This is a genomic window from Tepidiforma thermophila, assembly GCF_002563855.1.
Classification (GTDB): domain Bacteria; phylum Chloroflexota; class Dehalococcoidia; order Tepidiformales; family Tepidiformaceae; genus Tepidiforma; species Tepidiforma thermophila.
This window is the reverse complement of record NZ_PDJQ01000001.1, coordinates 2,350,831-2,407,497: the sequence shown is the minus strand read 5'-3', so window position 1 is coordinate 2,407,497 and position 56,667 is coordinate 2,350,831. Positions and strand designations below refer to the sequence as shown.

General features: G+C 69.3%; 53 protein-coding genes and 1 pseudogene (2 of these 54 cut by a window edge). 8 read left to right on the top strand and 46 right to left on the bottom strand.

Annotated elements, in window-relative coordinates; translation table 11 throughout:
* From A9A59_RS11755 to rpoD, 9 genes are all read right to left on the bottom strand, one after another.
* Positions 1-259, bottom strand: the 5' portion of a protein-coding gene (locus A9A59_RS11755) for a hypothetical protein (RefSeq protein WP_098504443.1). The gene continues 65 nt to the left of window position 1, outside the view; the window shows 259 of its 324 coding nt (coding positions 1-259); it begins with the start codon at positions 257-259; its stop codon lies beyond the left edge, outside the window.
* A gap of 4 nt (positions 260-263) precedes the next feature.
* Positions 264-830, bottom strand: coding sequence for a transcriptional regulator NrdR (nrdR, locus tag A9A59_RS11750; protein WP_098504442.1), 567 nt, complete (start codon positions 828-830; stop codon positions 264-266).
* Between the two features lie 129 nt (positions 831-959).
* A complete protein-coding gene (locus A9A59_RS11745; RefSeq protein ID WP_098504441.1) occupies positions 960-1,340 on the bottom strand; it encodes a hypothetical protein in 381 nt (126 codons plus the stop codon).
* Positions 1,341-1,468: 128 nt separating this feature from the next.
* Entirely contained in the window at positions 1,469-3,103 is a 1,635-nt protein-coding gene (locus A9A59_RS11740; protein WP_098504440.1) for a methyl-accepting chemotaxis protein, read from the bottom strand.
* 107 nt (positions 3,104-3,210) lie between these two features.
* Positions 3,211-3,993, bottom strand: coding sequence for a succinate dehydrogenase/fumarate reductase iron-sulfur subunit (locus A9A59_RS11735; RefSeq protein ID WP_374761723.1), 783 nt, complete (start codon positions 3,991-3,993; stop codon positions 3,211-3,213).
* 5 nt (positions 3,994-3,998) lie between these two features.
* Positions 3,999-5,912, bottom strand: a complete 1,914-nt coding sequence (locus tag A9A59_RS11730; protein WP_098504438.1) for a fumarate reductase/succinate dehydrogenase flavoprotein subunit — start codon at positions 5,910-5,912, stop codon at positions 3,999-4,001.
* 10 nt (positions 5,913-5,922) lie between these two features.
* Positions 5,923-6,612, bottom strand: coding sequence for a succinate dehydrogenase cytochrome b subunit (locus tag A9A59_RS11725; RefSeq protein WP_165772700.1), 690 nt, complete (start codon positions 6,610-6,612; stop codon positions 5,923-5,925).
* A gap of 227 nt (positions 6,613-6,839) precedes the next feature.
* Complete coding sequence (locus A9A59_RS11720; RefSeq protein WP_165772699.1) at positions 6,840-7,382, bottom strand: NUDIX hydrolase; 543 nt, start codon at positions 7,380-7,382, stop codon at positions 6,840-6,842.
* A gap of 125 nt (positions 7,383-7,507) precedes the next feature.
* Complete coding sequence (gene rpoD, locus A9A59_RS14390; RefSeq protein WP_341454981.1) at positions 7,508-9,094, bottom strand: RNA polymerase sigma factor RpoD; 1,587 nt, start codon at positions 9,092-9,094, stop codon at positions 7,508-7,510.
* A gap of 436 nt (positions 9,095-9,530) precedes the next feature.
* Here rpoD and thrS point away from each other — a divergent pair, with 436 nt between their 5' ends.
* The gene (thrS, locus tag A9A59_RS11705) at positions 9,531-11,354 is read left to right on the top strand and encodes a threonine--tRNA ligase (RefSeq protein WP_165772698.1); all 1,824 of its coding nucleotides are present in this window, start codon (positions 9,531-9,533) and stop codon (positions 11,352-11,354) included.
* 77 nt (positions 11,355-11,431) lie between these two features.
* Here thrS and A9A59_RS11700 read toward each other — a convergent pair whose 3' ends face one another.
* From A9A59_RS11700 to A9A59_RS11655, 10 genes are all read right to left on the bottom strand, one after another.
* Positions 11,432-11,830 carry a MaoC/PaaZ C-terminal domain-containing protein gene (locus A9A59_RS11700; RefSeq protein ID WP_098504434.1) on the bottom strand — a complete coding sequence of 133 codons (399 nt, stop codon included), beginning with the start codon at positions 11,828-11,830 and terminating at the stop codon, positions 11,432-11,434.
* A 10-nt stretch (positions 11,831-11,840) separates the two neighbouring features.
* Positions 11,841-12,320: an FAS1-like dehydratase domain-containing protein gene (locus A9A59_RS11695; RefSeq protein ID WP_098504433.1), complete on the bottom strand. Its 480-nt coding sequence runs from the start codon at positions 12,318-12,320 to the stop codon at positions 11,841-11,843.
* A gap of 77 nt (positions 12,321-12,397) precedes the next feature.
* Positions 12,398-13,120, bottom strand: coding sequence for a dephospho-CoA kinase (coaE, locus tag A9A59_RS11690; RefSeq protein ID WP_098504432.1), 723 nt, complete (start codon positions 13,118-13,120; stop codon positions 12,398-12,400).
* A gap of 77 nt (positions 13,121-13,197) precedes the next feature.
* A complete protein-coding gene (locus tag A9A59_RS11685) occupies positions 13,198-14,346 on the bottom strand; it encodes a thiolase C-terminal domain-containing protein (RefSeq protein WP_098504431.1) in 1,149 nt (382 codons plus the stop codon).
* Between the two features lie 2 nt (positions 14,347-14,348).
* Entirely contained in the window at positions 14,349-14,762 is a 414-nt protein-coding gene (locus tag A9A59_RS11680) for a Zn-ribbon domain-containing OB-fold protein (protein ID WP_098504430.1), read from the bottom strand.
* Between the two features lie 107 nt (positions 14,763-14,869).
* The gene (locus A9A59_RS11675) at positions 14,870-15,916 is read right to left on the bottom strand and encodes a coiled-coil domain-containing protein (RefSeq protein ID WP_098504429.1); all 1,047 of its coding nucleotides are present in this window, start codon (positions 15,914-15,916) and stop codon (positions 14,870-14,872) included.
* Positions 15,917-15,956: 40 nt separating this feature from the next.
* Positions 15,957-17,897, bottom strand: coding sequence for an alkaline phosphatase family protein (locus A9A59_RS11670; RefSeq protein WP_133117611.1), 1,941 nt, complete (start codon positions 17,895-17,897; stop codon positions 15,957-15,959).
* A gap of 65 nt (positions 17,898-17,962) precedes the next feature.
* Positions 17,963-18,511, bottom strand: a complete 549-nt coding sequence (locus tag A9A59_RS11665; RefSeq protein ID WP_098504427.1) for a carboxymuconolactone decarboxylase family protein — start codon at positions 18,509-18,511, stop codon at positions 17,963-17,965.
* A gap of 222 nt (positions 18,512-18,733) precedes the next feature.
* On the bottom strand, positions 18,734-20,281 hold the full coding sequence (locus tag A9A59_RS11660; RefSeq protein WP_098504426.1) for a bifunctional diguanylate cyclase/phosphohydrolase: 1,548 nt from the start codon (positions 20,279-20,281) through the stop codon (positions 18,734-18,736).
* A 38-nt stretch (positions 20,282-20,319) separates the two neighbouring features.
* Entirely contained in the window at positions 20,320-21,018 is a 699-nt protein-coding gene (locus A9A59_RS11655; protein WP_098504425.1) for a metal-dependent transcriptional regulator, read from the bottom strand.
* A gap of 80 nt (positions 21,019-21,098) precedes the next feature.
* Between A9A59_RS11655 and A9A59_RS11650 the strand changes: the two genes are divergently transcribed.
* A complete protein-coding gene (locus A9A59_RS11650) occupies positions 21,099-21,659 on the top strand; it encodes a PadR family transcriptional regulator (protein ID WP_165772697.1) in 561 nt (186 codons plus the stop codon).
* A gap of 27 nt (positions 21,660-21,686) precedes the next feature.
* Here the strand turns inward: A9A59_RS11650 and A9A59_RS13785 are convergent, their stop codons facing one another.
* Positions 21,687-21,872 carry a hypothetical protein gene (locus A9A59_RS13785; RefSeq protein WP_133117610.1) on the bottom strand — a complete coding sequence of 62 codons (186 nt, stop codon included), beginning with the start codon at positions 21,870-21,872 and terminating at the stop codon, positions 21,687-21,689.
* A 197-nt stretch (positions 21,873-22,069) separates the two neighbouring features.
* On the opposite strand from A9A59_RS13785, the gene A9A59_RS11645 reads away from it, so the two are divergent.
* Together A9A59_RS11645 and A9A59_RS11640 are read left to right on the top strand one after the other, a co-directional pair.
* Entirely contained in the window at positions 22,070-23,113 is a 1,044-nt protein-coding gene (locus A9A59_RS11645; protein WP_098504423.1) for a ferritin family protein, read from the top strand.
* A 73-nt stretch (positions 23,114-23,186) separates the two neighbouring features.
* Positions 23,187-24,407 carry a hypothetical protein gene (locus A9A59_RS11640; protein ID WP_098504422.1) on the top strand — a complete coding sequence of 407 codons (1,221 nt, stop codon included), beginning with the start codon at positions 23,187-23,189 and terminating at the stop codon, positions 24,405-24,407.
* 88 nt (positions 24,408-24,495) lie between these two features.
* Here the strand turns inward: A9A59_RS11640 and A9A59_RS11635 are convergent, their stop codons facing one another.
* Positions 24,496-24,714: a hypothetical protein gene (locus tag A9A59_RS11635; RefSeq protein ID WP_098504421.1), complete on the bottom strand. Its 219-nt coding sequence runs from the start codon at positions 24,712-24,714 to the stop codon at positions 24,496-24,498.
* A 624-nt stretch (positions 24,715-25,338) separates the two neighbouring features.
* Here A9A59_RS11635 and A9A59_RS11630 point away from each other — a divergent pair.
* Entirely contained in the window at positions 25,339-26,043 is a 705-nt protein-coding gene (locus A9A59_RS11630) for a class F sortase (protein ID WP_165772696.1), read from the top strand.
* Positions 26,044-26,052: 9 nt separating this feature from the next.
* Here A9A59_RS11630 and A9A59_RS11625 read toward each other — a convergent pair whose 3' ends face one another.
* The 13 genes and pseudogenes from A9A59_RS11625 to glgP form a co-directional block, all read right to left on the bottom strand.
* On the bottom strand, positions 26,053-27,204 hold the full coding sequence (locus A9A59_RS11625) for a glycosyltransferase family 2 protein (RefSeq protein WP_165772695.1): 1,152 nt from the start codon (positions 27,202-27,204) through the stop codon (positions 26,053-26,055).
* A gap of 20 nt (positions 27,205-27,224) precedes the next feature.
* Positions 27,225-27,563, bottom strand: coding sequence for a glycerol-3-phosphate acyltransferase (locus A9A59_RS14350; RefSeq protein WP_278286895.1), 339 nt, complete (start codon positions 27,561-27,563; stop codon positions 27,225-27,227).
* A gap of 38 nt (positions 27,564-27,601) precedes the next feature.
* Positions 27,602-27,799 (bottom strand): annotated as a pseudogene (locus A9A59_RS14485) (glycerol-3-phosphate acyltransferase); the annotation flags it as partial.
* Positions 27,796-28,584 (bottom strand): lycopene cyclase domain-containing protein, encoded by a 789-nt coding sequence (locus tag A9A59_RS11610; RefSeq protein ID WP_098504417.1) that lies wholly within the window; start codon positions 28,582-28,584, stop codon positions 27,796-27,798. The pseudogene A9A59_RS14485 and the gene A9A59_RS11610, both read right to left, overlap by 4 nt.
* Positions 28,581-29,891 carry a cytochrome P450 gene (locus A9A59_RS11605; RefSeq protein ID WP_098504416.1) on the bottom strand — a complete coding sequence of 437 codons (1,311 nt, stop codon included), beginning with the start codon at positions 29,889-29,891 and terminating at the stop codon, positions 28,581-28,583. The genes A9A59_RS11610 and A9A59_RS11605 overlap by 4 nt, the downstream gene beginning before the upstream one ends.
* A gap of 37 nt (positions 29,892-29,928) precedes the next feature.
* The gene (locus A9A59_RS11600) at positions 29,929-31,425 is read right to left on the bottom strand and encodes a phytoene desaturase (protein WP_098504415.1); all 1,497 of its coding nucleotides are present in this window, start codon (positions 31,423-31,425) and stop codon (positions 29,929-29,931) included.
* Entirely contained in the window at positions 31,422-32,405 is a 984-nt protein-coding gene (locus A9A59_RS11595; RefSeq protein ID WP_098504414.1) for a phytoene/squalene synthase family protein, read from the bottom strand. The genes A9A59_RS11600 and A9A59_RS11595 overlap by 4 nt, the downstream gene beginning before the upstream one ends.
* A 99-nt stretch (positions 32,406-32,504) precedes the next feature.
* On the bottom strand, positions 32,505-32,861 hold the full coding sequence (locus tag A9A59_RS11590; RefSeq protein ID WP_133117608.1) for a hypothetical protein: 357 nt from the start codon (positions 32,859-32,861) through the stop codon (positions 32,505-32,507).
* An 80-nt stretch (positions 32,862-32,941) separates the two neighbouring features.
* Positions 32,942-33,583: a thioredoxin family protein gene (locus tag A9A59_RS11585; protein ID WP_133117607.1), complete on the bottom strand. Its 642-nt coding sequence runs from the start codon at positions 33,581-33,583 to the stop codon at positions 32,942-32,944.
* A 59-nt stretch (positions 33,584-33,642) separates the two neighbouring features.
* Positions 33,643-35,085 carry a nucleoside triphosphate pyrophosphohydrolase gene (gene mazG / locus A9A59_RS11580; protein ID WP_098504411.1) on the bottom strand — a complete coding sequence of 481 codons (1,443 nt, stop codon included), beginning with the start codon at positions 35,083-35,085 and terminating at the stop codon, positions 33,643-33,645.
* Between the two features lie 58 nt (positions 35,086-35,143).
* Positions 35,144-36,523: a glycogen synthase gene (locus tag A9A59_RS11575; RefSeq protein WP_165772694.1), complete on the bottom strand. Its 1,380-nt coding sequence runs from the start codon at positions 36,521-36,523 to the stop codon at positions 35,144-35,146.
* Complete coding sequence (locus tag A9A59_RS11570; RefSeq protein WP_098504886.1) at positions 36,520-37,743, bottom strand: hypothetical protein; 1,224 nt, start codon at positions 37,741-37,743, stop codon at positions 36,520-36,522. The genes A9A59_RS11575 and A9A59_RS11570 overlap by 4 nt, the downstream gene beginning before the upstream one ends.
* A 13-nt stretch (positions 37,744-37,756) precedes the next feature.
* Positions 37,757-40,309 (bottom strand): alpha-glucan family phosphorylase, encoded by a 2,553-nt coding sequence (gene glgP, locus A9A59_RS11565; protein ID WP_098504409.1) that lies wholly within the window; start codon positions 40,307-40,309, stop codon positions 37,757-37,759.
* Between the two features lie 120 nt (positions 40,310-40,429).
* On the opposite strand from glgP, the gene A9A59_RS11560 reads away from it, so the two are divergent.
* Both A9A59_RS11560 and argH read left to right on the top strand, forming a co-directional pair.
* Positions 40,430-41,179: an HAD family hydrolase gene (locus A9A59_RS11560; protein ID WP_098504408.1), complete on the top strand. Its 750-nt coding sequence runs from the start codon at positions 40,430-40,432 to the stop codon at positions 41,177-41,179.
* Positions 41,169-42,542, top strand: coding sequence for an argininosuccinate lyase (gene argH, locus A9A59_RS11555; protein WP_278286894.1), 1,374 nt, complete (start codon positions 41,169-41,171; stop codon positions 42,540-42,542). Before A9A59_RS11560 ends, argH begins: the two co-directional genes overlap by 11 nt.
* Positions 42,543-42,551: 9 nt before the next feature.
* On the opposite strand, the gene A9A59_RS11550 is transcribed toward argH, so the two are convergent.
* From A9A59_RS11550 to glmU, 12 genes are all read right to left on the bottom strand, one after another.
* Positions 42,552-42,977 carry a zinc ribbon domain-containing protein gene (locus tag A9A59_RS11550; RefSeq protein WP_098504406.1) on the bottom strand — a complete coding sequence of 142 codons (426 nt, stop codon included), beginning with the start codon at positions 42,975-42,977 and terminating at the stop codon, positions 42,552-42,554.
* A 5-nt stretch (positions 42,978-42,982) separates the two neighbouring features.
* The gene (locus A9A59_RS11545) at positions 42,983-43,798 is read right to left on the bottom strand and encodes a formyltransferase family protein (protein ID WP_098504405.1); all 816 of its coding nucleotides are present in this window, start codon (positions 43,796-43,798) and stop codon (positions 42,983-42,985) included.
* Positions 43,785-44,051 carry an exodeoxyribonuclease VII small subunit gene (gene xseB / locus A9A59_RS11540; RefSeq protein WP_098504404.1) on the bottom strand — a complete coding sequence of 89 codons (267 nt, stop codon included), beginning with the start codon at positions 44,049-44,051 and terminating at the stop codon, positions 43,785-43,787. Before xseB ends, A9A59_RS11545 begins: the two co-directional genes overlap by 14 nt.
* Positions 44,051-45,244 (bottom strand): exodeoxyribonuclease VII large subunit, encoded by a 1,194-nt coding sequence (xseA, locus tag A9A59_RS11535; protein WP_098504403.1) that lies wholly within the window; start codon positions 45,242-45,244, stop codon positions 44,051-44,053. The genes xseB and xseA overlap by 1 nt, the downstream gene beginning before the upstream one ends.
* A gap of 56 nt (positions 45,245-45,300) precedes the next feature.
* Positions 45,301-45,861: an elongation factor P gene (efp, locus tag A9A59_RS11530; RefSeq protein ID WP_098504402.1), complete on the bottom strand. Its 561-nt coding sequence runs from the start codon at positions 45,859-45,861 to the stop codon at positions 45,301-45,303.
* 3 nt (positions 45,862-45,864) lie between these two features.
* Complete coding sequence (locus A9A59_RS11525; protein WP_165772693.1) at positions 45,865-46,986, bottom strand: M24 family metallopeptidase; 1,122 nt, start codon at positions 46,984-46,986, stop codon at positions 45,865-45,867.
* Complete coding sequence (aroQ, locus tag A9A59_RS11520; RefSeq protein WP_098504885.1) at positions 46,983-47,423, bottom strand: type II 3-dehydroquinate dehydratase; 441 nt, start codon at positions 47,421-47,423, stop codon at positions 46,983-46,985. Before aroQ ends, A9A59_RS11525 begins: the two co-directional genes overlap by 4 nt.
* 34 nt (positions 47,424-47,457) lie before the next feature.
* Positions 47,458-48,438, bottom strand: a complete 981-nt coding sequence (locus tag A9A59_RS11515) for a tyrosine recombinase (RefSeq protein ID WP_098504400.1) — start codon at positions 48,436-48,438, stop codon at positions 47,458-47,460.
* Between the two features lie 75 nt (positions 48,439-48,513).
* A complete protein-coding gene (topA, locus tag A9A59_RS11510; protein ID WP_165772692.1) occupies positions 48,514-50,982 on the bottom strand; it encodes a type I DNA topoisomerase in 2,469 nt (822 codons plus the stop codon).
* A gap of 120 nt (positions 50,983-51,102) precedes the next feature.
* The gene (gene dprA, locus A9A59_RS11505; protein WP_098504398.1) at positions 51,103-52,212 is read right to left on the bottom strand and encodes a DNA-processing protein DprA; all 1,110 of its coding nucleotides are present in this window, start codon (positions 52,210-52,212) and stop codon (positions 51,103-51,105) included.
* Between the two features lie 26 nt (positions 52,213-52,238).
* Entirely contained in the window at positions 52,239-53,507 is a 1,269-nt protein-coding gene (locus A9A59_RS11500; protein WP_098504397.1) for a hemolysin family protein, read from the bottom strand.
* Between the two features lie 19 nt (positions 53,508-53,526).
* Entirely contained in the window at positions 53,527-54,879 is a 1,353-nt protein-coding gene (gene glmU, locus A9A59_RS11495; protein ID WP_098504396.1) for a bifunctional UDP-N-acetylglucosamine diphosphorylase/glucosamine-1-phosphate N-acetyltransferase GlmU, read from the bottom strand.
* Between the two features lie 206 nt (positions 54,880-55,085).
* Here glmU and alaS point away from each other — a divergent pair, with 206 nt between their 5' ends.
* Positions 55,086-56,667 carry the 5' portion of an alanine--tRNA ligase gene (gene alaS / locus A9A59_RS11490; RefSeq protein WP_098504395.1) on the top strand. Its footprint extends 1,115 nt past the window's final position, so only the first 1,582 of its 2,697 coding nucleotides appear in the window; it begins with the start codon at positions 55,086-55,088; the stop codon falls past the right edge of the window.

The window sequence follows — 56,667 nt, the reverse complement described above, 5'->3', positions numbered from 1 at the left end:
CGAGGCGCGTCCGCCCCAGCGCCAGGGCCCGCCCCGTGCTGTCGCCATCAAACGCGGCAAACTGCGCGATAAGCCGCTCCGCAGCCCCGGCGGGACCTTCGGTCGCGACCAGCGCCGTCAGCTCCTGCGGGCGGAGCGCCCGCATCACCAGCAGGTACGCCTTCTCCGAGAGCAGCAGCCCGCCCACATCCGCGTCGCCGTCCGGCGTCGTCCGGATGGGGCCATGCCCCAGGCTGGCGTGCACCTCCCAGATCTTCACGGCGCTACCGTGCCGGTTCCGCCAGCGGCGTTGCTTGATCGCGGCTCGCCCGGACTGCCCGCAGGTCGGTCGGCTCGGGCTCCGGGAGCGCCAGCTGCAGGGTCCGCTCTTCGAACGTCGGAATGCGGCCCTGCTCCAGCTGCTCCACCGCCTCCTTCAGCGATTCAATGTCAGCAAACGACCGGTAGACCGAGGCGAAACGGATATAGGCGATGTGGTCCAGCTTCCGCAGCGCATCCATCGCAAGTTCTCCCACTACCTGCGATGGCACCTCGGCGCGGCCGTCAGCCAGCACCTTCGCCTCAATCTCGGCCACGATGCCTTCCAGCTGCGCAACCGAAATCGAGCGCTTCGCACACGCCGCACGCAGCCCCCGCAGCAGCTTCTCCCGCGAGAACTCCTCCCGGCGCCCGTCCCGCTTCACAATCTGCACCGTCGAAACCTGCACGACCTCCACCGTCGTAAACCGTTCGCCGCAGCGGATGCACTGCCGGCGCCGCCGGATCCCGTCGTCGGTCGAACGGCTGTCCGTTACCCGCGAATCCCGGTAGTGGCAGTAGGGGCAGCGCACCGCGGCAACAACTCCTGAACGGTGTAGGCGCCTGCGCAGTTCCCTGCCGGCGCCGGCAAATACTGCCCCAATATCTAGTAGCCTGTCAAGGGGCTGCCACAAGATCTTGTGGCAGATCTGCCGCCCCGCCTACCGGCGCCAAAGCTCGTCGCGCCGCCCGCGGCTCCAAAACGCGCACGCCGGTGTGTCCGTCCACGGGTGCAGCACCCCGCTCCCCGGGTGCAGGCAGGTCCCCCGGCCAAGGTCGCCGTCTTCCACGAACTCCCTGCACCCGCCGCAGGTGCGCGCCGCTGCCGCTTCCGGCCGCGCTGGCTCCGCCGCCCCCGTCGCGAATGCCGCCCACAGCGCGTCATCGCTGCTCCCGAACGGCACCCGCCAGGCTGTCTCCCCGTCCCGTCGCGCCTCGAGATGCTCCCAGGCTGCCAGTGGGCCGGGGTCCTCCCGCCACGTCCCGGTCCACTCCCGGCGCTGCTGGCGCCGCTCGGCCTTCCTGCTCCGCCTGCGCCCCATGCCCGGTACCGTACCGCACCTGCCTCCGCCTGTCAGGCCCGGCCCCGTTGCCCGGGAGGCAACGCGCCCGCCGGTTTCCCGGCGGGCGCCCGAAGTGCGTGGTGCGTTCCCGGGGTTGCCTTGGCCCCTCAGGCCGCCGGCCGCTTCCGCCGGTCCACCGCGACCGGGACGTTCGTCTTCCGGCGCTCCCATGCAAACCGTTCCGACGCCGCCCGCAGCTCGCTGGCCAGCCCCTGCATCTGAACTGCCGTCTGGTTTAGCCGGTCCGCATGCGCGGTCAGCTCTTCCGTCGAGGCAGCGACCTCTTCCGCCGCAGCCGAATTCTCCTCGCTCGTGGCCGCAACCTGCAGCACGGCGCTTCGCAGCGCCGCCGCCGACCGCGCCGTCTCCGCTGCTCGCCCTGCGTTCTGGTCAGCCGCCTCCGCGATCGACGTCACCGCCGCCACGATCCGCTCCGCGCCGTTCCGCAGGTCGCCCACCTCGACGGCAATCGCCTGGATGTGCTCCGTCGAATTCCGCACTGCATCAATGATCGCCCGCAGCGATTCCCCTGCCCGCGCCGAGACGGTCCGGCCCTCCTCGGCCTGCGCCACGCCCGCAGTCATCGCTGCCACCGCCTGCTGGGTCCCTTCCTGCACGCGCGCTACCAGCGCCGCAATCTCCTTCGTCGCTGCCGACGACCGCTCCGCCAGCGCCCGCACGCTATCGGCCACCACGGCGAACCCGCGTCCCTGCTCGCCGGCCCGCGCCGCCTCAATCGCCGCGTTCAGCGCCAGCAGGTTCGTCTGCCCCGCAATCTCGTCGATCGTCCGCACAATGTCCCCGATCTGCTCCCCGAACGTCCCGAGCTCGTCAACCGTCCGCGCGGTCGCCTCCACTGACGCCGCCAGCCCGTCGATCGCCCGGATCGCCCGCTGCACTGCCTCGTACCCCTCCGTCGCCACCTCTTGGCTGTGGGCCGCTTCGCTCGCCACCCGCGAGGCCCGCGCCGCCATCTCCGTCACCCTGGCCCCGATCGCCTCAGCTTCGTTCCGCGCCTCCCGCGCCGAGGCCGCGTTCTCCCGCGCCGTTTCGACCATCATCTCGAGCACGTCCGTCAGCTCGTTCGAATGCCGGTCCGAATTCGCCGCCAGCTCCGCCAGGTGCACCGACGACGCGCTGACGTCGCCGATCGCCATCGCAATCTCCTGCGACGCGCTGCGCATCATCTCCGACGACTGGTGCATCTCGGCCGAGGCATCGACCAGCCGCTTCGTCCCCGAAAGCAGCGTCCCCACCACTTCCCGCAGGTCATCCACCATCCGCTGCATCGCGGTGCCGAGCACGTCGCCCTCGGACGCCTTGGGAACTGCGGTGGTGAGGTCGCCGGCAGCAACCTTCTCCGCCACCGCGCTCAGCTCCTTGAGGTGGCGAATCGCCGCCGCAAACGACGCCGCCAGCTCGGCGAACTCCCCGACACCGCCCTCCGGGAGTTCGGCCGGCAGCTCCCCGTGCGAAAGCTCCCGTGCCGCGCGCACCACCGGCGCCGAACCAGCGCGAATCTGCGCCCACAGCCAGAACCCGGCGGCCACCGCGCCTGCGCTCGCCACGATAGCGATTCCGGCGATCAGGCGTGCCCGCCCCGCTTCACCAGCGTCAGAAAGGAACGTGTAGCCCAGCACGCCCATGACCACAATGAGCGCGACCGTTCCCAGGCATGCAGCCAGCAGCAGGTTCGCGACAGAGAGGCGCGTGAGCGCCCGCAAAGTACCGGTCTCGGACATGAAGCGACCCCCGGGTGAGATGCGTCGCTCTCAGTCTCGGAGGCCACCGCCATGTTCCAAATCGGGAGAAGACCCTAGGCTGGCCGAGGTAACTCCTTAGGAATGGCTCAGCCTGCCGCTTCAGTCATATCGACCTTCACGACTTCTCGCCGGTCCTTGAACTTCGCCTTCAGGTAGTCGCGGTTCATCTTCGCGATGAACTCGATGCTGATCCCCTTCGGGCACACCGCCTCGCACTCGGCATAGTTCGTGCAGCTGCCGAAGTACTCCTCCATCGTGTCGACCATCGCGACCGTCCGGCTCCACCGCTCCGGCTGCCCCTGCGGCAGCAGGTTCAGGTGGGCGAGCTTCGCCGCCGTAAACAGCTGCGCCGCCCCGTTCGGGCACGCCGCCACGCACGCGCCGCAGCCGATGCACGCCGCCGCATCGAACGCCCGGTCCGCAACCGGTTTCGGGATCAGGATGCTGTTCGCGTCCCGCGCAGCACCCGTCGGCGCCGTAATGTACCCGCCCGCCTGGATAATCTTGTCGAACGCCGAGCGGTCCACCACCAGGTCTTTGATCACCGGGAAGGCCGTCGCCCGGAACGGCTCCACCACAATCGTGTCGCCGTCCTTGAAGTTCCGCATATGCAGCTGGCAGGTCGTCGTCAACTTCTTCGGCCCGTGCGGGACCCCGTTGATCACCATCCCGCACGACCCGCAGATCCCCTCCCGGCAGTCGTGGTCGAAGGCGATCGGCTCCTTGTTCTCCGCAATGAGCCGCTCGTTCACCACGTCCAGCATTTCGAGGAACGAGCTGTCCTCGTTGATGTCCCGCGCCTCGTACACCTCGAAGCGGCCCGGGTCGTTCGGCCCCGACTGCCGCCACACCTTCAGCGTCAGGTTCAGCGTCCTCATTTGTAGCTCCTCTGCGTCGGGTGCACGTACTCGAACACCAGCTCCTCCTTGTGGAGCTTCGCATCCTTCCCTGGCCCGCAGTACTCCCAGGCCGCCACATACGCGAAGTGCTCATCGTCGCGCAGCGCCTCGCCATCCGGCGTCTGGTACTCCTCCCGGAAGTGCCCCCCGCACGACTCCTCGCGGTGCAGTGCGTCCTGGCACATCAGCTCCGCCAGCTCGAAGAAGTCCGCCACTCGCCCCGCTTTCTCCAGCGACTGGTTCAGCGTCTCGCCCTCGCCCAGCACCTTCACATCGCTCCAGTACTCCTCCCGCAGCTCCGCAATCCGCTTCCGGGCGTACTTCAGCCCCTCAGCGTTCCGCGACATGCCGCAGTAGTCCCACACAATCTTCCCCAGCTCCCGGTGGAAGGAGTCCACCGACCGGCTGCCCTTGATGCTCAGCAGCCGGTTGATCTGCTCGCGGACGCACTCCTCCGCCTCCTTGAAGGCCGGCGAATCGGTCGAGGGCACCGGGTGGTTCAGTTGCGGCGCAAGGTACCCCGCAATCGTCGTCGGCAGGATGAAGTACCCGTCCGCGAGCCCCTGCATCAGCGCTGAGGCGCCGAGCCGGTTCGCGCCATGGTCGCTGAAGTTCGCCTCGCCGATGACGAACAACCCCGGCAGGTTCGACATCAGGTTGTAGTCCACCCAGAGGCCGCCCATCGTGTAGTGCACCGCCGGGTAAATCCGCATCGGCACTTCGTACGGGTTCTCCCCCGTGATGTTCTCGTACATGTCGAACAGGTTGCCGTACCGCTGCTCGATCACCGCCCGTCCGAGCCGCTCGATCGCCGTCTTGAAATCGAGGTACACCCCGTTCTTCAGCGGCCCGACACCGTAGCCCGCATCGACCATCCGTTTCGCCGCCCGCGAGGCCACGTCGCGCGGCACCAGGTTCGCGAACGACGGGTACATCCGCTCCAGGTAATAGTCCCGGTCCTCCTCCGGGATCTGGTTCGGCGGCCGGTTGTCATCCTTGTTCTTCGGCACCCAAATTCGGCCGTCATTCCGCAGCGACTCGCTCATCAGCGTGAGCTTCGACTGGTAGTCGCCGCTCACCGGAATGCAGGTGGGGTGAATCTGCGTGAAGCACGGGTTCGCGAAGAACGCGCCCTTCTTGTGCGCCCGCCAGGCCGCCGTGACGTTGCTTCCTTTCGCGTTCGTCGAAAGGTAGAACACGTTCCCATACCCGCCCGTGGCGAGCACCACCGCATGCCCCGCATGCCGCTGGATCTCGCCCGTCACCAGGTCGCGCGTGATGATCCCGACGGCCCGGCCGTTTTCGACCACCAGGTCGAGCATCTCCGTCCGCGGATACATCTTCACGGTGCCCGCCTCGATCTGCCGGCAGAGCGCCTGGTACGCGCCGAGCAGCAGCTGCTGCCCCGTCTGCCCCCGCGCGTAGAACGTGCGCGCCACCTGCGCCCCGCCGAACGACCGGTTATCGAGCAGGCCGCCGTACTCGCGCGCGAACGGCACGCCCTGCGCCACGCACTGGTCAATAATCTGCACGCTGATCTCGGCGAGGCGGTACACGTTCGCCTCGCGCGAGCGGTAGTCACCGCCCTTGATCGTGTCGTAAAAGAGCCGGAAGACCGAGTCGCCGTCGTTCTTATAGTTCTTCGCGGCGTTGATGCCGCCCTGCGCTGCGATCGAGTGGGCCCGCCGCGGGCTGTCCTGGAAGCAGAACACCTTCACGTTGTAGCCCATCTCCCCGAGCGTCGCCGCTGCCGAGGAGCCTGCCAGCCCGGTCCCCACCACGATGACTTCGAACTTGCGCCGGTTTTGCGGTGCGACCAGCTTTGTTTCGAACTTGGCGTTGCTCCACTTCTCCGAAAGGTGCCCCGCGGGAATCTTCGCGTCCAGCATTGCCCTCCCCCTACTCCACGATGCCGGTCAGCACGGCGACCGGGAACGACACATTGCCGATGACGATAACGGCCGCGAACGCCACCGCGAACCACCGCCGCCAGTGGTTGAACCGCGGGTGCGACCACCCCAGCGACTGGAAGAGGCTCCACGCCCCGTGGTAGATGTGCATCCCCAGCAGCAGGTTCGCCACGATGTACACCCCCGCCACCGGCGCGCGCGAAAGGCTCGCCACCACGTTCTCGTACGGCTGTCCTTTCGTGAACTCGGCGCCGCCCATGCCCCAGGTCAGGTCCATCAGGTGGTAGATGACGAACAGGCCGACAATGACGCCGCTCCACCGCATCGTCCGGGCCGCATAGTTCGCCGCGAGGTAGTCTCGCCCGCCCTGGTACTTCGTCTGCCGCGACTGCCGGTTCATCAGCGTCAACGTCACCGCCGCATGGATGTGCAGAGCGAACGCAACGATCAGCACGCTCCGCACAATCCAGAGCAGCCCCGTGCGGGGCAAAATCGGCTCGCCAATCTCGCGCAGGTACTCGCCGTACCAGTTCATCTTCTCGGCACCCTCATACAGGTGCAGGTTGCCGAGCATATGCACGAGCACAAAGCCGAGCAGCACAATGCCCGTGACCGCCATCACTGCCTTCTTGCCGACCGCCGAGCCGTAGAAATCAAGAATCCAGATGCGTGGCCTCACGCGCCGTTGCCGCAGCGGCTGAACGCCGCGCGCCCGTGTCCCTGAGAGCATGCCCCCCTCCTTGGACGTCGCTCGCCCGGCCGTGGCAAGTTTCCCGGGCGACCAGGTCCTGCCCCCGGCGATTCCCGCACCGTCACGCCTGCTGCAGTTCCCCGCGAATCCTACGACCCACTCCGCCGGCCGTTCAATCAGCCGTCATACATCCCAGCTATAGAACATTCGCCCATCTATCGATTCGATGATTCAACCATTCGCGCCCAGCGAAGCACCCCGATGACCGACTTCGCATCGCAAATCTCCCCCGCCTCTACCGCAGCCAGCGCCTCGGCCAGTGTCCGCCGCTCCACTTCGATGTCCTCGTCCTCGTCGCCGGCCAGCCGGGACGGCTGAAGCTCCAGGCAGGCGAAGAGGTGGATGTACTCGCTCGTATACCCCGGCGCCACGTAAAACCCCCCGAGCGGAATCACCCGGCCCGGCACCTGCCCCACCTCCTCCTGCAGTTCACGCGCCACCGCCGCCTCCGGCGCCTCCCCGGCCTCGAGCGTTCCCGCCGGCAGTTCGAGCAGCCGCCGCCCCGCGGCGTACCGGTACTGCGTTACCAGCAGCAGCGACCCGTCCGCCAGGACCGGCACCATGCACACCGCGCCCGGGTGCCGGATCGTCTCCCGCCGCGCTACCACGCCGCCGTCCATCTCCAGCGTCGCCAGCTCCACATCGAACAGGCGGCCGCGGTACACCGTCTCGATCGATACCACGCGCGGGTCAGCCATCCCGCCGATTCTCAGCCATCCCGCCCGAACCGTCGACGCCGCCCCCCGGCAGCCCGGCAGCAAAACAGCAGGGCGGCCCGCAGAGGGGGCCGCCCCGCCCGGCATGCAGCAGACCGGCTGCCGAATTACTCCAGGTAGTCGCGCAGCTTCTTGCTCCGGCTCGGGTGCCGCAGCTTGCGCAGCGCCTTCGCCTCGATCTGCCGGATCCGCTCGCGCGTCACACCGAACTCCCGGCCAACCTCCTCCAGCGTCCGGCTCCGGCCATCCTCCAGCCCAAACCGCAGCTGGAGCACCCGCCGCTCCCGCGCCGTCAGGCTCGCCAGCACATCCTCCACCTGCTCGCGCAGCAGCTGCTGGCTCGCCGCCTCGGCTGGCGAGAGCGCGCCTGGGTCCTCGAGGAAGTCACCGAGGTGGCTGTCCTCCTCCTCGCCGATCGGCGTCTCGAGCGACACCGGCTCCTGCGAAACCTTCTGGATCTCGCGGATCCGCTCCGGCGTGAACAGCGCCGCATCGCCCTTGCCCGATTCGCTCATCCCCCGCGCAATCTCCTCGCTCGTCGGCTCGCGCCCGTACTCCTGCACCAGCCGGCGGCTCACCCGCACCAGCTTGTTGATCGTCTCCACCATATGGACCGGGATGCGGATCGTCCGCGCCTGGTCCGCGATCGCCCGGGTAATCGCCTGCCGGATCCACCACGTCGCATAGGTCGAGAACTTGAACCCCTTCCGGTAGTCGAACTTCTCGACCGCCCGGATCAGGCCGATGTTCCCTTCCTGGATCAGGTCCAGCAGCGACATCCCCCGGCCGATGTACTTCTTCGCAACCGACACCACAAGCCGGAGGTTCGCCTCCGTCAGCCGCCGCTGCGCCTTCTGGCCGTTCCGCATGATGGTGTCGAAGTGGTACCGCAGCTTCTCCTCCAGCGGCGCCAGCTTCTCGATCAAATCCGGAGCGGGCGGCACCAGCTGATCCTCGCCGCCGGCCTCCTCGGCCATCTCCCGCATCAGCTCGGGCGTCAGCACCGCCGTCACAATGGAGAGCTGCACAATCCGCTGATGAGCGTCCTCGTCCGAAATCTTCAGCTTGTTGACGATGTGCTGCTTGAAATCCGGGTCGATTTCGCCGTCGACCAGCCCGCGGAACTGTGGGTCGCCGATAACCTCGCTGTAGCTCAGGTTCTTCAGCTTCCGCCCGTTCGGGTCCCGCCACTTCCGGACAACCGTCGGCTCGCCCTCGGCGGCAGGCTTGACAAACTTGTCAAAGTCGTCGATGAAGCGCTTCGCCTCCTTGTACACCGGAAGGAGCGCAGCCCACTGCTCCAGCAGCCGCACCGCAATCCGCCCGGCCGATGGCGGATGCCCGTAGTTCTCCACGTACTCCTTCACAATCGCATCGATGTGAAGCCCGTGCTCCATCTGCCGGGCAAGATGCTTCTCGTCATCCGCCGTCAGCAGGTACACCTTCCCGATTTCGCGCAGGTACATCCTGACCGGGTCGTCGATTCCCTCCGACTCCTCGGTCAGCAGCGCGATGCTCGCCTCTTCGTCCTCCTCTTCTTCGTCGAGCGGGCTCTCCTCTTCCTCGACGGCCAGGCCGGCAAGGTCATCCTCAGCCGCCTCGGCATCGTCGTACGAGGAAAGGCGGCTCAGGACCCCGTCCAGGACGGAGTCATCGCTCGTGATGGTCGAATCGGCCAGGACATCGTCGGTCATGCTCAGCTTACTGCTCCCTCTCCCTCTCGGGATATCTCAAGTCGCGCAGGGCAGAATGCGCCTTTTCCATCATAGCAAGTTTTCGGAGAAGGACAAGCCCCCGGCCGGCCCCGTGCGCACCCCGGTGCTATACTCCTCCCGACCACTACCAACGGACACAGCCGCGTCCGCCAACAGGCGACGACCGGGACGAGTAGCCCGCCGACCCCCTGACAGAGAGCCGCGCCACCGGCTGAAAGCGCGGCCCCAGGCAGGCGAACACCCCCCGCGAGCCCGCTCCGAAGCGCCCGCCCGGGCGATAAGGTCGCGCGGATGGCCCCGTTATCGGCCGCCAAGGAGTCCGTGCCTCCGCGCGGAAAAGCCGGGTGGAACCACGAGCGCGCCGCTCGTCCCGGCCTTGCGGCGCTCCCCGCATCCCGCCGGAGGTTTCCCCGCGATGGCAACGCCAATCGAAACCCACGTCGACCTCGCCTCCCTCCCGAAAGAAGAGCGGCTTGCGCGCATGCGCCATTCCGCCGCCCATCTCCTCGCTGAGGCGATGCTCGAGCTCTTCCCCGATGCCGAACTCGGCATCGGCCCGCCCATCGATACCGGCTTCTACTACGACTTCCGCCTCCCGCGCTCCCTCACCCCCGAGGACCTCGCATGGCTCGAAAACCGCATGCGCGAGAGCGTCGCCCGCAGGCTCCCCTTCCAGATGGCCAGCATCTCCCGCGAAGAAGCCCTCGAACGCTGGAAGAACCAGCCCTTCAAGCTCGACCTCCTTAAAGACCTCGAAGACGGCGCCATCACCCAGTGCACCCACGGCAACTTCACCGACCTCTGCAAGGGCGGCCATGTCAACCACACCGGAGAAATCGGCGCCTTCAAGCTCACCTCCGTCGCCGGCGCCTACTGGCGCGGCTCCGAGAAAAACCCCCAGCTGCAGCGCGTCTACGGCGCCCTCTTCGAAACCGAGGAAGAGCTCGCCGCCTACGAACGCCAGCTCGAAGAGGCCCGCCGGCGCGACCACCGTCGCATCGGCAAAGAGCTCAAAATCTTCGAGCTCTTCGATGAAACCGGCCCCGGCCACGTCGTCTGGCTCCCCAACGGCGCCACCATCCGCCGCGAACTCCAGCGCTGGATGGAAGACCTCGAGCTCGAGCGCGGCTACCGCCACGTCGTCACCCCTGCCGTCTCCAAGCGCCAGCTCTACGTCAAATCCGGCCACTGGGACCACTTCCACGACGCCATGTACCCCGTCATGGAGCGCGAAGGCGAAGAATATGTCCTCCGCCCCATGAACTGCCCGTCCCACATCATGGTCTTCGCCTCCGAGCTCCACTCCTACCGAGAATTCCCCATCCGCATTGCCGAGTTCGGCAACATGCATCGCTGGGAGAAGAGTGGCCAGGTCTCCGGCATGAGCCGCGTCCGCATCATGACGCTCAACGACGCCCACATCTTCTGCACCGACCCCGCCATGGTCGAAGCCGAAGTCGAAGGGGTCCTCCGCCTCATGGAGCACGCCTACGGCGTCCTGGGCCTGCGCAACTACCGCTACCGCCTCTCACTCGCCGACCCCGACGATAAGGAGAAGTACGTCGATAACCCCGAGATGTGGCAGCAGGGCGAGGCCCTCCTCCGCCGCGTCCTGGATCGCCTCGGCCTCAACTACTTCCCCGCCGTCGGCGAAGCCGCCTTCTACGGCCCCAAGATCGATGTCCAGTTCATGACCGCCGCCGGCAAGGAGGAGACCCTCTCCACCATCCAGGTCGACTTCCACTTCCCCCGCCAGTTCGGCCTCGAGTACATCGGCGAGGACGGCGAGCGGCACCAGCCCATCATCGTCCACCGCGGCGTCATCTCCACCCTCGAGCGCATGGTCGCCCTCCTCATCGAGGAGTACGAAGGCAACTTTCCCCTCTGGCTCGCCCCCGTCCAGGCCGTCGTCATCCCGATCGCCGACCGCCATCAGCCCTACGCCCGCGAGGTCGCCGGGGCGCTCCGCCAGTACCGCCTCCGCGTCGAGGTCGACGACCGGAACGAGCGCATGAACGCCAAGATCCGCGACGCCCAGCTCCAGAAGGTGCCCTACATGCTCATCGTTGGCGACCGCGAAGCTGAGGCCCGCGCCGTCTCCCTCCGCGTCCGCGGCGAAGGCGACCAGGGCTCCGTCCCCCTCGCCGAGGTCGTCGAGCGGCTCCGCCGCGAGCGTGATGAACGCCTCCTCGTCCCGGGTGTGCATCCAGCAGCCCCTGCCCCCGCGGCAGGCGGCTGACTCCCCGTCCAACCGGGAAGAAAAACCGGGCAGGCGCCGCGCGGCGCCTGCCCGGTTTTGCTCATCGCCCGGGCCGCTTAGACGGCGTCCGCCTTTGCGACGGCCTCGCCCTCGATCACCGTCTCGCCGTTCTGGTTCACAGTGACCACCTTGATGGTCGCGAGGCCATCCTCCACCTTCGTGACTTCAAACTTTGCCGTCAGCGTGTCGCCCGGCCACACCTGCCGCGTGAACCGGACGCCGTACCGCTTCAGGGCCATCACCCCGAGCCAGTCCGTAAGCGCCCGGCCCGTGAGCCCCATCGAGAGCATTCCGTGGGCGAACACGGACGGGTAGCCGGCAACCTCCTTCGCGAACACCTCGTCGTGGTGGATCGGGTTGAAGTCCCCGCTCGCCCCCGCGTACTTCACGATGTGCGTTCGGTTGATCTTTTCGATCACCACCTGCTCGCGCGTATCGCCAACCTGCAGCGGCATCTCGCTCCTCCTACTGCTCCACAGCCTTCTCGGTCTGCACGCCCACGCTGATCGCCGTCACGCACAGCACCCCGTCCTGGTTCCGGTACTCCGTAATCGTCTCCGAGAACTGGAGACGCCCGCCGCGGCGGCCCTCCTTCTCCCAGCGCCGCCCCGGCCTGGTCGTCACCGTCAGCGTATCCCCGACAAAAATCGGGTGATGGTACTCGTAGTGCTGCTCCGCATGCAGGCCGCGGCCGAGGCCCCCGCCGCCCTGCCCCTCCGGCCGCGGCTGGCGCGGCTCCTTCCGCGGGCGGGTCAGGTCGAGCGGATAATCCGGCTGCCAGTGCGCGCTGCACTGCACGAAGGTGGGCGGCACCGTAATGCCCCCGATCGCCTTCGTCGCCGGGTCGTTCGGGTCCCAGTACTCCGGCCGGATGTCCAGGAGCGACCGCGCGAACAGCATCACCTGCGTCCGGTCGACCGGGAACTCGAAGCCTTCATCAGCCATCGCAAGCCTCCTCGGTGCGAAGAATGTGCGGGCGCATCCTACCCGAGGCCGCCCGCTCCCGCCATGCAGCCCGGGCATCAGCTGCCTGCTGCCTGCTCCGGGATCGTCACCCCGGTCGCCTTCAGCCGCTCCCGGTTCCGCTCAAGGAAGGCCGCCCACCACGCCGGGAACCTCGACTCCAGCGGCTCGCCGGCCGCCCGCTTCGTCAGCAGCCGGTCCAGCTCCCCGTAGACGGCCTCACGCAGCTCCTCCAGCGTCCCGTTGTTCCGGTACACCCAGTCGGCGCCCGGCGCGCGAACCTCGAGCGGCACCATGCTCGCCAGCCGCTGGTTCGCCTCCTCCTCGCTCATGCCGCGGGTCTCAATCAGCCGCCGGCGCGCAATCGCATCATCGACCCCGATGAGCCACGTCTGGTCGCACCAGCGCGCGTACCCCGGCTCCATCAGGTTCACCGCCTCCATCACGCAAATCGCGTCGTCGCCCAGCTCGGCCCGCCACCCATCGATGACGCCCTTCACCGCCTCCGTAATCGAGCCGATCGCCCGCGTCAGCCGGTTCATCTCCTCCGGCTTCCCGAAGACCTTCGCCCCCAGCACCTTCCGGTCGATAGAGCCGTCCGGCCCGATAATCTCCTCGCCGAAGGCCTCCACCACCCGCGCGAACCCGGGCGTGCCCGGGTCGTACAGCCGGTGCACCAGCTTGTCGGCATCGCAGTGGTGCGCCCCGCGCTCCACCAGCAGCTGCGCCACCGTGGATTTCCCGGCGGCAATCGTCCCCGCAAGTCCAATCACGAGCGGCATCTCCGTCCTCCTTCAGCATGGGAACGGGGCGGGCCGGCGCCGGCCCGCCCCGTCAATCGCATCATTCCCGGCGAACCTTACGGCCGCTCGTTCGAAAGCACCACCGTCCCGGATGCGCCGAACATCCCGCCGACCCCGTGCGCAACGCTCACCTTCACGCCGGGAATCTGCGCGGGCGCCGTCCCGCGGCACTGCCGGACGCTCTCCTGCAGCGCGTACATCCCGTACATCCCCGAGTGGGTGTAGCTCAGGCCCCCGCCGTTGGTGTTCAGCGGAAGCTTGCCATTCGCCCGGGTGTTCCCTTCCCAGATGAACTGCGCCGCTTCGCCCCGGCCCACGAACCCGAGGTCCTCGAGCCCGTAGAGCGGCAGGTGCGCGAACGCGTCATAAATCATCAGGTGGTCGACGTCGTCGTGCGTGATCCCCGCCTCCTGGAAGGCCCGCGGCCCCGCAACCCGGAACGCCCGCGAGCTCGTGAAATCCTCCATCTGGCTCACCATCGGGGTCTCCACGCTCTCGCCCGTCCCGAGGACGTACACCGGCTTCGTCGGGAAGTCCTTCGCCCGGTCCGCCGAGGTCAGGATGAGCGCCCCGCCGCCGTCCGTCACCAGGCAGCACATCAGCAGCCGGAACGGATACGCAATCATCCGCGAGTTCAGCACATCCTCGACGGTGATTGGGTCCTTCATCATGGCGTTCGGGTTGCGCGCCGCATACTCGCGCTGGACCACCGCCACCATCGCCAGGTGCTCCTCGGTGACCCCGTACGTCTTCATGTACCGCAGCACGGGCACCGTGAAGAGCGTCGGCGGACCCATCGGCCCGGTCCAGCCTTCGAACTGGGCATTCAGCGACTGCCGCGCGAAGCCGAATCCGCCCCGCCCGATGCCCGACCGGCCGCTCTCCCCGTGCGTAATCAGCACGGTCTTCGCAAGGCCCGTTTCGATCGCCGCCACCGCGTGCCGCACATGGATCATAAACGAACACCCGCCCACGGCCGTACCGTCCACGTACGTCGGCGTGATGCCCAGGTAGAACGCGACCTCGGTCGGGCTCGCACCCGCACAGGCCACACCGTCGATGTCCGACGGCTTCAGCCCGGCCTCCTGCATGGCGAGGATTGCTGCCCGGGCATGCAGCCCCAGCTGCGAAAGATTGGGGAACCGCCCCTCCGGCGAAACCACCTCCGCCGCGCCCACAATGGCAACACTTCCCGGTTTCGGCATGGCTACGCCTCCCTCGCCGGCCGCCAGGTCGGCAGCGTGATCTCGTCATTCACCTTCGTCGGCGCCAGTTCGAGCCGCATGTCCAGCTGGAGCGCTTCCGGCGTCTGCGGGCAATCGATGATGTTCGTCATCATCTTGATGCCCTCGTCCGTCTCGACAACCGCGATCGCGAACGGCGCCTCGAACCCCGGCGGCGGCCGGTGGCTGATGACGTAGCTCAGCAGCCGCCCCTTACCGCTCGCCTCAAACCACTCCACCTCCGCGAACGGGTCGCGGGGGTCGAACGGCCGCGGCGGAAAGTACGCCTTCCCCGTCGCCTTGTTCCGCTGGAGCATCAACTTGCCCTCCTTCAACCCATCCCAAAACGGCTGGGTCTCCGGCGTGGCCTGCGGGAGAACCTTGGAGTAATCGTGCAACCCTGTGCCTTCCTGTATGACGAAGAGTCCGGGCCGCTTTCCGGTCCCGGCTGCGAACGTGCAACGTCAATGTCTACCGTGAACGTCAAGGTGAGGCAAGCGACCAGTTACGCCGCCACGTCGTCCGCCACCCGCACCAGCACGCCGGCCGCCTCAGCGAGCACCCGCGCCCGCTCGTCGATCGCCCGCCCGCCGACCGCGGCCCGTGCCCGGTAGCCCGCCTTCTCCAGCGCCTTCGCCCTGGTCACGGCGCGGCTCACATCGTCGGCATCAATTGTCCGCGAAATCTCCACTGCAAGCAGCAGGGGACGCTGGGCCGGGTCGGACCGGTCCCGCCCCTCGATGATCAGGTCGAGCGCCCGCAGCTCCAGCAGCTCCCGTTCATCGAGTTTGCCCGCATCCTCCGCCTCATCGACCAGGTCGAGATCGCTGAGGGTCACCACCCTCGGCTTCCGCAGCCAGTTGCCAAAGAGTGACGGCGCCTTTCGCTCGAATCGCATCTCGTAGAGGTAGCCGAGCTCCGCGTCGAGCCGCTGATGCGCCCGGTTGATATCCACGCGCATCACGCCGACCGCCTGGACCAGCTCGTCGACGCGCGCGGTCAGCTGGTCGACGCGCGCGGTCAGCTGGTCGACGCGCGCGGTCAGCTCCTCAAGCCGCGCAGCAAGTTCATCGACGCGTTGCTCGGTGCGCCGCTGGGCCTCAGCAAGCTCGTCCACGCGCCGCCCGAGTTCTTCGAGCCGTTGCTCGGTGCGCCGCTGGGCCTCAGCAAGCTCGTCTACGCGCCGCCCGAGTTCTTCGAGCCGCTGCTCGGTGCGCCGCTGGGCCTCAGCAAGCTCGTCCACGCGCCGCCCGAGTTCTTCGAGCCGCTGTTCCGTCCGCCGCTGGGCCTCCGCCAGCTCCTCGACCCGCTGCCCGAGCTCTTCAAGCCGCTGCTCGGTGCGCCGCTGGGCCTCGGCAAGCTCGTCCACGCGCCGCCCGAGTTCTTCGAGCCGCTGTTCCGTCCGCCGCTGGGCCTCCGCCAGCTCCGCCACAATCCGCGGCAGCCGGTCGAATTCGTCCCCGAGGATCAGCGGGCGCAGCTGCGCCCGCCACTCCGGCCGCTCGGCCAGCAGGCGGATCAGGTCCTGCACATCCTCAACCGTGAATGCCACGCATCAATCCTACCACGGGCCCTCCGGTCCGACCTTGGCGTTACCCCTGCCCGTAGAGCACCTCTCGCAGGTCGATGCACACATTTGTCCCGTCCAGCCGCAGGTGGCGCGGGTTGAACCCCTCCGCGTGCACCGCCGCCAGCAGCTCGCCCGGCTCCAGCTCCGCCGGCACAGCGCACGCCGCCAGCCCGTTCGTATCGGTGGCCACCCGGGCAACCAGCCCATCCTTCCGGTCGGTGACCACGATCGTCGCCCCGGGCACCGGCGGGTGCTCCCCGCGCTCATCCGGGTCGTTATCGGCCACGAAAAAGCGCGCGCTCCGGCCGTCGTGCGTCACCTCCACCTCCACGCGCAGGTCGCGGAGGTAGATGCACGGCTCTGCCGTTACCGCTGCCATCCCGTCTCGCTGCGGAATCCGCGCCGGGTTCGCCCGCAGCTCGATGTTCTGCGTTGCCATGCCGTGGTCCGTCGTAATCACGAACAGCGTCGTCTCGAACAGCCCACGTTCCTCGAGCGTTCGCAGGATGTGCCCTATCCGGCGGTCCGTCTCATCCAGCGCGGCCCGGGCTCCCTCGTGGTGCGGCCCGTAGTCGTGCGCCGAGCTGTCCGGCTGTGCGAACTCGTGGTAGACGAAGACCGGCGCCGGGTGGCTCTCATCCAGGAAGAGCAGCCGCGCCTGCGCGAGCCCCCGGTTGTCGATCTGGCCCTGCAGCCGGTGCCCCTCCTCCTCCAGCTCCTCGTACCAGCGCGGGTTAATCTCATGCTCCGTCTCCTTCGTCAGGGCAATCAGCCGGCCCCGGTCGCCGACCAGCCGCCGCTCGAGCGACGCATGGTCCGCCCCCCGCGTGCACGGCTCGTTGATCGACGCCGTAAACACCCCATCCCCCAGCACCCGCTTGAACGCTTCGAAAAGCGTCTCCACCTCCGGATTCAGGAACCGCGCCGTGTCGAACTGCTGCCCCTGCGGAGAGACGAGTTCGCGCGTCGCCCGCAGGAAGTAGGTCGGGTTCACGATGTCGTGGTGCCCGCTCCATGCCCCCGTCCCGATAGCGTTGTGGCTCGGCCACGTGATGCTCGGGAAGTTCGTGATGCTCCCGTACCGGAGCAGACACCCGCGTGCAATCAGCCGCCGCAGATTCGGGATCGCATCCGGCTCTCGTTCGAGCCGGTAGAGCAGCTCCGTATGCGACTGCCCGTCCAGTAGCAGGATATAGACCCGCTCCGGGCGGCCCGTCGAGTCGTCCAGCATCTCCTCCAGCACCCTGCCGTCCTGCCGCTTCAGGTACACGTCCGGCGGGCATCCCCGCTCACTCGACGTCCGCCCGGTGATGTCCCGCCCGTCGATCAGCGGGAAGCCCATCAGCCGCGCAATCGTCGGCGCAATATCCACCTGCTTTGCCGGCGCATCAACCACCGCCCCGCGCTTCGCCCCCGGCCCGGAAAACACCAGCGGCGACCGGGACTGCACCACATCCAGCGCCCCGTGCTGGCCCGGCTGCCGCCCGTAGGCATAGCTCTTCGGGTTGACGATGAGGTCCGGCGCGTTCGGGCTGTCGAACAGCTGCGAGATCCGCTCGTATGCGTACGGGTAGGTCAGCCGCTCCGGCTCGATGTACGCCTGCTGCACGTCCGCCGGGTTCCCTGCCGCCGCCATCTCCTCGTCGTAGGTCGCGAGCGCCCGGTAGTCCTGCCGCTCCAGCGGGTTTTCGCCGATGACCTCGACCACCTCGTGCACGTATCCGCCTTCCGGCGCGTACCGGCGTATCCAGCGCACCATCCCCCGCAGCGCCCACGCCTCATAGCTCCACGACCCGTCCCGCCCCTGCCGCACCGTGGCCACGAAATCGGTCCACGCCCGGCCGTCGTCGGTCGTGAGCAGCTTGTGGATGGCCAGGTTCCCCGACTCCTCCTGGTGCGGGTCGAGCCCCTGTCCGCCCGGCCGCTCCGGCCCGACCGCTGCTGCCGTCATCGCACTCTGCATGGCCCGAACCCCCTGTCGCATACTGCGCGCATCGGCCACCATCCGCCCCGGCCGTGAATGACGTGTTATCCGTTCAGCTGCCAGCCCACGAACGGCTCCTCCAGCTCAACCTCCATCGCCGAGAGAAACCGCGCGGTCATCCCGTAAAACCCCGTCAGCAGGTTGACGCCCACCAGTGTCCCCGGCGCAACGAGCGCGGCCAGCCGGTCATGCACCTCCTGCCCGGGGTGGCCCGATGCGTTCACCGCGTCGACATATTCCAGGATGGCCCGCTCCACCTCGCTGAACAGGTCGCTCGTCTTCCAGTGGTGGAGCGCCACGATCTTTGCGTCGCTCAGGCCTGCCTGCCGCCCAATCCGCACGTGCTGGTGCCACTCGTACTGGCTGTGGTGCAGGATCGCCGTCCGCAGGATCACCAGCTCGCGCGTCCCAACGTCCAGGCCGCAGTGATTCCACAGCCCGTTGCCGAGCCGCAGGTAGGCGCGCCACACCTCCGGGTTATTCGCCATCGTCCGGAAGATGTTCGGCACCTCCCGGCCGACCGCGTTCCGGTCCCACACATACCGCAGCTCCTCCGGCAGGTCTTCCCTCGTGACAAACGGCAGTCGCGCCATCCGTTCCTCCGTACGGGCCGGTGTCCGGCCACGCGCGGAGTGTACCCGCTTCCTCGGACCCCGATCAGCCTGCGCGCCACAGCAGCAGGGTGCTCACGGACGCCGCGGCACCGGCAGACAGGGCCGACCCAGCGCCATCGAGGGTCCCTGTCGCGGCCCGAAGGCCGATTTCCAGGGCGCACCAAACCAGCATCCCGCCCGAAGCGAGGATCCCCAGCCGTCTCATGCGGCCCGCTCCGCGTTCTCCCTGGCTGCCCGCTCGATCATGCTGACGAATGCCTCCGCCAGCTCAGGGTCGAATTGCGTCCCCCGCCCGCGCAGGATCTCCTCGACCGCCATCTCCAGTGTCAGCCCCTTCCGGTACGGCCGGTCGGTCGTCATCGCCGAATACGCGTCCGCCAGGGTGAACAGCCGGGTCGCCAGCGGCACTTCGGTTCCCTTCAGCCGTCCCGGGTACCCCTCGCCGTCGTACCGTTCGTGGTGGTGCCGCACGAGGTTTACCACCGAGTCGAGGTCCGTAACCGCCGCAGTGATGGCCGCTCCCATCACCGGGTGCTCCTCCATCGCCCTGCGCTCTTCGAGCGTCAGCGGCCCCGGCTTCCGCAGGATCTCGTCCGGCACCACGATCTTCCCGAGGTCGTGAATCGGCCCCCCGATCGCCAGCGCCTGCATCGCCCCGTCGTCCAGTCCCAGTTCCGTGCCAAGCCGGATGGCCAGCTGGGTCGCGTGGTCGCTGTGGAACCGCGTATACGAATCCCGCCGGTCAATCGCCTTCACCAGGTTCCGCAGCGCTTTGATGTTCCCAGCCTTCAGCAGCGCATCCTCCTGTGTGATTGCCCGTTCCATCGCCGCCGTCACCATCGCCGGCGAGACGGCCTTGTCGAGGTACATCGCATCCTCCGCCTCTGCGACCAGGTCGCGTGGCGACTGCCCCTCACGCAGGCTCGCCACGCCCACCGAAATCCGCGTCGGCAGCGTGACCCGAGCCCCGTTCACCACCTCGATCTGCCCGATGGCCCGCCGCACCCGCTCCATCAGCCGCCGCGCACGCTCCTCCGTCCAGCCCGGCAGCACCACCACGAACTCGTCGCCGCCGAAACGGGCGAACTGTGCCGGCGGCTCCACGTGCCGCTCCAGCGTTCGCACCACCCGCTGGAGCACCCGGTCACCCTCTTCGTGCCCCACGAAGTCGTTCAGCAGCTTGAAGTTGTCGATGTCGAGGTACGCCACCGAAAGCTGCCTGCCCTCCTCCCGCGCCCGGAAGACCGCGTCGGCCAGGAACTCGTCGATGAACCGGCGGTTCGGACACCCCGTCAACGCGTCCGTGTAGGCCAGCTGCCGGTACACCGCAGCCTGCTCCGCCGCAATCTGCCGCGCACGGTTGTCGGCCGCCTTGTTCAGCACATGCCAGAGAATCTCCGCATCAAACGGCTTCCCGAGGAAGTCGTCGGCCCCGGCCTTCATCGACCGCACCGCCGTGTCGACGTCGACGAAACCGGTAATCGCCACAATCCCGGCAGCCGGCGCCCTCTGCCGCGCCTCCGCAATCACGTCCAGCCCCGACATGTCGGGCAGGCTGATATCCGACGCAATGGCATCGAACTGGCCCGTCGCGAGCTCAGCAATCGCCTCCGCGCCCGACCGCGCCAGCCGGACCTCCGCAAGGTGCTGTCCGAGGACGAGCTGAATGAGGCGCCCAAGCGCCGGGTCATCCTCCACCACGAGGACCCGCATCGTTCCCCGCGGCTCCCGCCAGTGCGTCAGTTCCACGCCTTGGTTGTCGGCTGATAGCCGGCTGGCATGAAGCGTTAACGCCGCGTTTCGGCCGAAGTTCCCGCCCGCGCCGGCTGCACCACCCAGATCTTGTTGGCCACCGGGGTGCCCAGCACAATCCTCCGCTCGCCCACCCGCACCGTAATCGTCCCGCGGTAGGGCGCAACCTCTTCGATGACGACCTTCACCCCCGGGCGAATCCCCTCCTCGTCGAAGAACCGCAGAAGCTGCTCATCCTCTTCAAACACCCGGTCGATCTCCGCCTCCTGCCCCTCCTTCAGGTCGCCCAGCGTGACCATCGAAAGCTTCTGCGGCGCGCCCGGCCCCGGTATCGGATAGCCGAACGGGCTTTTCTTCGGCCGCCCAAGCATCTCGTACAGGTTCCGCTCCGTGATGTCCGAAATCCCATGCTCCAGGAGGTGCGCCTCCTCGTACGCCCGCCACCAGTCCACCTTCAGCACATCGGTCAGCAGGCACTCCGCAAGGCGATGCCGCCGCACCATCTGCTCCGCTCTCCGAAACCCCTCGGGCGTCAGGTGAATCACCTTCTTCGCATCGATGTGCACCAGCCCGTCCCGCATCAGCCGCTTCAGCATCCCCGCAACCGACGGCGGCGTGATCTCCAGCCGGTCCGCAAGCCGCACGGCGATGACGTCCTGGCCCTCGTCGTGGCTCATCCGGTAAATCGCTGTCAAATAATCGTCGCTGGCAACATTCCTGACCTGTTTCGGCATGGCACGCCGATCATGGCATGCCGCCCGCTCCCGGGAAATTCTGCTGGCGCATCGGGCCCACACCCGCGAAACTCGCGGAGATGTCGCTGCGCTTCGCCATCCTCGGCCTCCTGACGGCCGGCGAACTGTCCGGCTACGAGATCGCCCGTCGCTTCGAACAGTCCGTGGGCTATTTCTGGCACGCCCGCGCCCAGCAGATCTACCCCGAGCTCGCCCGCCTCGAATCCGAAGGGCTCGTGGCCGGCCGCGCCGTCCCCCAGGTCGGCAAGCCCGACAAACGCGTCTATACCATCACCGCCCGGGGCCTCGCTCACCTCGCCGACTGGGTGCTCACCCCGTCTCCGCTCACCCTTACGAAAGACGAGTTCCTCGTCAAAGTCTGGAGCTACGGCCTCGTCGAACCGCAGCGCGCCATCGAGGCCCTCGCAACGCACCGCCGCCAGCAGGAGGAGCGCCTCGCAGCCTACCGCGCCATCGAAGCCGCGTTCGAAGGCGCCGACCCCGCGGCCGTCCCGACCGCGTTCCTCGGTCCCTACCTTACCCTTCGCGCAGGCATCCAGTTCATCGAGGCGTTCCTCGCCTGGGCCGACGAGGCCGAGCGCATCCTCCGCGCCAGAGCCGCATCCCGGCCGGCGCCCTGACCTGCGGCCCTCGCTTCCTGGGCGCCCCTAGGCCGCCCGCCTGGTCGCAGCGCGCTCCAGGACCTCCAGCCGGATCACGCCCTCGGCCGCCGGGTTGCCGCCGAGGTACGCCGCCACACACGGCGGCACCCCGCCGTGCGCCGTCCAGCACCGCTCGCAGTGGGCTGCACGCGTCGCTGCCGTAAAGGGACAGGCTTTCTCCATCCTGGTCATGCTCGTGTCCTCCCGGTTTCTACCACAGGTATCGGCAGCCGCGTCCCGGTTGATAAGAGGTGACGCCAGTCCACCTGCGCCCCGGTTTCGAAGCTTCGCCTCGACCAAATTTACCCGCCGGTAATTCCGGCCCTTCCGCCCCTGCACACCAAGATGTAGGCTATCGCGAGCATAGACGCCGGCCCCAGGAGACCCCCATGGCAGCCAATCCCGCCACCGAATCCAGCCTCGACCTGTCCTGGCTCAACCTCTACGAGGACGCCACCTCCGCCGAGCCCGGCAAAAAGGGCCTCACCCTCAAAGAAATCAACCTCGGCCGCTACGCCGATACCGCCCGCGGAGCCGGCGACATGACCTACCGGATGCGCGGCGCCATCCCGCGCCCCGGCGCCCAGCGCTTCGGCCCCAACTACCAGTCCAAGGCCGACGTCTGGGCCGAAAACTGCCTCATGCTCTACGAAGAGGCCACCCAGCGCCAGTGGAGCTCCGCCCGCGACATCCCCTGGGATACCCTCGAGCCCCTGCCCGACGAGCTCGAGCGCGCCATGTGCCAGCTCGCCACCATGCTCACCGAAGTCGAGTTCATCGCCGGCGACGTCCCCGGCCAGTGGATGCCGTTCGTCTCCGCCCAGGACTTCGAAGCCGGCCTCTTCCTCATGACCCAGATCATGGACGAGGCCCGCCACACCGACGTCTTCCGCAAGCGCGCGCTTGCCAACGGCGGCGGCCTCCTCGCCCAGGGCGCCGGCCTCGGCCTCCGCACCCTCATCGAGGCCCGCGACTTCACCGAAATGTCCGTCCTCATGCACGTCCAGGCCGAAGGCTTCGTCCAGTCCATGTTCCGCATGGGCGAACTCATCGGCCAGACTGAGGCCGACAAGCGCATCTTCCGCATGAGCGCCCAGGACGAGTCCCGCCACCTCGCCTTCGGCGTCATGCACCTCAAGTACGTGCTCGACACCGAACCGGAGCGCCGCGAAGAAATCCACCACTACCTCGATAAGGCCGAAGGCGACGCAGCCGGCGGCGGCTCCGGTGACGTCACCTTCCCGCCCGTCTTCGAAGCCCTCTGCATCCTCCTCGGGGGCGGCGTCGATAAGTTCGACGAAGGCCTTCAGAAGTTCCTCCTCCTCCGCAAACGGCAGATCAACGAGTACGTCCACCGCCTCACCGTCGCCGGCCTCGGCGACCGCCGCCAGCGCCTCGGACCGCTCATGGCCCAGTTCCTCGACCCGGCCTAACCCCGGCCCATCGCCTGTCCATCCCAGCGGGGCGGCCTGCCCCGCCCTTCCAAGCCCGCCCGGAGGTACCCCCATGTCGACCGGAGAAGCCCTCGCCCGCGCCGCCCAGGCCGCCCAGGTCGAGATCCCCCAGGAAGCCCGCGACCGTGTCCGTGAACTCGGCTGGGAAGAGGGCCTCATCGAACTCGCCCTCGCCAAGGGCCACAGCCTCCAGGTCATCTGGCAGGCCCTCCGCGGCGGCGTCGACGGGAAGCGCGCCAAAGAATTCCTCCAGGGCGGCCAGGCCGCCATCCCCCGCGACCTCTCCTGGATGCACGTCCCCACCGAGTGGGGCATCCGCGCACGCCCCAAAGACCCCGCCATGGGTCTCACCATCGCCGACCTCATGATCGGCACCTACGGCGACGTCCCCGACGTTTGGACCAACCGCTCCGAAATCGCCCGCGGTTCCTACCCCAACCCCGTCGTCGAAGACATGGGGTACACCATCTTCGAAAAAGCCCTCGTCTGGGCCGACTGCTGCATCCCCCTCTACGAAGAAGCCATCCGGGACCGCTGGGTCTCTGCCACCGACCTCAACTGGAACAGCCTCGAGCCCCTCCCGCACGACATCGAGCGCGCCGTCTGCCAGTTCATGACCGAGCAGTCCGAGCGCGCCTACGTCGCCGGCGCCCTGTGGTCAGGCTGGCTCCCCGAAATCTCCTACGGCTTCCTCGAACTCAAGCTCTTCCTCTCCACGGTGATCTACGACCTCGCCCGCCACAGCGAGGCCTTCCGCAAGCGCGCCCTCGCCAACGGCGGTGGCCTCGGCCTCCAGGCGCCGACCGACTTCTCCCGCGTCGCCCGCGAGGCCCGCACCTTCCCCGAACTCGCTGCCATCCTCTTCGTCCAGGACAGCATGCTCTACACCCTCTTCTCCCACGGCGACGCCTTCGCCCAGAACCAGCTCGAGCGCGACCTCTATCGCCTCGTCGCCCGCGACCGTAAGCGCATGCTCGACTACCACATCGAGCGGCTGAAGCACATGCTCTTCAAGCTCCCCGACCGCCGCGACGAGCAGAACCTCTACTTCAACAAAGCCGAATCCCGCATGGGCAAAGAGTGGCTTGTTCCTGCCGTCAGCGAACCCCTCGCGATCCTCCTCGGCGGCAGTGTCGACAACATCGCCCGCGGCCGCGAGAAGCTGCGGGAGCTCCGCAAGGCCCAGGTCGACAACTACCTCGAACACCTCCGCCAGGCCACCTTTATCCGCAAGCACATCAACGGCCGGCTGGAGCAGGCCGTCCAGGCCTGAGCCTCGCCACACCGCCGGAAAGGAACCGGCGCCCCCGCCAGGAGAGCTCCCGGCGGCGCGGAACGAACACGCACCGCACTCACGCGCGTCAGCGGACGCCGAACACCGACCGCAGCCGTGCCCAGCGCCCCGCCGTTGCCTGCGCAGGGGCGCCCTGGTCTGCTGCGGAGCCGCCGCCCTTCAGGGCCTCCGCCTGTTCGAACCGCCGCCGCAGCCACGCCGGCTCCGGCAGCCCCGTCGCGAACAGCCGCCCGTCGTGCGTCGCTGCAAGCCCATGCCCACGCGGCTCAAATGGATACTGGAACATCACTGTCACCATCCTTTCGCATCTGCCGATGCCCGCTGGCGCCGATCGCCGCCGGCGCGTCGTGGCCGCCACCGGAGCCGGAGCCGGCGTGACCGCTCCCCCCGCCGGATCGCCGCCAGGGCGACCCGGTGGATGAAACCCGGCTGACGAACAAGCCAGTCTCCGAGCGGCTTCCCTGTCACCCAGGCTGTCTCTTCAACGGAATTGCCGAGTATTGGATGCAACACTACGCCCCTCCTGCCCGCAGAACTTGGCAGCACTGTCCGATGCAGACCACTGCACCGTGAGCTATTCCACCTCATGGTGGAGAAAAGGCTGAGACGGATCAGTCCGCTTTGAATGAGAAAGAAAAGCGCCGTACCGCTGGCGGTACGGCGCTCTGCCGTGTTGCCGTTGCGGAATACTAGGTCAGAAGTCCACTCGTGCGAACATCATGACGCGGCGAGCTCAAAATCGTCTTCTTGGTCATCATCGTCTCCTGCGGCGTCATGTCGCCTTCTGGAAGGTAACAACGACCGTACCACCAAAAGGTTACCGTCGGCAAGCCACAAATCTTGACCACTGAATGAGCCCGCACGGCATGCCTCGACGCTCCGCCGCCGCACCCCGGGTAGACTCCTCCTTGTGGTGCCCCGGGCCGCGTGCGCTGCTGCCTTCGTCCTCTTGACGGCGCTCACTGCCGGCGTGCACCCTCCCGCCTGGCCCGCAACGGCTGAACCTCCAGATGCGCCCCCCTTCGCAGCCGCGCTGCGTTACATCGGCCGCGATCCCCTCACCGGCCTTCCCGACCGGGTCGATGACCGGTTCATCGCCGCTGTTGAGCGCGCCGTCGAACGCTACGGCAAAGATGCCGGCGAGCCGGTCCCGCCCCCGCCGCCCGGCCCGGTCGATATCGCAACGCTCGCCATCCCGGCCATCGGCATCGACAGCGCTCCCGTCCGCCGCTTCGGCCTCGATGCCTACGGCCGGCTCGATGTCCCCCAGGACATCGTCACCGTCGGCTGGAACCCGGCGTACACCGCTCTGCCCGGCACCGGCGGCAGCACCTTCTTCGCTGCACACTTCGAATACCTTGGCCGCCCCGGGGTCTTCGCCCGCCTCACCGCGCTCCGCCCCGGCGACCGCGTCGAGGTCACCCTCACCGACGGCTCGATTCACGCCTACCGCGTCGTCTCCGTCGTAGACTACCCCCTCGCTGCCATCGATATGGGCGCCATCCTCCGCGGCCTCGAGGGCCGCGAGAGCGTTGTCCTCATGACCTGCAGCGGCCCGGCGAACGAAGGCGAGTACGCCTTCCGCACGGTCGTCCTCGCCGAACGGACCGACTGACCGCACCCGCTACCCCGCCAGCCGCCGCCCCTTCCACGCCGCCCTGCCCGTACGCCACGCCGCCAGCGACCGCGCGGCTGCAAACGCTCCCGCAGCCACGACCACCGGTCCCTCGGCCGCCAGCCGCAGCGGCAGCCCGAACTTCCGCGCGACGGCCAGCCACGTGGCCGCCCCGAGGATGAGCTCGGCGCCCGCCGCCGCTGTGGCCCGTCTCCGCCCGGCCAATCCGCCGCTAACCAGTGCGAGCGCCGGCCAGGTGAACGCTCGCAGCAGCCAGGTCCAGGCCAGCACGTAGGGCACCGTCCGCCCGCCCATCGCCGGGAACAGGTTCTTCTCCAGTCCCGCCAGCGCCTCGCTCCGGCCCTGGTACATCCGGCACGCGCTCACCTCGCGGCCCGACGCCACCCGCCAGCGCAGACCCATCCGCGTTGCGCCCCGTGCGAACGCGACGTCCTCGGCCGCCTCGCCCCGGACAGCCCTGTGGCCGCCAAGCCGCTCGTACGCCTCCCGCCGAAACGCGAGCACCTGCCCGACCGCCCCCGCCGCCAGTGCCAGCCCGAACCGCTGCGCTGCAGCCGGCGAGAGGTGGGTCATCAGCGCCCACGGGATGATAGGCACCGTCCACCGCTCCCACATCCCGCCCAGCTCCTGCCGCGGCACCACCGAAAGCATGTCCAGCCGCTGCCGCTCCATCACCGCCGCGACTGCTGCGAGCATGCCCGGCCCGTGCCACGTGTCCGCGTCCGCGAAGACGAGCAGCTCCGCATCGGCTGCGGCCTCTGCCAGCTGGGCGCAGGCCCACGGTTTCCCCAGCCACCCGTCGGGCAGCGGGCTCCCGCGAAGCACGGTCAGCCGTCCGTCCTCCTGCTGGATCCGCGCGAGGACGTCCGCCGTTCCGTCGGTCGACCCGTCGTCGATAACGATCACGCGCAGCGCCTCCCACTCCTGCGCCAGCAGCGAGCGAACGCACCGCTCGATCCCACGTTCCTCGTTGCGAGCCGGCACCAGCACCGCAACCGCCGGTCGCCACCGCTCCGGGCGGCTCCCATCGGCAAGCACTGGCGTGTTCCGCAAATTCCAGGCCGCGTTCGCACACACCCCGGCGAGATACGCCAGCACCCCGCGGTCGTCCCGCAGCGCCCGCGCCGCCAGGCGAAGCACGTACCTTCCAGCCCGGGCGATCATCGCTCCCGCACGGGCGGCCAGCCGAACCGCGCCCGGTACGCCCACGCCAGCGAGGCCGTGGTTAGCACCCATGCAGCAATCGACTCCGCGCGCCGCCCCGGCCGATTGATCAGCGCTGCTCCCAGCAATGCCGGTGCTCCCGCCAGCACCGCCCACCCTTCGCGCAGCCGCAACACCCCGAACCCGATCGCCAGCGCAGCCCCGTAGGTCACTGCCGCCCACGGCCCGCCCAGGGCCGTCCACGCGCCAAAGGTCGCAGCCAGCCCCTTGCCTCCGCGGCCGCCCAGGAGCGGGCTCGTCCGGTGCCCGATAATCGGCGCCAGGGCCGCTGACACCAGCTCCGTTCCCCGGGCCCCCGGCGCAGCGCCAGCGCCACCGGGGCTGCCGCTTTCGCCCAGTCGGCAACCGCCACCGCCGCCCCGGCCAGCCGGCCGCTGCCCTTCCAAACGTTCGCCGCTCCCGGGTTGCCGTCGCCCACTGCCCGGATATCCGCGCCGCGCAGCCGCGCCGCCCATGCCGCAAATGGGAGCGCTCCCAGCGCGTACCCGGCGAGGACCCACCCTCCCCTCATGCCCCGCGCGCCTCCGGAGATCCGCCGCGCATGCCAGCCAGCATCGCCCGTGCGCGCCCCCGGCCCTCGCTCACCAGCAGCAGCGTCAGCCCCCACGTCACGAGCATGTTCGTGACCAGGAAAAACACAAACTCTTCAACCGGCAGCCCGCCCGGCAGGAAGATCTCCGTCGATGTCGCTTCCGTGATATGCCAAATCCCGTCCCTGATCGCGATGGTGTCGGCCGCCGCGAGGTAGAGCGTGGGCACGCCGAACCCCGGCAGGACGACCCTCCACCGCCGCGCCAGGATTTCGGCACCGAACCCCGCCTGCAGCGCCAGCGGTGGTGCCGCCCACGCCAGGATGAGGCCGAGATACTGGAGCGACTCCGGTCCCGCAAGCGCAACGCCGCCGCCCAGCGCCACCGCCAGCAGCGCCCCCGCCCCTGTCCAGCGAAGCCCCGCGCCGCTGCCGGCAGGATTGCTGCCGGCGGGCCCCGGCCGGCGCAGCAGCAGTCCCACCCACAGTCCCGTCATCACCGTCTGCAGCACGAAGAAACAGTACTCCTCCAGCGGCACCCACCCCAGCCGGATACCCCAGGTCCGCTCCTCCGGGTACGTCCACGCTCCCGAGGCCACCAGGTAGTTGTCCCACGGCGTCGTGTACGCCACCGCGACCACCGCCAGCAGCGCGATGCCGCCCGCCAGTTCCCGCCGCGGCACCGTTGCCGGCCGCCGGAGATGCGCGGCCAGCAGCACCGCGATCGGCGGCAGCAGGAACAGCCCCAGGAACGCCCCGTACGTCATCGCCGCCGCACCTTCAGCCGCCCGCCCCGAGGCTCCAGCGTCGCGCCCATCGCCCCCCGCAGCGGGCGCCGTGTCACCGCAACGTCGACCAGCTGAAGGATGCGTGCCAGGACGAGCCGCCCCTCCAGGTTCGCGAACCCTGCGCCGATGCAGTTCCGCGGGCCTCCGCCGAATGGCACATACGTAAACGGGCCCGGCGCTCCCCCGTCCAGCCACCGCCCCGGGTCGAACACGTCTGCCCGCGCCCATGTTGCCGGGTCCCGCTGGACCAGCAGGTACGAGAGCATCACCCGCTGCCCGGCAGCCAGCCGGTAGCCGTCGATCTCCACCTCCCGCACTGTCCGCCGGCCCCCAACGTGAATCGGCGGCCAGAGCCGCAGCACCTCTTTCAACACCGCATCGATGACCGGCAGCCCGTCACCCCTGAGTGCCGCGAGCCCCTCCCCGGCCGGCGCCGCCCGCGCCTCGCGCGTCGCCCGCGCCAGCCATTCCGGGTGCCGCGCCAGCAGATGGAGTGCCCACGAAAGCTGCGCCGTGCTGGTATCGTGCCCCGCGATCAGCATCGTCAGCGCGTGGTCACGCACCCGTTCGGTAGCGAACTCCGCCAGCAGCAGGTCGAGGAGCGTCGCGCCGGGCTCGCCGTGCTCCCCACGCCACGCGATCACCCGCCGGACATGCTCCTCCAGCAGGGCGGCCCTGCGCGGCGGCGCCCCGGCCCGCCCTCGCAGCACCCACAGCCCCGGCCCGATGTAGCGCAGCGCCGCGTGGAGCCCGGGCAGCGTCGCCTCCAGCTCTTCCTGCCCGAGCCGGTAGCCGAAGAACACCTGCTCGAATACCCGCCACGCAATCCGCCGCATCGCCTCGACCGGCTCAATCCATCCCTCCGCGGGCCACCGCCGCACCTCCTCGTCGACAATCGCCAGGATTGCCCCGGCCTGCTCCCGCAGCCGCGCCGGCTCAAACGCCGGCGCCATCGCCTGGCGCGCCCGGTCGTGCTCCTCCCCGTCCGTCACGAGGATGCTCCGCCGGAACAGCCGGGCCACCGGGTCGCCCTCCGGCCGCCACGAAAAAGCCTCCCTCTGCTCGACCAGCGCCTCCCGCAGCCCGCCCGGGGAGGCCACGACCACCGGCCGGAACCGTCCGAAGCCCAGCTCGAACACCGGCCCCAATCCCCTCCGCGCAACCTCCAGCGCCTCATACAGCCCTGCAGTCCCGTGCCGCAGTGTCCAGAGGGCGCGGAAGCCGTCCCGCGGCGAAAGCTGGTCGGTCCGCGGCAGGTCCGCCGCGGCCGGCTGCGTCTCTGCCATGCCGCTCAGCGTCGAGCCCTCCGCGTCCTCGTGCAACTCAGGCCTGCCACCCCTCCTCCTCCGCGATAATCCGTTCGACAACCTTCGCCGACGACATTACCCCCGGCACGCCCGCGCCCGGGTGCGTCCCCGCGCCGACGAAATAGAGGTTGTCGATGTCCTCCGACCGGTTATGCGGCCGGAACCACGCCGACTGCCAGAGCGTCGGCTGCACACTGAACCCCGTCCCGAGGTAGGTATTCAGGTTGTCGCGGAAGTGCCGCGGGTCGACCGTGTGCTCCGCAACGATGTGGCTCCGCAGCCCCGGCAGGTACTCCCGTTCGAGGAATTCGAGAATCAGCTCGCGGTACTTCGGCGCCATCCGCTCCCAGTCGGTCGGAGAACCAAGGTGCGGCACCGGTGAAAGCGCGTAGAACGCCTCGTGCCCTGGGGGCGCCCCGCTCGGGTCAGTTATCGTCGGCACATGCACGTACAGCGAGAAGTCCCGCGGCAGCCCCTTCGCCCGGAAGATGTCCCGGATCAGCCCCTTGTACCGCTCGCTCAGGATGATGTTGTGGTGCACCAGCGGCGTATCGCGGTAGAGCCGGTCCGTCCCGAAATACACCACAAACAGCGACATGCTGTACGCCGTCAGCTTCCGGTAGCGAAGGTCCGAATTCCGCCAGCTCCGGTGTTCCGGGTCGATGAGCGAGAGGTACGCCTGCGGGACGTCCCCGTTGCAGATCACGCGGTCGGCTTCCAGCACGTCCCCGTCCGCCAGCTCCACCGCGGTTGCCCGGCGCCCCCGCACGCGGATGCGCGTCACCTCGCACCCCAGCCGCACCTCGCCGCCAAGCTCCTGGAGCAGCCGCACCAGCGCATCAACCAGCGCCCCGGTCCCCCCTTTCGCGTACCAAACGCCCCACTCGCGCTCGAGGTGATGGATCATCGCGTAAATCGACGAGGCCACGAACGGGTTCCCGCCGATCAGCAGCGGGTGGAACGTAAAGCACCGCCGCAAAAACGGGTCTTGGATGTACTTCGAAACAAAGCCGTACACGGACCGGTACGACTGCAGCCGCAGCAGGTCCGGCGCCACCTTGAGCATGTCGGTCACGTGCAGGAACGGCGCATCCGCCAGCTCCACGAACCCTTTTTGGAAAATCGCACGGCTCGCCTCAAGAAACCGCCGATACCCCTCGATGTCTGCCGGGTTCCACCGCTCTATCTGCCGGGCCACATCGTCGAAGTTCCCGTTGTACTCGAACCACCGCCCGCGGGCGTCGAAGATCCGGTAGAACGGGTCGACCGGCAGCAGCGTCGCGTAGTCCTCGAACCGCCGGCCCGCCAGCTCGAACAGCTCCTCGAAGAGAAATGGCGCCGTGATCACCGTCGGGCCGCCGTCGAAGCGGAACCCGTCCACCTCGACCGGAGCAGCCCGCCCGCCCGCTTTCGGCTGCTTCTCCACCAGCGTGACGGCGTCGCCCCGGGCGGCCATCCGGACCGCCGCCGCCAGCCCCCCGAAGCCGCTGCCGATCACCACCGTGCGCGTCACGCTTCTGCTCCTTTCGGCGGCTTCGCCCGGTACGCGCGCCACGCGACCAGCGGCAGCAGGGCAACCCGTCGCCACCCGGGCACGCTCGCCCGGCCCGTGAACACGTCATAATCCCGGCGTTCAATCTCGTCGAGGATCCGCGAATACAGCTCGAGCGCCGCCGTTACCGCCAGCCGCCCGTCGCGATGGAGCAGCCCAACGCCCGGCCGCGCCCCGGTGTACAGCCGGCGCGCTCGCGCCACCTGGAACTGCATCAGCGCCCGCCAGCGGTCATCCACTCTCCCGGCCCCAATCTGGTCATCCGTCACGCCGAACCGTTCCAGGTCCTCCCGCGGCAGGTACACCCGGCCGTTGCGCCAGTCCTCCGCCACGTCCCGCAGGATGTTCGTCAGCTGCATCGCCACGCCCAGCCGAATCGCGTAGAGCGAAGGGTCGCCCGACCAGCCGATAATCCGCATGGACATCAGGCCGACGGTCGACGCCACCCCGTAGCAGTAACGGGCCAGCTCGTCGAAGGTGTCGTACCCCCGGTGGCCGAGGTCATCCGCCAGGGCATCCACGAGCTGCCCGGCAAAGTGCGCCGGGATGCCGTACGCATCGCGCGTGGCAGCCCAGGCTTGCAGGACCGGGTCGTCTCCCGCCGGCGCCGCACCCGTCCCTGCCTGCCCCCACTGTCTGAGCCGGGCCTCCCGCTCCTCGCCCGGCTCGTCAACGATATCGTCGGCAACCCGGCAAAAGGCGTACAGCGCCCGCACGGCGCGCCGCTTCTCGGCCGGCAGCAGCCGCGTGGCCGTGTAGAACGTCCGGCTGTGCTCTTTCGTGACCGCCGCGCACCGCGCGAAGGCGGCATCCAGGTCGCCAGGGGCGTGTGCGCCGCGGGCCTGCCCGGCCAGCGCGGTACCGCCCTCCCCGCGGGCCAGTGCCAGGAGCGCAAGCTCCCAGCCCTCCATCGCCTCCGCTGCACTGGTTGCCGGGTTCACTCCGCTTACGCTACCGCCCGCGGAGCCCGCCCGCCAGTAAGCTGCTCAACTGGCCGGCTGCCCGACCGCCTCCGCGCAGGCCGCCCCGCGCAGCCGGCATCAACAGTGCCAGTGCCGAACCAGCCCGTTCTGGCCGGCCGAGCAGGCAAGCTCAAACGACGCCACCTGCACCGCCACCATCGCCACCGCCAGCGCAATCACCAGCAGCGTCGCCCAGGCCAGCCCCAGCCCGTTGATCCACCGCCCGGCAGCAAACCCCGAGACCGAGGCGATGAGCAGCAGCCCCCCGTGGAGCACCAGGTACACCTGGTCCCGGGTCGCTGCATCCCGGTCCGAATGGACCTCCGTGACCCCAATCGTCGCCCGGAGCGCGCCGAGATACCCGGCCACCAGCACCCCAAAGAGCAGGAGGGCGAGCCACGCCCGCCCTCCACCACGTCGTGGTTCCCGCTCCATCGTTGACACCGCCGCATTTCACCGGCTTACCGCCGGCGCGACAAGTGCCGCCCCGGCCACCCGTTTGGCGGCCGGCGCGCTCAGCCGCCCAGCTTCGATCGGAGCAGCTCGATGCACTCGTCGACCGTCGCCACCCGCCAGCCGGCCCAGATCTCGCCCTTCTGCCAGGCCAGGTACCGCTCCCGGGCCGCTGCGCGCGCCGCCTTCAGCTCCTCCTCCGAGGGCTCGTGCCCGAGCTGCTTCGCGATCCCCTCCGGCGACGTGTCGCCGATGACATCGCGCGTCAGATGCAGCTGCTCGTTGGCCAGCTGCGGCCGCTCGATGAAATGGGCGATCTCCCGGTGGTCTTTGTCATAAAAGATAAAGACCGGGATCGACTCGAACTCGCCGTCCTTCAGGTACTCGGCCATCATGTCCTTGTTCTGGTCGCGCTCGAAGAACCGCAGCTCCGCGCCCATCGCCTCCGCCATCCGCTGCGCCACCCCCGTGCCCCGGTACACATCCGGGCACCAGTCCTCGCCGATCACCACGATGTGGTGCGGGCCGTCCGGCCGCGCCGCCAGCTCCTTCAGCGCCGCTTCCTGCTCCGGCGTCAGCTTCGTGTTCTCGTAATTCTCCAGGAACAGCTCCCGGTTCCGGATGCCCGAGTCCAGGTACTCCCAGAACGTCTTCCCCCGCTTGAATCGCTCGAGCGTAATCACCGATTCCTTCGCCTGCGTCATCGCCTGCCTCCCGTAGGTTGCCACTTGCAACACACCAGCCTACGCGGCCGGCCCCCGCTTCACAACGCCCCGCCGCCGGCCTTCGCCTCCTCCCACAGCCGATCGAGCGCTTCGAGGTCGAGCTCCCGCAGGTCCAGCCCCCGTGCCGCCGCCAGCCGCTCGACCGCGCCGAACCGCTCCCGGAACTTCTCGTTGGCGCCTCGCAGCGCCTGCTCGGCGTTCACGCCCAGCCGATCGGCGATGTTCACCAGCGTGAAGAGGATGTCGCCGAACTCCTCCTCGCGGGCGGCGCCGTCACCCGCCCGGGCCAGCTCCCCGATCTCCTCCCGCAGCTTCTCCAGCGGTCCGTCGATATCCGGCCAGTCGAACCCTACCCGCCGCGCCCGCCCCTGGATCGCCTGGGACGCCGCCAGCGCCGGCAGCGTGCGCGGCACACCATCGAGGATGGAGGTCCGCGGCTTCTCGGCCTGCTTGAGGGCCTCCCAGTTGCGGTACACCTCCTCCGCAGTGTGCGCCTCCTCCTCCCCGAATACGTGCGGGTGCCGCCGCACCAGTTTCCGCGTGATCTGCTCAAACACGTCGCCGAGCACGAACTCCCCCTCCCGCTCCGCCACGGCAGCGTGCATCAGCACCTGCAACAGAAGGTCGCCCAGCTCCTCTTCCAGCGCCGCGGGGTCGCCCCGGTCGATCGCCTCCAGCGCCTCGTACGCCTCCTCGAGCAGGTGTGGCCGGAGCGTCGCGTGGGTCTGCTCCCGGTCCCACGGGCACCCGTCGGGCGCATGCAGCCGCCGCACGACGTACTCCAGCCCGTCGAAGCGCCGCACGTCGTCCACAGGCTCCAGCGGCGGCACGAACACCGCGTCGAGGTAGCCGAACGGCCGGTGGTCCAGCTCCGCCAGCGGCAGCTCCTCCACCCTCGCTGCCTCCGTCCCCAGCCGCGAACAGACCCGCACCCGGTGGTCTGCGGGGTACCACTCCAGCAGGCGCAGCTTCAGCTCCGACGCGATGTCACGGCTGTACACCTGCCCGATGAGCGCCGGCCGCCACGTGTCGACCCGCACCGCGTGGGCATCGCACACCTGCAGGTCGGCGCCGTCGATGCCCAGCGCCGGGAGCGCCGCGTCCACAAAGCTCACCCCCGGGTACACCCGCACCCCCAGTCCGCGCTCCGCCGCCAGCGCGAGCACCGCCTGCACGCTCTGCTCGGCAACCAGCGGGTGCCCCGGCACCGCAAACACCACCGGCCCCACCTCCGCTGCCCCAACCACCCGCTCCGCGACCGCGGCATACACCTCCTCGAACCGCCCGCCCGTCGCGTACAGGTCGTCGCAGTCCGTCACGCGCCCCGCGAACGTCAGCGCCGCGACGGTCGGGTGGTGCCGCGTCCGCAGAATGACCGGAAGCCCCGACCCCAGCAGGCGCTCCGCATCACGCGTGAGCAGCCCGGCGTCGCCCGGCCCCAGCCCGACGATGTGGACCCGGACCTCGCCCCCGTCCATCATTCGACCCGCTCGATGTTCATCATCCCCGGGAGAATAGCACGGCAGCCTGCCCCGGCCCCTACTCCAGCGGGACAATCCCTCGCGCCCGCAGGGCCTGCGTATACGCCTCAATGTAGTAGGTCGCCGAGGCCCGCCACGAATAGTCGCGGCTCATCCCGTTCCGTTGCAGCCGCAGCCACGTCTCCGGCTCCCGGAACGCCCGCACCGCCCGCTCGTACGCCGAAGCAAGCGCAAACTGGCTGAATTCGTCGAAAAGGAACCCAGTCCCCGTCTCCGGGTGCTCGTCGAGGTCGAGAATCGTATCTGCCAGCCCGCCCGTGCGGCGCCCGACTGGCACCGCACCGTATCGCATCGCAATCAGCTGCCCCAGCCCGCACGGCTCGTACCGTGAGGGCATCAGGAAGAGGTCGCACCCGGCATAAATCCGCTGGGCGAGCCCGGGGTCATGCCGAGGCGCCAGCCGGACATGGTCGGGGTACTCCGCAGCCAGCCGCCGCAGCTCCTCCTTCAGCCAGGCGTCGCCATCCCCCAGGACCACGAACTGCCCGCCCGCCAGCACCATCTCCGGCACAATCTGAATCGCCAGGTCCACGCCCTTCTGCTCGGTCAGCCGGGTCACCATCGCCGCAATCGGGCCGTCCGTTTTCGGCAGGCCGAGCTCCTCGCGCAGGGCATCGCGGTTCGGCCAGCGCTGCTCCACCGTGGCAAGGTCGTAGTGGTGGCGCACGTGCGGGTCCGTCCGCGGGTTGAACAGGTCGTAGTTCAGCCCGTTCAGGATGCCCAGCAGCGCATTGCCCCGCAGCCCGAGCAGCGCCTCGAGCCCTTCGCCGTACTCCCGCGTCAGAATCTCGCGCGCATACGTCGGGCTCACGGTCGTCACAACGTCGGCATAGTAAATCGCCTGCGCCAGGAAGTCGTTCAGCTCATCCGGTCCCCGGTAGCGCAGGTTGTGAATCGTAAACACGCTCGCCACCCCGCGCAGCCGCGGGTTCGACCAGGCCTGGTTCCGCAGCCCGAACGCCAGCGGCGCCGTGTGCCAGTCGTTCAGGTGAAGAATGTCCGGCACCCACTCGTCCGCCCGCAGCATCTCGATGATGACCCGGCAGAAGAACTGGTACCGGAGCAGGTCATCCGGCTCCCCGTACACGTTCGGCCGCAGGAAGTAGTGCTCGTCGGCGACCAGCTCGACCGGCACCCCGCCAATCCCCTCGACCGTCGCAATGTCGACATCCCGCGGTTTGCCGGGGCTCTGCACCGTCAGCAGACGGTGCTGCCGCGACGCTGCGTGCGCCGCCTTCCCGGAGGCATGGCACGGTGTCACCACCCGCACGTCGTGCCCGATCTCCTTCAGCCGCTGCGGCAGCGATGCCGCCACGTCCGCCAGTCCGCCGACCTTCGCGAACGGGTCGACCTCCGCCGAAGCGAACAGGATCCTCACGGTGCCCTGCTCCCGATGAGCTCCCGTTCCAGCTCGAGGCGCGTCTCGTTCGCCGCCGCCAGCCGCCACCGCGCCTCCCGCTTCACCGGCTCCGAAGCGTCGCCGACCGCGATCGCATGCGCAGCGTACGTCGCCACCTGGTTCAGCAGCAGGAACCCCCGGTAGATCATCGGGATGCTCCACATCGGCCGCCGGCTCGCCCACCAGAACTGGCAGCTGTGCAGCGCCGGCCCGAGCCGCTCATACGCGGCCGCCGCAAACTCCTTCGCCTCCGCCGTCGTCGCGTACCGCCGCGCGACCGCCACCAGGTCAAGGCAGTGGTCCACATACTCCCACTGCAGCTCATGCAGCCGGTTCCCCGGCGACTTCCACAGCGGGAACGGGTTGTGTGCCGCCAGGTCGTCCCGGCTCGTGCTCCAGCTCGATGCGTACGGCTCAATCACCGGCCCGTCGGGGAACAGCTCGAGCAGCTCGCTCGGGAAGACCATCTGCACGCCGTTCCCGTTCGCGGCGAGCAGCTCAAGCGTCGCCCCGAGGAACTCCCGCTCCCAGTCCCGGATGTGGTGCCCGTAGGTCTCCGCGTCCATAGCGGTCACCACGTAGGCATCCTTGCCGCCCCCCACACCGGCCAGGTCCCGCAAAAACGCCTCCGGGTTGGTCTCCCGGAACGAGATGCGGTTGCTCCGGATGTCATCGCGGAACAGCACGCGCAGGTGGTTGCCGTTCACCGGCACGCGGCAAATCACGTCCGTTGGCCAGTCGACCGGGCAGGCCACCCCGCTGACAATCACCCACTCGTGGCCGCTTGCGTTGATAGCCGGCAGAATCTCCCGCGAATAGCACATCTCCGGCGGGAAGAACCCCCGCGGATTCCAGGCCCGGCCAAGCGCGGCGCGGTTCGTCCTCGCGTTCTCCTGGATCTGCCGCTTCCGCTCCGCCTCCGGGATGAGCGGCAGGATCGGGTGGTACTTCCCGCTCCCGACGAACTCCACCCGCCCGGCCTCCGCCAGCTCCCGCAGCCCGGCAACGACGTCGCCGAGCCCGTGCTCCAGCAGCAGGTCCGTCAACACGCCCTGGAGGTTGACCGCCACCCGCGCGTTCTCATGCGCTCGCAATACCCTGATGAGCGGCCGGTACGACTCCTCCGCCACCTTGACGAGCACGTCATGCGTTTGCGTCGGCGGCTGGTAGAAATGCAGCAGCAGCGCCCAGCAGATCATCGCGGCTCCTTCCTCAAGCCCAGTGCGCAAGCCCGGTGCAGATCACCGGGGGCAGGTGTGGGTGGCAAGGCGTCACCCGCACCGCGTAGCCGACCCGCCCGCCCGAGTCCGGGGCGAAGCTGCCCTCGTAGCGGCACAGGCGGTCCTCCTGCTGCGAAAGGAAAGCAAGCGGCGCCTCGGCCTCGATCTGCAGCTCCCGGCCCGCGCCGGTGCGCCCGTACACAATATCGACCTTCAGGTCTGTCGGCTGGAGGGGGCCAGGGTACAGCTGCACCCGCACCCGCACCGGCGCGCCCGCCGGCCGCACCTCGCTGCCGTCATCCTCCACCGCGTACACCTTCACCGCGTTCCAGCCGGCCCGCACGCGCTCGAGCCATGCCGCTACCTCGCGGGCCCGCTCCAGCCCGTTCGCCCGCAGCGCGTGCCAGGCCGCTGCCGCCGGTGCATACGCCCGCGTCGCGTAATCCGAAACCATCCGGTTCGTGCTGAAGCGCGGCGCGTACGTCACGATCGTGGCCTTCATCCGGCGCACCCATTCCCGCGGCACGCCCTGCGCGTCGCGGTCGTAGAACAGCGGGATGACCTCGTCCTCGAGCAGCCCGTAGAGCGACTCCGCGTCGAAGGCGTCCTGCGCCTCCGGGTCGTCGTCCACCCGGTTCCGCCCGATCGCCCAGCCGGTGCCCGGCCGGTACGCCTCCCACCACCAGCCGTCCAGCACGCTCATGTGCAGCACACCGTTCGCGCACGCCTTCATCCCGCTCGTCCCGCTCGCCTCCAGCGGCCGCAGCGGCGTGTTCAGCCACACATCGGAGCCGGCCACCAGCAGGCGTCCCAGCTCCACGTCGTACCGCTCCAGCAGCAGCAGCCTGCCCCGGAACTCCGGCGAGCGGCTCGCCTGCACCACCTCGCGAATGAGCGCCTTCGCGCCGTCGTCCCGGGGGTGGGCCTTCCCCGAAAACAGCACCTGCACCGGCCGCTCTGCATTCCCAAGAATCCGCGCCAGCCGGTCGAGGTCCCGCAGCAGCAGCGTCGCCCGCTTATAGCCCGCAAACCGCCGCGCAAACCCAATCGTCAGCGCCCCGGGGTCCAGCGTCCGCCCGCCTTCAATTTCCCGCGCCGGCAGGCCCCGCCGGAGCAGGTCCTCCGTATGCTGCTGCTTTGCCCGCAAAACGAGCTGCTGGCGCTGGCCTTCGTGCACCCGCCACAGCTCCTCGTCCGGGATGTCGTACACCGCCATCCAGTTCGCACGCTCCGGGTCGTCCCGCCACGCCGGGCCCACGTACCGGTCGAACAGTTCGCCCATCTCGTGCGACACCCACGTCGGCAGGTGCACCCCGTTGGTGATGGCGTCAATTGGCACGAGTTCGCGCGGCAAATTCGGCCACGCCGTCTCCCAGAGCCGCTGCGAAACGCCCCGGTGCAGTTTCGATACGCCGTTCCGGTAGCCGCTCAGGTTCAGCCCCAGCACCGCCATCGAGAACGGCTCCCCGTCGTCCCCCGGGCGCGTCCGCCCGAGGTCGAGGAAGGCGCGGTCGTCGAGCCCGAGCCGCTGCCAGGTGTGCGCAAGGTACCGCCGCACAAGGTCCGGGGGAAACAGGTCGATGCCCGCCGCCACCGCCGTGTGCGTCGTAAACACCGTTGCCCCCGTCACCGGCAGCCGCGCTTCTGCAAACGTCGCCCCGAACTGCTCCATCGCCGCCCGGATGCGCTCCACGCCCAGCAGCGCCGAGTGCCCCTCATTCATATGGCAGACGGCCGGCTCGATCCCCAGCGCCTGCAGCAGGCGCACCCCGCCGATCCCCAGCACCATCTCCTGCTGAATGCGCGTCTCGTTGTCACCCCCGTACAGCCGCGCCGTAATCTCCCGGTCCGGCGGCGCATTCCGTTCGATATTCGTCGAAAGCACATACAGCGGCGTCTTACCGACGTCGATCCGCCACGCCTGCGCCCATACGTCCCGGCCGTCGAACGGGATGCTGACCTCGACGGGCTTGCCATCCGCTCCGAGCACGTGCTGCATCGGCAGCGTTGCCGGGTCGAGGTCGAGATACACCTCCTGCTGCCACCCGTCCGGCGAGATCTCCTGCCGGAAATACCCCTCGTGGTAGAACAGCCCCACGCCGACCAGCGGCAGCCCGAGGTCGCTCGCCGACTTCAGGTGGTCGCCGGCCAGCACCCCGAGCCCGCCCGAGTAGTTCGGCAGGCACTCCGCCAGCGCAAACTCCAGCGAGAAGTAGGCGATGACGTCCCCCCGATCCAGCCCCTCGACTGTCAGGATCGGAGGCCGCTTCAGGTACGCCTCGAGCGCCTCCGCCACCCGCCGCTGGTGTTCCAGGAACCCGGCATCCTCCGCCAGCTCATGCAGCCGCTCCGGCGTGACAAGCTGCAGCAGCCGCACCGGGTTGTGGTCCGTCGCCCGCCAGAGCTCCCGGTCGATCCGTTCGAACAGCGCGGCGGCGTCCGTATTCCACGTCCAGTACAGGTTCCGGGAGAGTTTCCGCAGGGGCTCCAGCGGCCCCGGCAGATTCGGTTCGACGATGAACGTCCGCGCAGGGCGAAGTCGCATCCTTCCATTCTACCCGTGCTCCTCCCTTTGCCGGTAAACGCTCTGCGATCGCCGGTGTCCCGTTGGCCCATCCTCTGCCATCATCAGCTCACGGCAGCCGCCGCGAGGTCGCCCCGAACGATGCCAGTCCGTGCGGTCCTCTTCGATGTCGGCGATACCCTCTGGCACGCCGCCGGGGCGCCGCCGCCCGCCGAATTCCGCCGCCGCGCCGCCGAGCGCGCGGCCGCCTTCCTTCGCGCCCGCGGACTCCCTGCAGCCGACCCGGCCGCCCTCGCCCGCGCCTGCTGGGATGCCATAGAAGCCGCCATGCGCGCGGCCCGCGCCGGCGACCTCATCGAACCCGATTACCCCCGGGTCGCCGCTGATGCGGCCGCCGCCCTCGGCGTGCCGCTCGACCGTGCCGCTGCAGCTGAGTTCCTCGACGCCATCTACGTGTCCGGGGCCGAAGGCGGCAAAGTCGCCTACCCCGATGCCCGCCCAACCCTCAAGGCGCTCCGCGAACGCGGCTTCCGCCTCGGTATCGTCACCAACCGCGCCTTCGGCGGTGAACGCTTCCGCGCCGACCTCCGCGAGGCCGGCCTCGATATTGACTGGGACGTCATCGCCGTCTCCGTCGAAGTCGGCTATCTCAAACCCCACCCGAGCCTCTTCCGTGCGGCCCTCGATGCGCTCGGGCTCGCCCCGGCCGAGGCCGTGATGGTCGGCAACTCCCTCGCCGAAGATATCGCCGGGGCCCAGCGCCTCGGCATGCCCGCTGCATGGAAACGCTCCGCCGCCGACGCCGACGGCGTCGTCCCCGACTTCACCTTCGACCGCGTCAGCGAACTGCTCGACTGGTCGCTCCTCGCGGAGGCCGCCCGTGTCCGCTGAAGGCCGAACCTGGGGCGGCCGCTTCACTGGCGGCATGCACGAACTCACCCGCGAGTACACCGCCGGCATGGACCGCGACCTCTGGGAGTTCGATATCGCCGGCTCCATCGCCCACGCCCGCATGCTTGGGCGCCAGGGCATCATCCCCGCCGCCGATGCCGACGCCATCATCGCCGGCCTCGAAACCGTCCGCGAAAAGTTCCGCCGCGGCGAAATCCCCTGGAATCCAGAACTCGAAGACATCCATACCCACATCGAAGCCGCTCTCCGCGACCTCATCGGCGACCCGGCCGGCCGCCTCCACACCGCCCGCTCCCGCAACGACCAGGTCGCCCTCGTCAACCGCATGGCCGTCCGCGCCCTCTGCGACGACGCCGCTGCCGCGCTCCGTGAGCTCATCCTCGTCATCTGCGAGCTCGCCGAGCGCCACGCCGCCGACCCAATGCCCGGCTACACCCACGTCCAGCGGGCACAGCCCATCACGCTCGGCCACCACCTCCTCGCCTACGGTGAAATGCTCCTCCGCGACCGCGACCGCTTCCTCGATTGCCGCCGCCGGGTCAACGTCATGCCCCTCGGCTCCGGTGCCCTCGCCGGCGCGCCGTATCCCCTCGACCGCGAGATGGTCGCCCGCGAGCTCGGCTTCGACGCCATCTCCCGCAACTCCATCGACGCCACCGCCGACCGCGACTTCGTCGCGGAGTTCTGCTTCGCCTGCGCCATGACGCAGGTCCACATCTCCCGCCTTGCCGAAGAGATCATCCTCTGGGCCAGCAGCGAATACGCCTTCGTCCGCCTCCCCGACGCCTTCGCCACCGGCTCCAGCATCATGCCCCAGAAGAAGAACGCCGATGTCGCCGAGCTCGCCCGCGGCCGCGCCGGCCGCCTCATCGGCGAGCTGACCGGCATCCTCGCCACGCTGAAAGGCCTGCCGCTCGCCTACAACCGCGACCTCCAGGAAGACAAGGCCTACTACCTCGCCGCGGGGCGCACCCTCATTCCCACCCTCCAGGTCTTCGCTGCGATGCTGCCCGCCCTCCAGTTCGACCTCGCCCGCATGCACGAAGCCGCCGGCCAGGGCTACGCCCTCGCAACTGATATCGCAGACTACCTCGTGAAGAAGGGCATGCCCTTCCGCCAGGCCCACGCCGTCGTCGGCGGCCTCGTCCGCGAGGCTGAGTCCCGTGGCTGCGAGCTGAACGAGCTCCCGTTCGAGGTCTACCGGGCCGCCAGCCCGCTCTTCGAGCCCGATGTCCTCGCCATCACCGTCGAATCCGCCCTCGACGCACGGGATATCCCCGGCGGCACCGCCCCGCGCCGCGTCCGCGAAGCCGCGCGCGAACTTCGCACCCTCGTCAGCTGACGTCCGGGCTCAGGGGCGACGGATCCACACCCGCCGGATGATTACCGTCTCGCTGACCGCCGCTGCGTCCGCGTACTCGTCCACCGGCACAGCCTGCTGCGCCGCCTCGGCCGGCTTCTGCCGCGCTGTCCGCCCCTTCGGTTTCGCCCGGACCGCGTTCACCGCCTGCTTCGCGGCCTGCCGCGCCAGGTACTTCCCGGTCAGGCTCATCCCGACCTGGAGCGCAGTGCCGATCGCGACGGCTGTGACCGCCTTCTTCACCGGCGCCGGAAGCGACGCCCGCTCCCGCTCGTACCGCGCCGGCACAGCCGGCGCCGCCGGTGCTACGGCCACCTCCCGCAGGGCAGCGAGGTACATGCCGCAGTTGCGGCAGTAGTTGTCCGAAGGCTCATAGTGCGCGTTGCAATCCGGGCAGGCTGCAGTGATCGCGGTCATGGCGCTCAGTATACGGCCGAGGGCTCCGCCGCGAGCGCCCGCTCGACCTCCGCCGTCAGGTCGACCGGTTCCGGCGGGGGCACCGCCAGCCGACCCTCCGCGATGGCACGCAGCGTCTCGACCAGGAACGGCCGTTCGCGCGCAACCCCGCGCGCCCGGATGTCTGCGTAGAGCGGGGTCGCCATCACCGCCTCGAGAGCCATCCCTGCGGCCCGCTCCGGCGGAAGCTCTGCCCAGAGCGCCGCGTTCGCCGCATCCCGGATGGCGTACCGGCAGAAGCTCACCGCCGGCCCCCGGTCCACGTCGCCCGTCACCACGTTCATCATGCAGCCCGACTCCTCCGCACCCGACCGGATCAGTTCGGCAATCACCTCCTGGTACGTCCCCACCGGCCCGTCCGGGAGCGCCGGGTGGTCGTTCAGGAACGTGAAGCGCCCGTAGAGCGGTTCCGTCGCAATGAGCATGTAGCCGAACATCACTCCGAGGTCGAAGCGGTACCGCGACAGCCGCCGCGCGACCTCGGCGTCGTACTCGTACCGCCACGGCTGGAGCGGTTCGCCCGGCCTCCCGACCTTTCCGCCGCGCTCCTTCCGGAACGCCACCGAGGAGAGCAGCTCCACCGGCGCCCCATGCGCCTCCGCCATCGCGATGAGCCGATCCGTTGGCTCGGCCTCGCCCCTGGCCCGGTTCACGAAGACGACCGCCACGTTCACCGGCAGCCCCCGCCCGATCGCATCGAACAGGTATGCCAGCGCCCCGTACGAGCCGGGGCCGCGCCCGGACGTCAGCCAGGCGATCCGCAGCCGGTCAGAACTCGACATCGTCGCCGTCCGCCTCGTAGTCCTCCTCGATCTCCATCAGCCTGCCCTCGTCCGCCTCCAGCCGCTGCTGGATATGCTGCAGCTTCAGCTCCGCACCCTCGAGCAGCGCCCGCAGCCGGTCCACCAGCGCCGCGCCCTCTTCGTACAGCTTCAGCGACTCCTCCAGCGGCAGGTTCCCCTGTTCCAGCCGCCGCGCGTGCTCCTCGAGCTGCGCATACAGCGCCTCGAAGCTCTCGCTCGCCTCGCTCGGCATCACCGCACCTCCGTCCAGAATGCCCCGTCGCTCACCGCGACCCGCAGCCGGTCGCCCGCGCGGACTCCCCGCACCGACGAGACCACCGGCTGCCGGCCGCCCTCGCGCTGCACAATCGCAAACCCCCGCCGGAGCGTCGCCATCGGGTCGAGCGCTGCCAGCCGGGCCGCCATCGTCTCGAACCGCGCCCGCTCCCGCTGGAGCTGCCGCTCGATGCAGCCCTCCATGTCCCGCGCCAGCGCCTGGACAGCAGCCTGGAGCTCCGCGACGCGGGGTGCGCTCCGCCGCAGCCGCCCGGCCGCGGCCTCGACGTCGGCCGCCAGCCCCGCCGCCGTCTGCCGCACCGCCGAGGCCATCGCCCGGTCGAGCACCTCCAGGTTTCGCCGCACCGCCACGATGTCCGGCGTGGCCCGTTCGGCTGCTGCGCTCGGCGTCGCTGCCCGCACGTCCGCAACGAGGTCCGCAATCGTCACGTCGGTTTCGTGCCCGACGCCCGTCACCACCGGGTACGGTGACGCGTAGATCGCCCGCGCCACCCGCTCGTCGTTGAAGGCGTGCAGGTCCTCCGATGCGCCGCCGCCCCGCACCACGAGAATTACGTCCAGGTCCGGTTCGGCGGCCAGCCGCCGCAGCGCGGCGACGACCTGCCCGGGCGCCAGCTCGCCCTGGACCATCGCCGGGGCGAACACCAGCGTCGCCAGCGGCCACCGTTTGCGCAGCACAAACTGCACATCGTGCAGCGCCGCACCCCCCGGCGAGGTCACGAGCCCGATCCGCATCGGAAACCGCGGCAGCGGCCGCTTCCGCGCCGGGTCGAACAGCCCCTCGGCTTCCAGCCGGAGCCGCAGCTCCTCCAGCTTCGCCGCCAGCGCCCCCACTCCCTCCGGCCGGGCGAAATCGCAATCGAACTGCAGCTCGCCCCGCTGGATGTACACCGTGATCCGGCCGTGCGCGATGATCCGGTCGCCGTCCTGCAGCTGGAAGCCCCGCGGCATCCGGTCTCGGAACATCACGCACCGGATCGCCGCCTTCGCGTCACGCAGCGTGAAATACCGGTGCCCCAGCTGGCTCTGCGAATAGTTCGAAACCTCGCCGGTGATCCAGAGGTCGGAGAGCAGCTCGCTGGCTTCCACGTACTCCCGCAGGAAGCTCACGACTGCCGAAACTGGCAGTACCTGGTCAGTCGGTCCCATCGTCCGACAAGGCTACGCCGCCGCACGCCCGCTGGCGAGCAGCCGGCCCCGGCACCCTACTGCACCCGCTCGATGTACTGCCCGGTCTCCGTGTTCACCCGGATCTTCGTCCCTGGCTCCACGAACAGCGGGACCTGAACCACCAGGCCGGTCTCCAGCGTCGCCGGCTTCGTGCCGCCCGTCGCCGTGTCCCCCTTGAAGCCCGGCTCCGTGTCGGTCACCAGCAGCTCCACCGTGATCGGCAGCTCCACCCCGATCACCTCGTCGCCGTAGAGCACCAGCTCGCAGGTGTCGTTCTCCTTCAGGTACTTCGCCGCGTCCCCAACCTTGTCGGCCGCCACCGGGATCTGCTCAAACGTCTCGGTGTTCATGAAGTAGAAGAACTCGCCGTCGTTGTACAGGTACTGCATCTCCCGGCGCTCGACCCGCGCCCGCTGGAACTTCGTCCCCGCCTGGAACGTCTGCTCGATGATCGCCCCGCTCCGCACGTCCCGGAACTTAATGCGCACCTGCGCCGACCCGCGCCCCATCTTGATGTGCGCGTAGTCCAGGATCGAATACAGCTTCCCGTCGAGCTCGATGGTCGCGCCCTTCTTCAGCTCCCCTGTCGAAATCATGCGTCAGTCCCCCTCAAGGTTCAGTTTCGGTGCGTGGCTCAGGACGCGCGCGCGGCCATCCTCGAGCACGACGATATCTTCGATGCGCACCCCGCCCCAGCCGGGCAGGTAGATGCCGGGTTCAATGGTAAACACCATTCCCTCTTCGAGAACATGGTCCGATGACGGACCAAGATACGGGTCTTCGTGCACCGCCAGCCCGACGCCGTGCCCGAGCCCATGCCCGAACTGCTCGCCGTAGCCCGCCTCCCGGATCACGCGGTGCGCCAGCTCTTGCGCATCCGCGCCGCGCATCCCCGGCTCGACCCCCGCGATCGCCGCTGCCTGCGCTGCCCGCACAACCTCGTACACCTCCCGGAATCGCGCATCCGGCTCCCCCAGCACCACCGTGCGCGTCAGGTCCGAGCAGTAGCCGCGGTACCGCGCCCCAACGTCGATGACGATCGGCGTCCCCGACGCGAACGGCTCGCGGCGCGGCTGCGCGTGCGGCAGTGCACTCCACGGTCCGCCCGCAACGATGCTTGGGAACGAGACCCCGCTCCCGCCTTCTTCCCGCACGTACCGCTCGAACCGCGCAGCCGCCTCGTCTTCGGTCATCCCCGGCTCCAGCTCGCTGGCAAGCCGCGCAAACGCCCGATCGGCGATGCCGATGGCCGCCTCCAGCAGCGCCAGCTCCTCCCGGTCCTTCACCCGGCGCAGCTCCTCCACCAGCCCGAACGCCGGCACCAGCTCCGGCCGGTCCCCCGGCGGCAGCGCCTCCAGCATCTCCGTCAGCCCGAGGAACGCCGCATACGTCAGGTCGCGCGGCGAAACCCCGATGCGCTTCCCCGCCGCCCCGGCCTCCCCAACCAGCTCCCGGAGCCAGCCCTGCCGCGGACCCTGCGCCCGCAGCACCCGCACGCCACGCCCGGCAGTCTCCTGCTCGGCCTGCTCCCAGTAGCGCGAATCCACCGCCAGCACCGCTGCCCAGCGGGTCACCAGCAGCACCCCCGCCGATCCCGTGAATCCGCTCAGGTACGCCCGCGATTCCCAGCCCGGCCCTTCCTCGCCCGGCGCAGAAATCAGGAGCCCGTCGAGCCCTTCCCGTTCCAGCAGCGCCCGGAGTCGCTCCAGCCGCCCCGTCACGGCCGCCCCTCGAGGTAGTCCAGCAGGAGATTCGTGGCGACCCGGTACCCGTCGCGTCCCAGCCCGGTCACCTGCCCGATGCACACCCCGGCGATGAGCGACCGGTGCCGGAAGGCCTCCCGCCGGTGCGTGTTCGAAAGGTGCACCTCCACCACCGGCAGCTGGATCGCCTCGATGGCATCCCGCAGGGCGACCGACGTATGGGTCCAGGCCCCGGCGTTCAGCACCACCCCGTCGACGACCCGGCGGTAGCTGTGGAGCGCGTCGATCAGCGCCCCTTCGTGGTTCGACTGGAAGCAGAGGACCGCCGCGCCGCGGCCATTCGCCACGCCGGCAACCTCCGCTTCGATGTCCGCCAGCGTCGTCGTGCCGTACACCTCCGGCTTTCGCTCGCCGAGCAGGTTCAGGTTCGGGCCGTGGGCGAGGAGGAGGTACATCGCCTCGCGATTGTCCGACGCCCCGCTCCCCCTGTCACCCCATCCCCGCTGCCTTCCGCCGCCGCTGCCTCCCGGATTCGAGGCTTTCCTCCGCAAGCCGCTCCCACGCCGAGCGGGTCAGCTCCGCCTGGAGCTGCCGGCTCACGTGGGTGTAAATCTGGGTTGTCGCCGCCGATGCATGCCCGAGCAGTTCCTGCACGATCCGCAGGTCCGCCCCGCCGTCCAGCAGATGGGTCGCGAATGAGTGCCGAAGCAGGTGAGGATGCACATCCGCCGGGATGCCCGCCGCAACGGCGTATCTCCGTACCAGTCCCTGCACCGAGCGGGCGGTCAGCCTCCCGCCGAACCGGTTGAGAAACAGCGCCGGGCACCCCTGCCCGCGTTTCGCTCCCGCGGCGAGCGCGGGCCGTCCTTCGGCAAGGTACCGCTCCAGCGCCAGCATCGCCGGCTCCCCGAAGAGCACAAGCCGCTCCTTCGCGCCCTTGCCGTGGACGATCGCCGTCCCCTCCCCGAGGTTCACCTGCCCGACATCGAGCGCCACAAGCTCCGAAATGCGCAGCCCGCCCCCGTACAGCAGCTCCATCATCGCCCGGTCGCGCAGTCCCTGCGGCGTCTCCACGTCCGGCGCCGTGAGCAGCCGGTCCAGCGCCCCCGGGTCCAGCACCTTCGGAAGCCGCCGCGGCCGCTTCGGCATCGCCAGCCCGTGGAGCAGGTCCCGCTCCGTCGCACCTTCCCGCTGCAGGTAGCGGTAGAACCCGTGCACCGTGCTCGTCCGCCGGGTCAGCGAGGCCGCCGCCATCCCGGCCTCCTTCAGCTCGCCGAGGTACTCCCGGAACACCTGCCGCGAAATCGCCAGCGGCTCGAGTTCCCGCTCCCGGCACCACCGCAGGAACGCGCCGATGTCGTTCCGGTAGTTCCGGATGGTGTACGCCGACCGGCCGGCCACCGCGCCCAGTTCGCGCAGGTACGCCTCGAGGAACGCTTCGGCCGTCTTATGCGGGGCCGGAGTTGGCATAACGGCATGCTGAACCGTCAAGCCCGACCGCGCAACTCCTCCCAAGCGCTCCGGCGCCGCCGCCGGTGAGGTCCGTCAGCTCGCCTTGCGGGCCGCCGCATTGGCGCGGCGCTTTGCGAAGGCCGCTTTGCCCCGCGCGCTCCGCTCCAGCAGCTTCCGGTTCGCCTCTTCCCGGACCTCCGGCGGTCGTGGCGGGGTCATCTTCCCCGGCTCGAGGCTGTTCGTCGTGTAGCTGCAGTTCGGGTAGTTCCAGCACGCATAGAACGTCCCCCGCCGCGAGCTCTTCTCCACCAGCTGCCCTGTCTCCGGCTCTTCCGGGCACGGCACCCCGACCGGCACCCCCGCCCGGAAGTCGCACGAACCGCCCGCCCGGTTCTCACACTCGATGTAGGCGCCGAACCGGCCCGTCTTCTTGAGCAGCTTGCCGCCGTCCTTCGGGCACCGGTAAGGGATCTCCTCCGGCGCGCTCGCCTTCACCGGCTTGCCGTCGGGGCCCATCGGCAGCGTGAACGTGCACTCCGGGTAGCGCGGGCACCCGAAGAACTTCCCGTTCCGGCCCCACTTGATCACGAGGTTCGCCTGCCCGCATCCCTCGCAGGGGATGTCGGTCTGCTGCTGCTCCTTCTCCGCCTCGGCCTCCGCCCGCTCCAGTTCTGCCTTGAACTCCGGCCAGAACTCGCGCAGCACCTCCATCCAGTCCCGCTCGCCCGAGGCAACCTCGTCGAGCTCCTCCTCCATCTCGCCCGTGAACGGCACGTCCACATACTTCTTCATGTGCTGCTCGAGCAGGTCGTGCACGATGAAGCCCAGCTCCTGCGGCACCAGCTGGCGCCCCTCCTTCCGCACGTACTCCCGCTTGAGCACCGTCTGGACGATGCTTGCATATGTGCTCGGCCGCCCGATGCCCAGCTCCTCCAGGGCGCGCACCAGCGACGCCTCCGTGTAGCGGGGCGGCGGCTGGGTCTCATGCCGCTTCGCCTCCACACCCCGCCGCTCCAGCGCTTCGCCAGCGGTCAGCTCCGGCAGGGCATCCACCACCTGCTCGCCGCTCTCGTCCGCTTCGGCCGCCTCCGCCCCGTAGACCTTCAGATGACCTTCGAACACCAGCGTGCTCGCAGTTGCCCGGAACGTCCCGGCGGGCGCACCCTCGGCCTTCGCCGCAATCTCAACCGTGACCGTTTTGTAGACCGCATCGGTCATCTGGCTGGCCAGGAACCGCCGCCAGATGAGGTCGTACACCTTCAGCTGCTCCGGGCTGAGCGACCGCCGCAGCTCCTCCGGTCGCAGCGCCGGGTTCGTCGGCCGGATCGCCTCATGCGCTTCCTGCGCCCCGCGCGCCCGGGTCCGGTACACCCGCGGCTTTTCCGGCACGAAGTCCGCGCCCCACGCCTCCCGGATAAACGCCCGCGCCTGCTGCTGGGCCACCGGTGAAACCGCCACCGAATCGGTGCGCATGTACGTAATCAGGCCGGGCATCCCGTTGACGCCTTCGTACAGCTCCTGCGCCACGCTCATCGCCCGCGCCGTGCTCATCCCCAGCCGGTTCACGGCCGCCTGCTGGAAGGTGCTGGTTGTGAACGGCGGTGCCGGCGCCACCTTCCGCTGCCCCTGCTTGACCGCCTCAACCGTAAAGGTCGCCCGGCGGAACCCCTCCACCAGCCGGTTCGCCGTCGCCTCATCCGGGATTGCCGGCCCGGCCGGGCCGAACTCCGGCCGGATCTTTGCGCCCTTCGGCATCCCCTCAAAGGCCACCAGCCCGGCCGTGAATCCCCGGCCCTCCTTCGCAACCTCCGCGTCGATCGTCCAGTACTCCACCGGCACAAACGACTGGATCTCCCGCTCCCGCTTCACGATCAGCCCGAGCGCCACGCTCTGCACCCGCCCTGCGCTCGCGCCCCGGCTCACCTTCTTCTGCACGAACCACGTCAGCGGGTAGCCGATCAGCCGGTCCAGCACCCGCCGCGCCTGCTGCGCGTCGACGAGGTGCATATCGAGCTTCCCGGGCTCCCGCCGGCTGTGCTCCGCCGAAGCCGGCGCCTGTCCCAGCGCCTCCGCAAATGCCGCCTCGATCGCCGGGCGCGTAATCTCATGGAACACCACCCGGGTCACCTTCTCATCCGGGATGCCCGCCGCCTCTTTGATGTGCCAGGCGATCGCCTCGCCCTCCCGGTCGGGATCCGTGCTGAGGAAGACCCGTTCCGCCCGCTTCGCCGCCTCCGCAATCTCCTTGATAACCTCCGCCTTATCGACCCGCGAGTTGCGGTCCTTCACCACCACGTACTTCGGGCGGAAGTCCAGCTGCTCAACGTTCTCCACCCCGTAGCCGTAGGTCGGCAGGTCGCGCACGTGCCCGAGCGATGCAATCACCTCGTACTCGCTGCCGAGGATGCTCTGGAGCGTGCGCGCCTTCGTCGGGGACTCCACCACTACCAGGTAGCGCGGCCCTTTCCGCTCGCGCGCGGGCGTCGCCTCGCTCCCGCCTGCCGGGGCCGGTGCCTCCGCTTCCGTCTTCCGCCGCCGTCGCGTTGCTGTCGCTGTCGCCACGTTGAACTCGCCTGTTCCCCTCGATTCCCGGTCTGCCGGGACTTTCCAAGGTAGTGATGCCGTCGCCCCTCTGTCCAGCACAGGGGCTTGACGCGCTGTTGTCTCGAAACGTCGGCTGGCTCAGGCGATGGCGTACGTCATTGGCCCTGCCTGCCGCACGAGCCCGTCGATCTCCAGCAGGGCGAGCGCCCCTGAAACCTCCGCCGCCGGTCGCCCGAGCGCCCGGACCAGCTCATCGATGTGCAGCGGACCGGCGGCCAGCAGCTGCAGGATCGGGTCGTCACTGGCCGCCGCTGCCGCCCCTGCCGCTGGAGACGCCGTGCCGCCCGGGAGCGGCAGCTGGGCGCCGGTTTGGAGCAGGTTCAGCTCCTCCGCCAGCTGCTCCGGCCTTGCCACCAGCTTCGCGGTGTTCTCGCGAATCAGCTGGTTCGTTCCCGCGCTCTGCAGCGAGAAAATGCTCCCCGGCACTGCGAACACGTCCCGCCCCTGCTCGAACGCCCAGTTCGCCGTGTGAAGCGCGCCGCTCCCCTCCCCCGCTTCCACCACCAGCACGGCCCGCGCCAGCCCCGACAGGATCCGGTTCCGACGCGGGAAGAAATCCCGCCGCGCCGGCGTCCCGAGCGGGTATTCGCTCACCAGGCACCCGTGCTCCGCGATCCGCTCCGCCAGCCCGGCGTTCTCGCGCGGGTACACCTGGTCCACCCCGCCCGCAAGCACCGCCACCGTCGGTGTCCCGTGCTCCAGGGCCACCCGGTGCGCAATCGCATCGACCCCGCGCGCCAGCCCGCTGATGATCGCCACGCCCAGCTCAGCCAGCGCCGCGCAGAACGTCTCCGTTGCCTGCCGCCCGTACGGCGTCACGCTCCGTGTGCCCACCACCGCAACCGCCTGGGGGAACTCCGGCCCCGCACTCCCCCGCACCACGAGCACCGGCGGGCTCTGCGGGATCTCCCGCAGCCGCTGCGGATACTCCGCGTCGCGCCAGGTCAGCGCACGCGCTCCCGCTCGTTCGAGCTTCCCCAGCTCCTCGTCCGCGTCGAACGCTGCCTTCACCCGGGCCACGCTCCGGACATACGGCTCATCGATGCCCGCCGCTTTCAGGTCCCCGGCCGGCGCGTTCCATGCCTCGGCAATCGACCCGAACTTCGCGATCAGCAGTGCAAAGCTCGTCGTTCCCAGCCCGGCCCGCCGCAGCGCCAGCCAGTACGGCAGCTCGTTCACCTCGCCCATGCCCGCCGGATCCTAGCAGGCTCGCCTCAGTGAGCCGCAACTTCCTCCGGCTCGCGTGAGCGCTGGCGCGAAATCCGCAGCCGCCGCACGCGCCGCCCCGACATGCTCAGCACGCGCAGCGTCAGCCCGTCTACCTCCACCTCATCGCCGACCGCCGGCAGCCGCCCAAGGTGATGGATCAGGAACCCGCCGATCGTGTCGAAATCCTCCGACTCCACCTCGACGCCGAACAGCTCCCGGAGGGCATCGGTGCTGGTGCTCGCATCGAGCACCACCTCGTCCGGCGAAATTACCTCGACCGCCGGCCGCGCGACGTCGTACTCATCCTCGATCTCGCCGACGATCTCCTCGAGCAGGTCCTCGATCGTCACAATGCCGGCCGTCCCGCCGTACTCGTCCACCACGATCGCCATGTGGGTCCGGCGGGCCTGCATCTCGGTCAGCAGCTCGTCGAGCCGTTTCGACTCAGGGATGAAGTACGCCTCGCGCACCAGTTCGCGAATCGGCCGGTCCTTGCCGCCGTCCGCCATCGCCCGGAGCAGGTCCTTCGCATACACGATGCCGACGATGTCGTCGATGCTCTCCTGGTAGACCGGCACCCGGCTGAACCCCCGCTCCGTCACCACTGCCGCCACCTCGCCGACCGTTGCCGTAATGTCCACCGCGGCCACGTCGATACGCGGCACCATAATCTCCCGCGCTGTCTTGTCTTCGAGCGCAATCACGCCCCGGATCATCCGCCGCTCCTGCTCTTCCACACCGCCCTCGGCCTCCTCCCGCTCCACCAGCGCCAGGATGTCGGTCTCCGGTTCCGGCGTGACCAGCCGGATCGACCGCGCCGCCAGCGCTGCCGGCAGGCCGAGGATAAAGGCCGGCACTGCGAATGCCCGCCGGGTCGCCACCGCCACACCCGAGAGCTTGAGCGCCGCATACTCGGGCGCCCTGGCAACCACCATCCCCACAGCCATCTGCACCATCGCGATGAGCGCGCCCCCGGCCATGCCGTAGCCTACTGCCCCCCGGAACGGACCGTGACGATCTGCACCGAGGTAGGCCAGGAGGGAAATCACCAGCGACGCGACGAGCACCCGCGCTGCTGTTATGGTGCCGAGGTAGCGACCCGGCTGTTCCACCGTGGTCGCAATCCGCTGTGCCTGCCGGTTCCCCCGCGCCGCAAGCGCACGGATGCGCACATCATTCGCCCGCTCGAGGGCAGCCTCCGCAGCCGCGATGGCCGCAAGCACTGCCGACCCCGCGATGACGACCACGACCGAAAGCAAACTGGAAGGTTCCATGGATGGCTCCTCCGCCCCCTCAGGGGGAGGCCTGCCCGCGCTCCTTTCGCTCGAACGGCTTCGCCGGCACGCCCCGCACGCTCATGCCTGCAGGCACATCGCGCGTGACCACTGCGCCGGTCGCCGTGAACGCCCCGTCCCCCACCGTCACCGGCGCGATCAGCATGGTGTCCGAGCCGATGAACACCCCGCGCCCGATGATCGTCCGGTGCTTGGCAACGCCGTCGTAATTGCAGGTGATCGTCCCGGCGCCGATATTCGTCCCGTCGCCCACCTCGGCATCGCCGAGATAGCTGAAGTGGTGCATCTTCACCCCGCGGCCCAGCCGCGAGTTCTTGACCTCAGCGTAATTGCGCACCTCGCACTCGTCGCCGATGACCGCGCCCCCGCGGATGTGCGCAAACGGTCCCACGGTGCACCGCTCGCCGATGACCGAATCCTCCACCACCGACGCCTCCACCCGCGTGTCGCGCCCGACCAGGGCATTGCGCAATGTCGTATTCGGGCCGATGACAGCGCCCTCCGCCACCACGCTTCGCCCTTCGATGCGGCTCCCCGCGAGCACCGTCACGTCCTGCCCGAGCTCTGCCTCCGCGCCGATGAACGTCGTTGCCGGGTCTTCGACCGTCACCCCCGCCAGCATGTGCCGCTCCAGCACCCGCCGCCGGAGCACCGCCTCCGCCTCCGCAAGCCTGACGCGGTCGTCCACCCCGAGCGCTTCTACTGCGGGGATTTCCACCGTGGCGGCGGGCCGGCCCTCGTTCGCCGCCATCGCCACCAGGTGCGTGAGGTAGTACTCGCCCTTCGCGCTGAGGGGAACCTCCGGCAGGTGCGACCAGAGCCACGCCGCATCGAACACGTACTGCCCGGCATTGATCTCGGCCGGGCCATCGGAGCCTTCGTACTCCGCCGCCTCCACCACCGCAGTTACTTCGCCGCCTGGCCCCCGGACCACCCGGCCAAGCCGGCCCGGCTGCTCTACCCGGCACGTTGCGAACGCCAGCGGCCTGCCCGCTGCTGCCGCCGCCAGCCGTGCCAGCGACTCCCCGGTAATGAGCGGCGCGTCGCCGTTCAGCACCACGACGCGGCCGCACCCGGCGAGCGCCCCCTCACAGCGGCGCACTGCCCCGGCAGTCCCGTCCAGCGTCTCCTGTCGGACGAACGTCACCCCGGTGTCTGCCAGCGCGGCCTCCACCAGCTCTGCACCATGCCCCGTGACCACCACAATCCGTGCCGGCTCCAGCGTCTTCGCCGCCACCACGACGTGGCGCACCATCGGGACCCCGCACACCGGGTGGAGCACCTTCGGGAGCCGCGACCGCATCCGCGTGCCGAGCCCCGCCGCCAGGACAACCACCCCGGTGCCGCTCACAGCCCGGCCTCGCGGCAAGAACAATTCCCGCCAGGGCCAGCAGTGGCCCTCTGCCTCGATGTACTGGAAGGTTCAGATGAGGCGCACATAACGGACGGATATCCCGTCCGTCTTCCATCCTAGGAATCCCCGCGATCGGGTGTCAACCGATCCGCTTGCGCTCTCGACACGCCCCGCACCCCGACCCTAGGATGCCAGCAACAGCCATGAGCAACCCCCCGCGCACTTCCGACGAGATCCGCGACGCCTTCATCTCCTTCTTCAAAGAACGCGGGCACGTGCTCCTGCCGCCCTGGCCCCTCGTCCCCATCGGGGACCCGACCTCCATGTTCACCTCGGCCGGCATGCAGCAGTTCAAGCCCCAGTTCATGGGCGAAGAACCTCCGGCCGCGCCCCGTGTCGTCACTGTCCAGCGCTGCTTCCGCACCACCGACATCGAAGAGGTCGGCGACCTCAGTCACCTCACCGCCTTTGAGATGCTCGGCAACTTCAGCTTCGGCGACTACTTCAAACGCGAGGCGATCCGCTGGGCCTGGGAGCTCCTCACCGAAGTTTACCGCCTCGACCCCTCCCGCCTCCACGCCACCATCTACCTGGACGACGACGACAGCTACCGCTTCTGGCGCGAGGTCGGCCTCCCCGACGATCACATCCACCGGCGCGACGAAGACCTCAATTACTGGTTCTCCTTCCCCAAAGACACACCCGGCGCCAGCGGCCCTTGCGGCCCCGACAGCGAGATTTATTACGACCTCGACCCCTCCCGCGACCCCGCCGAGGCCCGCCTCCACACCGGCCCCGACGGCCGCCCGGCCGGCGTCGGCTACAGCGACCGGTTCCTCGAAATCTGGAACCTCGTCTTCATGCAGCTCTACCAGCACCCCGACGGCCGCCGCACGAACCTCCCGGCCCAGAACATCGATACCGGCAGCGGTCTCGAGCGCGTCGCCATGGTCCTCCAGGGCAAGCGCTCCGTCTTCGAAACCGACATCTTCCTCCCCATCCTCGCCGAGGCCCAGGCCGTCGTCGGCGTCGACTACCTCGGCGGCGCCGCTACCGAGCTCCAGGCATACGCCATCCGCGCCATGGCCGAGCACTGCCGCGCCGCCACCCTCCTCATCGGCGACGGCGTCGTCCCCAGCAACGAAGGCCGCGGCTACGTCCTCCGCCGCGTCATCCGCCGCGCCATCTACTTCGCCCGCAAGGTCGGCGTCAGGGAGCCGTTTACCCACCGCCTCGCCGCCGCCGCCATCGGCCGCCTCGGCGGCTACTACCCCCACCTCGTCGAGAACCAGGCCTTCATCCAGCGGGCACTCTCGGCCGAGGAGGAGCGGTTCACCCGCACGCTCGAGGCCGGCACGCACCGGCTGGAGGACCTCCTCGAACGCCTTCGCGCCGCCGGCGCGTCCACCATCCCCGGCGACGAAGCCTTCACCCTCTACGACACCTTCGGCCTCCCCGTCGAGCTCACCCGCGAAATCGCCGCCGCCGAAGGGTTCGCCCTCGACGACGCCGGCTTCCACGCCGCCCTCGAAGCCCAGCGTGCCCGCGCCCGCCAGCAGGGCGCCTTCCTCAAGGGCGAGGTCTCGCCCATCATTCAGCAGCTCGGCGACGACCACAGCAACTTCGTCGGCTACACCCATACCGAAGCCGATGCCGCCGTCGTCGCCATCCTCCGTGGCAACGCCCTCGCCGACCTCCTCACCGAGGGCCAGCAAGCCGAGCTCGTCCTCTCGACCACCCCCTTCTACCCCGAGGGCGGCGGCCAGGTCGGCGACCGCGGGAACA

What these genes read in the sequence shown, in the direction of transcription:
- A9A59_RS11745 (WP_098504441.1), bottom strand. Translation starts at nt 1,340, where the DNA reads ATGGGGCGCAGGCGGAGCAGGAAGGCCGAGCGGCGCCAGCAGCGCCGG.
- A9A59_RS11740 (WP_098504440.1), bottom strand. Translation starts at nt 3,103, where the DNA reads ATGTCCGAGACCGGTACTTTGCGGGCGCTCACGCGCCTCTCTGTCGCG.
- A9A59_RS11730 (WP_098504438.1), bottom strand. Translation starts at nt 5,912, where the DNA reads ATGCTGGACGCGAAGATTCCCGCGGGGCACCTTTCGGAGAAGTGGAGC.
- A9A59_RS11720 (WP_165772699.1), bottom strand. Translation starts at nt 7,382, where the DNA reads ATGGCTGACCCGCGCGTGGTATCGATCGAGACGGTGTACCGCGGCCGC.
- rpoD (WP_341454981.1), bottom strand. Translation starts at nt 9,094, where the DNA reads ATGACCGACGATGTCCTGGCCGATTCGACCATCACGAGCGATGACTCC.
- thrS (WP_165772698.1), top strand. Translation starts at nt 9,531, where the DNA reads ATGGCAACGCCAATCGAAACCCACGTCGACCTCGCCTCCCTCCCGAAA.
- A9A59_RS11700 (WP_098504434.1), bottom strand. Translation starts at nt 11,830, where the DNA reads ATGCCGCTGCAGGTTGGCGATACGCGCGAGCAGGTGGTGATCGAAAAG.
- A9A59_RS11695 (WP_098504433.1), bottom strand. Translation starts at nt 12,320, where the DNA reads ATGGCTGATGAAGGCTTCGAGTTCCCGGTCGACCGGACGCAGGTGATG.
- coaE (WP_098504432.1), bottom strand. Translation starts at nt 13,120, where the DNA reads ATGCCGCTCGTGATTGGACTTGCGGGGACGATTGCCGCCGGGAAATCC.
- A9A59_RS11685 (WP_098504431.1), bottom strand. Translation starts at nt 14,346, where the DNA reads ATGCCGAAACCGGGAAGTGTTGCCATTGTGGGCGCGGCGGAGGTGGTT.
- A9A59_RS11670 (WP_133117611.1), bottom strand. Translation starts at nt 17,897, where the DNA reads ATGCAGAGTGCGATGACGGCAGCAGCGGTCGGGCCGGAGCGGCCGGGC.
- A9A59_RS11665 (WP_098504427.1), bottom strand. Translation starts at nt 18,511, where the DNA reads ATGGCGCGACTGCCGTTTGTCACGAGGGAAGACCTGCCGGAGGAGCTG.
- A9A59_RS11655 (WP_098504425.1), bottom strand. Translation starts at nt 21,018, where the DNA reads ATGCCGAAACAGGTCAGGAATGTTGCCAGCGACGATTATTTGACAGCG.
- A9A59_RS11650 (WP_165772697.1), top strand. Translation starts at nt 21,099, where the DNA reads ATGTCGCTGCGCTTCGCCATCCTCGGCCTCCTGACGGCCGGCGAACTG.
- A9A59_RS13785 (WP_133117610.1), bottom strand. Translation starts at nt 21,872, where the DNA reads ATGACCAGGATGGAGAAAGCCTGTCCCTTTACGGCAGCGACGCGTGCA.
- A9A59_RS11645 (WP_098504423.1), top strand. Translation starts at nt 22,070, where the DNA reads ATGGCAGCCAATCCCGCCACCGAATCCAGCCTCGACCTGTCCTGGCTC.
- A9A59_RS11640 (WP_098504422.1), top strand. Translation starts at nt 23,187, where the DNA reads ATGTCGACCGGAGAAGCCCTCGCCCGCGCCGCCCAGGCCGCCCAGGTC.
- A9A59_RS11635 (WP_098504421.1), bottom strand. Translation starts at nt 24,714, where the DNA reads ATGTTCCAGTATCCATTTGAGCCGCGTGGGCATGGGCTTGCAGCGACG.
- A9A59_RS11610 (WP_098504417.1), bottom strand. Translation starts at nt 28,584, where the DNA reads ATGACGTACGGGGCGTTCCTGGGGCTGTTCCTGCTGCCGCCGATCGCG.
- A9A59_RS11605 (WP_098504416.1), bottom strand. Translation starts at nt 29,891, where the DNA reads ATGGCAGAGACGCAGCCGGCCGCGGCGGACCTGCCGCGGACCGACCAG.
- A9A59_RS11590 (WP_133117608.1), bottom strand. Translation starts at nt 32,861, where the DNA reads ATGGAGCGGGAACCACGACGTGGTGGAGGGCGGGCGTGGCTCGCCCTC.
- A9A59_RS11585 (WP_133117607.1), bottom strand. Translation starts at nt 33,583, where the DNA reads ATGACGCAGGCGAAGGAATCGGTGATTACGCTCGAGCGATTCAAGCGG.
- mazG (WP_098504411.1), bottom strand. Translation starts at nt 35,085, where the DNA reads ATGATGGACGGGGGCGAGGTCCGGGTCCACATCGTCGGGCTGGGGCCG.
- A9A59_RS11570 (WP_098504886.1), bottom strand. Translation starts at nt 37,743, where the DNA reads ATGATCTGCTGGGCGCTGCTGCTGCATTTCTACCAGCCGCCGACGCAA.
- glgP (WP_098504409.1), bottom strand. Translation starts at nt 40,309, where the DNA reads ATGCGACTTCGCCCTGCGCGGACGTTCATCGTCGAACCGAATCTGCCG.
- A9A59_RS11560 (WP_098504408.1), top strand. Translation starts at nt 40,430, where the DNA reads ATGCCAGTCCGTGCGGTCCTCTTCGATGTCGGCGATACCCTCTGGCAC.
- A9A59_RS11550 (WP_098504406.1), bottom strand. Translation starts at nt 42,977, where the DNA reads ATGACCGCGATCACTGCAGCCTGCCCGGATTGCAACGCGCACTATGAG.
- A9A59_RS11545 (WP_098504405.1), bottom strand. Translation starts at nt 43,798, where the DNA reads ATGTCGAGTTCTGACCGGCTGCGGATCGCCTGGCTGACGTCCGGGCGC.
- xseB (WP_098504404.1), bottom strand. Translation starts at nt 44,051, where the DNA reads ATGCCGAGCGAGGCGAGCGAGAGCTTCGAGGCGCTGTATGCGCAGCTC.
- xseA (WP_098504403.1), bottom strand. Translation starts at nt 45,244, where the DNA reads ATGGGACCGACTGACCAGGTACTGCCAGTTTCGGCAGTCGTGAGCTTC.
- efp (WP_098504402.1), bottom strand. Translation starts at nt 45,861, where the DNA reads ATGATTTCGACAGGGGAGCTGAAGAAGGGCGCGACCATCGAGCTCGAC.
- aroQ (WP_098504885.1), bottom strand. Translation starts at nt 47,423, where the DNA reads ATGTACCTCCTCCTCGCCCACGGCCCGAACCTGAACCTGCTCGGCGAG.
- A9A59_RS11515 (WP_098504400.1), bottom strand. Translation starts at nt 48,438, where the DNA reads ATGCCAACTCCGGCCCCGCATAAGACGGCCGAAGCGTTCCTCGAGGCG.
- dprA (WP_098504398.1), bottom strand. Translation starts at nt 52,212, where the DNA reads ATGGGCGAGGTGAACGAGCTGCCGTACTGGCTGGCGCTGCGGCGGGCC.
- A9A59_RS11500 (WP_098504397.1), bottom strand. Translation starts at nt 53,507, where the DNA reads ATGGAACCTTCCAGTTTGCTTTCGGTCGTGGTCGTCATCGCGGGGTCG.